Below are 57250 nucleotides of genomic sequence, written 5' to 3'. Positions count from 1 at the left end.
AAGTCGTTAGCTGCTTTTTCAATTCCTTCACCAACTTCAAAGCGAACAAACTCAACTACTGAAGCATTCACTGATTCAAGGTAAGCTTCAACTGTCTTGCTATCATCCATGATGTACACTTGTGCAAGAAGTGTGTAAGCTTGGTCAACTTTAGTGTTGTCAAGCAAGAAGCGATCCATTTTACCTGGGATGATTTTGTCCCAGATTTTTTCTGGTTTACCTTCTGCAGCCAACTCAGCTTTGATGTCAGCTTCAGCTTGTGCAATCACTTCGTCAGTCAACTGAGCTTTAGAACCATACTTCAAGTGTGGAAGTGCTGGCTTGTCAACCATAGCGCGGCTTTCATTGTCTTGATCGATAGCGTGGTTCAATTGTGCCAATTCATCTTTAACAAATTGCTCATCCAATTCTTTGTATGAAAGAACAGTTGGTTTCATCGCAGCAATGTGCATAGAAATTTGTTTCGCAAGAGCGTCATCGCCACCGTCAATCACTGAAACAACACCGATACGGCCACCGTTGTGTTGGTAAGCACCAAAGTGTTGAGCATCAGTCTTTTCAACCAAAGCAAAACGACGGAATGAGATTTTTTCTCCGATAGTCGCAGTTGCAGATACGTATGCAGCTTCAAGAGTTTCACCTGAAGGCATTGTCAATGCAAATGCTTCTTCGTTATTAGCTGGCTTGCCTTCTGCGATAACTTTTGCAGTAGCATTTACCAATTCAACGAATTGAGCGTTTTTCGCAACAAAGTCAGTTTCTGCATTGACTTCAACGATAGCTGCAACGTTACCATCCACGTAAACGCCTGTCAAACCTTCAGCGGCAACACGGTCAGCCTTCTTAGCTGCTTTTGCCATACCTTTTTCGCGAAGCAATTCAATCGCTTTTTCGATATCACCATCTGTTTCAACCAATGCTTTCTTAGCATCCATGACACCAGCACCAGATTTTTCGCGCAATTCTTTTACAAGCTTAGCTGTAATTTCTGCCATTTTTCTTCTCCTATGTTTACTTATTTTAAATAAAGGGGCCGGGCTGAGCCCCGCCCCTTTAGGTTAATTGACTTATGAAAATTATGCGTTGTCGCCTTCTACAACTTCAACGATTTCTTCGATTGAGTCCGCTTGAGTTTCAGTTGCAGCAAATTCTGCTTCAACAGTCGCTACAGCGTCCTCACCTTGACGGCCTTCGATAACAGCATCAGCCATTTTCGCAGTGATCAATTTAACGGCACGGATAGCGTCGTCGTTAGCAGGGATAATCACATCGATATCGTCTGGATCAGTGTTTGTGTCAACCATCGCAACTACTGGAATACCAAGTTTCTTAGCTTCCTTAACAGCGATTTGCTCTTTATGAGGGTCAACGATGTACATTACATCTGGGATACGAGGCATATCTTCGATACCACCCAAGAATTTTTCAAGACGAGCACGTTGTTTGTTCAAAAGTGCTACTTCTTTCTTAGGAAGAACTTCGAAGATTCCTTCTTCTTCCATACGTTTGATTTCTTTCAAACGAGCAACACGTTTTTGGATAGTTGTCCAGTTTGTAAGAGTTCCACCCAACCAACGGTGGTTGATGTAGTATTGACCAGCACGTTCTGCTTCTTCTTTTACAGCTTCAGCAGCTTGCTTTTTAGTACCAACAAACAAGATAACTGCATCGTTTGCAGCTGCATCACGCATGAAGTCGTAAGCTTGATCTGCGTATTTTACAGTTTGTTGAAGGTCGATAACGTGGATACCGTTACGCTCAGTGAAGATGTACTTAGCCATCTTAGGGTTCCAGCGACGAGTTTGGTGACCAAAGTGAACACCAGCCTCAAGAAGTTGTTTCATTGAAATTACTGCCATGAGTAAATTCTCCTTTTTGTTTTTTTCCTCTCTTAGATTTCAGCTCGCAGAGCTACCAATCGGCAACGGCTCCACAATTCATCTAAAATGAGTATTTCTGCCATTTAAACGGCATCTACTATCATATCAAATTTTCTAGCTTTTGACAAGTCTTTGGGCAGTATTTTCTCTCCTTAATCCAGTTCATCTATTAGGATTCCTTCAAGAAATTCTCACTTAAGTCAGGTTAGGCTCTTGACGAACAGGCCGTTTTAAGGTAGAATAGTAAGAGTTGCGGCGGTATAGCCAAGTGGTAAGGCACGGCTCTGCAAAAGCTTGATCGTCGGTTCAAATCCGTCTACCGCCTTTTTTATCGGTTTAAATCCGACTTTATACTAACCAAGAGGCTGGGACAACAGTCCTAGCCTCTCAATTGTCTTTGGATTGTCGAGCAAGACGCAGTGGTTGAGTGGGCTCTACTACGCTGATTTCATCAGCTTTTACAGCCCTACTCAACTGTGCGGAGGTGGGACGACGAAATCGAATTCTAACGAATTATCGATTTCTGTCCCACTCTCTTTTTTGTTTGTCTTTTTTACGTCACTGCTCAAGTTTAATAAATTGTAATGATACCAGAATGACCAGCTTTTATCTAAAATCTCATCACTGCTAACAAAAAAAGAGCGGAAAATGCTTTCCGGCTCCTTTTAGCGCATTCCAAAATTATAATTCAGCAATTTGGCTGAGGTTGACTTCTGCAACCGTGTCATTTCCAAACATAGAGATAATCATCTTGACCTTATTATTGTCAATTTCCGTGATTTTGCCAGTATAGTTAGCAAAGGCACCGTCAATGATGCGAACTGTATCGCCCACTTTGACATCCAAGTCAAACTCTTGAACTGTTTGTCCCATAGAAATCAGAATGCTGCGGATTTCTTCTTCCAAGAGCGGAGTTGGTTTCGAACGGTTTCCGTGTGAACCCACAAATCCAGTTACATTTGGTGTGTTCCGCACGACAAACCAAGCTTCGTCCGTCATGACCATCTCAACCAAGACATAACCTGGGAAGCGGTTCTCTTCGACTTCCTTGCTCTTGCCGTTTTTCTCGACTTGTACGGTCTGAGTCGGAATTTCCACGCGCAGGATATTTTCCAGCATATTATAGGTCTGGGCACGTTGCAAGAGATTTTCCTTTACCTTATTTTCATAGCCTGAGTAGGTTTGCAGTACAAACCAGCCTTTATCAAAACTGTCCATGTTTTGTCCTTTCCTAAATAAAAAAGCCTAGGGCTTCTGCTTGATATCTAGCCTTATTATACCATAAAATCTAAAATTACAAAGCATTTTGATAAATATTTTACAGACAAATGAGAGTGGGACAGAAATCGGTAATTCGTTAGAATTCGATTTCGTCGTCCCACCTCCGCACAGTTGAGTAGGGCTGTAAAAGCTGATGAAATCAGCGTAGTAGAGCCCACTCAACCACTGCGTCTTGCTCGACAATCCAAAGACAATTGAGAGGCTAGGACTTTTGTCCCAGCCTCGTCTTTCTTATGAAAACATGTTGATTATGCGGAAGAGACCGCTGGCAACTACCTTATCAAAAATATAGATCACAATAGCAAAGAATGCTGTGTATTCCATTACGGAAAGGAAATCAGTCCATCTTTCTTTACGGGTAGGCCAAGTTGTATCTCGTAGCAAAACAAAAACATCTTTAATGAATTTCACAACTATCTCCTATCTGGTTTCTTTATGCAGCGTATATTTACTGCAGTGTTTACAATATTTATTCACTTCTAGACGCGTAGGTTTTGGAGTACTACTAAGTTTGATTGAGTAGTTTCGCGACCCACAAACTGTACACGCTAGACTCGCTTTTTTTAATGCCATGACGCCTCCATTCCCTTTATTATAGCAGTTTTCTACTTCTTTGACAAGCCGTTTGGACGATTAATGGAACCAGCCAGTAATGGTATCCCATAGATTTTTGGCTTTTTCAGTAATCCCAGACTCATCGATAGCTTTCTTGGCATCATCTACCAGGTTTTGCGCCCGCTCCTGGACATCTTTCAGGAAGTCTTTATTTTCGCTAGTCGTATTCGTTTGACCAGTACCGTAGGTATCGACTGGGGAAATTCCATTTTCAGCATAAGCATTTTTCTCACCCGAGAAGGACGTTCCTTCCGTATAAGGCAAGATGGTGTTGGCTACATTGCGGAAAATAGCCGAAGCTTCATTGGCACTCGTACCAGTCAGATAGTGAGTTTCATCCGTCTTAGGGAAGCCCAGCCATTGGCTGATAACCACATCTGGTGTGTAGCCGATGACCCACTGGTCTCCTGACAAATCAGGGTTAAAGTCAGTTTCTGTCGTTCCTGTCTTTCCAGCCATTGTATAGCCATACGGAGCTGCATAGACTCCCGTCCCGTTTGAGAAAGTTCCCAGCATCATACTAGTCATCTTTTCTGTGGTTGAGCGATTGAGAACGCGGGTAGAAGTCTGCCGGTGGGTTTTGACAACCTGACCACTAGCATTTTCTATCTTGGTGATAAGATGGGCGTCATTCATAACTCCATCATTCGCAAAGACTGAGTAGGCTTGAGCCATCTGAAGTGGATTGGTCGTCACGCCGCTTCCCAGAGCCACACCTAGATTCTGTTCTACCTTGTCCATATTAAGCCCAAACTTTTTGCCGTATTCAAAGGCCTTGTTCACGCCTAATTCATCCACTGTTGAAACCGCGGGAATATTGAGGGATTCAGCCAAGGCTTGATACATTGGAACCGTCGGTGAACTTTGGATATTGCCGTAGTTATTGACCTTATAGTCACCAAAAACTGTCCGACTATTATCTAGTTCCTTATTCGTTGACCAGCCGGCTGCTATAGCTGGGCTGTAGGCCACCAAAGGCTTGATGGTTGAGCCTGGACTACGAGCAGACTGAGTCGCGTAGTTGAAAGTGCGAAAAGCAGAGCCATCAGCACTGTTGACACGACCAACCAGAGCCCGAACACCACCCGTCTTAGGATCCAGCGCTACGCTTCCTGACTCGGCCCTCGTTCCGTCTTCAGCCTGCGGGAAGAGATCAACATTGCTATAGATGACCTGCATGCTGGCTTGGTAATTTTGATCCAATTCGGTGTAAATCCGATAGCCGTTGTTGACGATTTCTTCTTCCGTCAGACCGTAATCATTGACCGCTTCATTGATAACTGCATCAAAATAAGATGGGTAGCGGTAGTCTTCTGACTTGCCCTCATAGGCATCGACTAGCTGGCCTCCAATGCCAACCGTCGCAGTCTGATCCGCCGTTGCCTGATCAATATAACCTGCCGCCACCATATTTTGAAGAACGGTGTCACGACGGTTGGTCGCATTCTCAATCGAATACAGGGGATTATATAGCTCTGGTCCTTTGAGCATACCAGCTAGAACCGCTGATTGATCCAAACTGAGCTGGCTGGCAGATACACCAAAATATTTCTTGCTGGCATCTTCCACGCCCCAAACGCCATTTCCAAAATAAGAGTTATTGAGGTACATGGTCAGGATTTCCTGTTTGCTGTATTTTTTGTTAATTTCCAAAGCTAGGAAAAATTCCTTGGCCTTCCGCTCAATGGTCTGATCCTGAGAAAGATAGGCATTTTTGGCCAACTGCTGCGTGATAGTCGAGCCACCGCCAGAGCGACCCGCAGTTAAAATGGCTAGAAAGAAGCGACTGTAGTTAATCCCGCCATTCTTATAAAAAGAACGGTCTTCTGTCGCAATAACAGCGTTCTGTAAGTCCTGACTAATCGCGTCTAATTCGACATAAGTTCCCTTTTGCCCAGACAAGCTGCCCGCTTCATTTCCATCCTTATCATAGATCAAGGTCGTGGCTTTAAGAGCATTCTGCAAGTCTTTGACATTGGTCGTCTTAGCTACATAAAAAAGATAGCCACCGACCACCAGACCAAAGGTCAAGCCCAGAATCAAGAATATCTTGGTCAGATGAAACCTGCGCCAAAAGCGACGGAAAGGATGTTGAGACAGGGGCTTCTTCCGATTCTTACCAGACCGGCTATAGCTAGGCTCAGGCGTCTCGCCCTCCAGCTCCTCAGCAACTTTCTTCTGAGGATGATCCGTTTTAAACAGATTGACTAATTTTTCAAATATATCATTTAATTTCTTCATAAAACATATTTTATCACCTTATCCATGCAGACACAAGGCACGACTCCGCTACTTGCTACTCCTTTTAGCTTTCTTTAAGGAAATAGCAGATCAGCTTTCCCCTTTCCAACGAAGCATTTCCAAATGGACTAGTTTTTGCTACAATGAAAACATGAAATTTACTATTACCATCCCCGCAAGCCTGCCTCCGATGACTGTCAAAGAACTGCTAGAAGAGCAGCTGCTCATCCCACGAAAGATTCGTCACTTTCTCCGAACCAAGAAACACATTTTGGTCAACGGTGAGTCCATCCATTGGCAAACTTTGGTCAAGCCTGATGACAGCATTCAACTGACCTTTGACAAAGAGGATTATCCAAAAAAAGAACTCCCCGCTGGCCAGCCTCATCTGGTCGAGGAGCTCTATCAGGACGAGCATCTCATCATCGTCAACAAGCCAAACGGCATGAAAAGTCACGGCAATGAGCCGACAGAAGTCGCCCTGCTCAATCATGTGTCAAGCTATGTCGGCCAGACCTGCTATGTCGTTCACCGTCTGGACAAAGAAACAAGCGGCGCCATCCTGTTTGCCAAAAATCCCTTTGTCCTCCCCATTCTCAACCGCCTCTTGGAAAACAAAGAAATCTCTCGTGAATATTGGGCCCTTGCCCAAGGAAAATTTCCCAGCAAAACTATCGTCTACAAAGATAAAATTGGACGCGACCGCCATGACCGAAGGAAACGACTCGTTGATCCGAAAAAAGGGCTCTATGCCGAAACTCATGTGACCCGACTCAAGGGCTTTGGAAAGACGACTCTGGTCAAATGTCAATTGAAAACTGGACGGACTCACCAAATCCGCGTCCATCTCGCCCATCACGGTCATCCCATCATTGGTGACCCCCTCTACCACCCCCAACCTCAAGGCCGCCTCATGCTCCATGCCCACCGCTTAACATTGACTCATCCATTCACCCTAGAAACCATCAACGTGGAAGCACCGTCAGAGAGTTTTGAAGCAGAAATCAAACGGCACAGAAGCAAGGCTAGAAATCAATAGCTCGCCTGACTGCCGAGTCTTCAAGGCTAGCACTCCAGACACTCAACCAGCTGCAGCCTCTAGAAGAGTCAGATTTTTCCCCAAAAATATAAGTAGCTTCAAAGACGATTCCCTACCGGACATCGTCTTTTTCTTCTCCTCTAGTTAGCAACTTAGCAAGCCAGATACAAACAAGCGCCTATCCGTTCTTTATAGGTCATCTACCTTGTGTCAAATTGATATTCAGTCAATGCGTAATTATTAGCGCTGAATGGAACAAGCTCCATCTCGCTTTGAATCATCCTATCTGACCAAAGAATAATCACAAAGTCACAAGAAAAAGCTCAGCTAGGCCGAGCTTTTTGATTATTGATTTTTAAAACGTTCTACATCACGCGCAATGACTAACTCTTCATCTGTCGGGATAACCAGAACTCTGACGTTAGCAGCTTCTGTTGAAATATCTCCTGTAGCACCAAAGAAATTCTTCTCTGGGTCAACATCACAGCCAAACCAAGAGATCCCTTCGATAACCATGCGACGGATAGTCACAGAGTTTTCACCGATACCAGCTGTAAAGATAATAGCATCTGCTCCATTTAAAACAGCTAAATACTGACCAATGTATTTTTGAATGCGATCTACAAAAATTTCATTAGCCAATAGCGCCTTTTCATCACCTGCACGCATAGCTTCGTGAATATCACGCATATCGCTTGATTTCTCTGAAACGCCCAACAGTCCAGATTCACGGTTCAGAATTCGACTGATATCTTCTGGCGTGTTAAAGTCATCTGTATGCTGCATCAAGTATGGAATAATCGCTGGGTCAATATCTCCAGTCCGTGTTCCCATCATGACACCACCCAGAGGTGTGAAGCCCATGGAAGTATCAACCGAAAGACCTTTATCCACAGCAGTAATAGAAGCGCCATTCCCGATATGGCAGGTAATCAATTTCAATTCTTCAATCGGTTTACCCAAAAGTTTCGCAGCTTCGTGAGCCACATACTCATGGCTGGTTCCGTGTGCCCCGTATTTACGAACCTTATTTTCAGTGTAGTACTTAGTTGGTAATGGGTAGCGATAAGCTTTTTCTGGCATAGTTGTGTGGAAAGATGTATCAAAAACAGCCACACTAGTAATGTCTGGAAGAAGTTGCTTGAAAGCACGGATGCCCTCTGCATTAGCAGGATTGTGTAGAGGAGCTAGCAGAGACAACTCTTCAATCTTTTCCAACACATCGTCAGTCACAAGAGCTGATTCTTTGAAATACTCGCCTCCAGCTACGACACGGTGCCCAACACCTGTGATTTCATCGTAAGATTGAATAATTTCAAATCGTTTCAAATCGTCCAATAAAATTTTCACAGCTTGTGTATGGTCAGCAATATCTAAGGTTTGGCGTTCAGAACGACCATCAAATTTAACCGTAGAGATTGAGTCCTTGAGACCAATCCGCTCAATTAAACCTTTAGCCAGCACCTTTTCTTCTGGCATTGAATAAAGTTGCCATTTTACACTCGAACTTCCAGCATTGATAGAAATAGTTTTTGACATCTCGTCACCTCTTTAAGCGTTTTCAAACTATTATATCAAAAATTTGTTTGAATTTCACTAACTTTAACCCAGTTTTGAAAACTTTCACGAAACTTTAAGATTTCATCCTGACTTTGCAAGTCCTGCAAAGGGTAGATAAACGGCTGGATGTCTGATTCTCCTTGTTTTCTCAAAACAAATATCGTCTTAGCATTCTGCTGGCTTGCGAAAATCTTCTCTGGCAGGGAAATCATTGCCAAAAGCTGAGCGCTAGACAGTAGCCATTTTTTCAGCAGATGGCTTTGAGGGCTTGTCAGCAGATTATTTGGAGCGAGAAAGATAGCATAGCCCCCCGGTTTCAAATATTTTAACGACTGCTCCATCAAGAGATGATGGGCGTAAGTATGCTCGTCTGGACGGGCAACCTCATAACGAGCCGCCACGGCATCATCTGGATAATAGCCCACTGGCAAATCACTGACAATCAAGTCGCTTTCTTTCAGAACCTGAGGCCGCACCGCATCTCCTTGAGCAAAGTGTGCCTTAGAATTCATAACTTCGGCAATGCTGGCAGACAAATCAATCAGCAAGTCGTCAATTTCTAGGCCCAGATAATCCATGTTTTTTTGTGTGTGGTTGAGCAGAGTCTCCGCCAAATTGCCTGTTCCACTGCCGATCTCGAGCAAATCGACTCTCTCGTCTTGGGCTAACTGGTCGATCAAAAAACTCAGCAAAAAGCCGACCGAATCAGGTGTGAACTGATGATTGGCTTGGAGCGGCTCTGTCTGAGAAGCCTTCATAAAAATAAACTGATAAGCCCGACGCCACTCTTCCTTGGTCAAATGCAGGGCACGGAGTTTCTCATTATTTTTCAGAATCTCTTGTAATTCTGTATCTCCGTCCAGATAAATCCCATTCTGCTCAATCAAGGCATCATAGAAATTAGTTCCCAGCACATTTTGGATATTTTGCACGTTTTCTAAAAGCAGGTGAAAAGCTCGTTCTATTTTTTCAAATTTCATGGCATCCTCCGTCGTCTTATGATACCAAAAAGAAGCCCTCTTTCCAAGGGCTATCGGATTACAAATCTTTTACATTTATATTAGTCGCTTCTCTTGTCAGTTGAAGGAGAGGACTCTTTACTTTCTTTGGCATTTTTGGAGTCTTTGCCATCTTTAGCCTTCTTCTCTGGCTCCTTTTTGCTCTCAAAATAGAAAGAATAGCTCTTCTGATTGGCAAGTTGGCTACTGACTTCCAGCATATTTCCCTGCCTGCGATAATGGGTGCTCCCTTGGTCGAAGGCTAATTGCCCGCTCTCCTCTGTGGCAGTCTCCTTGGTCAAAACAGCCAAGGCATAGGCTTCTGTCCGCTCCCGATTGGCTTGAAAGAGACGCTGATTGGCTACCTGCCGGTTCAGATAAAATTGCAAGAGCAAGCTAAAGACTGCTGCCATAAAGAGGGCATAAAGCAAGATGCCTGCCTTAACTTTTATCTTGGACACGATAGATGTACTCTCTTTCTAAATTATTTTCAAACCGGAAGCGAAAGCGAACAAGGTCTCCCTCCTGACTGACCAGAGCAGCTTCGAGTCCATAAATCATGGGTTGATAGCCACGTCCTGAAGCATCCGTCTTGCGAAAATCATCACTCCGAGATTTGCCCAAAGCTATATTTTTGCCATCCTGTTTGACATAGATTTTGTCGTTTTCGACTCGGTCAAATTGGCTGCGCGATAGCTCCGTCTCCAACTGATCGACAAATAAGAGCCATTCCTGCTGCTTATTTTCCTGTTGATGTCGCAGTTCAAAAGCCAGAAGCTTAGTCATCGACTGAAAGACCAACATACCGCCGCTCAAGACCAACAGGGCGACTAGAGTCTCCAAAAGTGTAAAAGCTTTGATTTTAATGTTTTTTAACACTGAGCACCTTCTCCTCTTGGTGATAGACGGTTAATTGCTGGTCTGTTTTAACCTGGCGGACTGTAATGCCGTTGACTGTCAGATTTTCCTGTCCCGTCTGCATGGCCATCCGAGCAACCCGTAGGACTTCTTCCTCCTGCAATAAACGCGTCTGCTCCTGCCGCGACTGACTAATCTGGCCAAGCAGGAGGCTGGCAATAGCCGCAAAAACTGCTATTGCCACCAGAGCCTCCAGCAAAATGCTAGCCTCCATTCGTCGTCTTTTTAAATTTTCCATTGCCCATATAAAGCTGGTAAACAACCTTTTTATCCTCCGTTTGAAAAACAATTTTGCTGAGCGAAGAATTCCCGCCAGCCTGATCAAACTGAATGGTCTGAGGAGCATGTTCCTGCAAAGTCTTGGGAAACTCCACCTGCTGGTAGCCATTGGAGATGTTGCGCTCCGAAATGGTCAATTTGATCTTTTCATGTCCAGCCACACTTAGCTTTTGGCTCTCCTGATAAAAATGCTCAAATTCCATGAAAAACAGCTGCTCCTGCACTTGATTGAAACCAGCCTGAACAGAGCCAGATAAACCTAATAAAATGAAACTGACCACAAATAGAGCCAGGAGGCTTTCCAGAAGTGTAAAAGCCTTAATCCGCAACTGTGCGAGTTTCACTGCTGTTTTTTCCATAGTAGGCCTTATAGGATGCCACCTGCTTGTCGGTAATCCGACCATCGGCAACCAATTTCCCTAGAGTAGCTTTTTCATTAACATTCTTCAATTCATAAAGCTCAGCCTGACTTTCTACCACCTTGACTACAGCCGCATTGCCCGTATCTGAAACAGCATCCTTCTGCTTAGTCAAATTCGGGACAAACAAGAGCATCAAGACGCTGATGATAAGAAGGACGACTAACATTTCCACCAGAGTGAAGGCTTTAACCTTCAAAGTTTTTAATTTTTTCATAATTGAATCTCCATATTCTGATAAATTGGCAGCAACATGGCTGCATAAAGTAAAACGATCACGAGGGCGACAAAGACGAAGACGAGAGGCTGAATCAAATTCATGGCACGATTGATTCTCAGGAAAAAATCTTCCCAAGTCTTTTCGGCATACAGTTCCAATTCGTCACCCAACTTGGACTTGACCTCGCCGTATTCGATGATTAAGGATAGCTCTTTCTTAAAGAAAGGATAGGTGCCGACCTTCTCGGCATAGCCCTGACCTGCGCCTAGAGCCGTCTCCAAGTCTCGCCCCAGCTCCTGAAAAAGCCGAGAAGGCTGGTCCTGCATGATGAGAAAGATCTGGCTCAATTCCAATCCTTGCCCAATCATATTGCCCCATTCACGCGCATAGTAGGCCGTCAGATAGGCTCGAACGAGCGTTCCAACAAAAGGAAACTTGGCCAAACGACTGAAAAACCTCATTTTAGAGCTCTTGCGATAATAGAGCCAACCACCGCAAATCAGTAAGCAAATCACCAGAACGCCTCCCAAAAAGATTTGCGGTAGATAATGAATGAATTGAGTAGCCATATTTTGACTGTCCAGCTGAGGCAGGAGATAGTTACGCAAGCCCAGCATAATCAGCACCAAAAACCCAAGCAGCATCAGGGGATAAGTCCCCACCTCAATCAATTTCTTACGGACCTTGGATAGATTTTCCAGATAATCCTCGATTTTACCCAAACTAAGATTTAGGTTTCCATGCAACTCTGACAAAGATAGCTGGGTGACCACATTATCTGAAAAGCCCAAACGCTTCATAATCCGGGAAAATGACTGACCCGCAGCCAAACCCGAACGCATCTCCGCGATATAGGCTTCCTCTAAAAGGGCACTCCGCCGTAGGAAATCAACAATCTCCGCCAGATGAAAACCGCTGGTAAAGAGATTACGAAACAGCTCGATAATCTTCTTTTGTTTAGGCGTAGATAATTTTTTCCGCCTGCCTTTGATCAGCTGTGATATGTCCATCTGCAAAAAGCTGGTCAATCTGCTGGTTCCAGAGACTGGCTTCATGCTGTTGATAGTCTTGGTTGACAAAGTCGATCACACCTCCTCCCCCGATTAAGCGCTGGTAACAGACGCCCTGTAACACCATACGCAGCTCGTCCTCACTGACACCCAGCTCTAACAGCCGCTCATATACTCCGCGAATGCTCTTAGCATGGATGGTTGAAAAGACCGTGGCTCCTGTCAAACTAGCCCTTACCACCGCTCGGGCCGTTTCTTGGTCGCGGATTTCCCCTATAATCAAGAGATCCGGCCGGTGGCGCAGAGACAGCTTGATGAGGCTGTCATAGGTCATGCCGATGGTTTCATTCAGCTGAAGCTGAAGCATGTTTTCCTGCTTGATTTCCACAGGGTCTTCGATAGACATGACCTGTTGTTGGCCAAATCTCATCTGAGCCAGCTGGTGCATCAGCGTCGTCTTTCCACTGCCAACTGGCCCTGAAAACAAATAAAGGCCACGAGAATTGACTTTTTTACGAAGATCAGGCAGATTGTCAAACCAGAAACGCAGCTCACGCTCCTCATCGTGTAAGAGCCGAACCACCAAGCTCTCATAGCCACGGTAATCGCCGACAGTTGATAGACGAAGCGAGACCGTCACATCTCCACAGTCATAATCGCAGGAGCCTAGCTGGCTGCGCCTCTTCTCCCCGACATTCATGCCTGAGACAAACTTAAAATGGCTGATGACTGACGATAATAAATCAAAATCATAGGTCTGAATGAAGCGCCGCTCATCTCCCACCCGCATATAAAGCTCATAGCAGGTGCTCTTGGGAATCAGATAGACATCTTGAGCTGCTTCCTGCCTGGCCAATTGAATCATTTCCTTTGCAATTTTTTGAACCATAAGTCCTCCTCACCTTACTATTCGCACAAAATGAGAAAAAATAAAAAAAGAATGAAGAAATTTTCTCCATTCTTTGACTTTTATCCTACCTAGCCCGCACTTTAATTTTGCAAATACGGTGTTTTTCAGTAGCATTTTGCTTGCGGTAGCCTGGACGATACTTGCTCTTGGGGATCTTGCTTTCATTTTCTAACAAAAGCAGGGAGTGGTATTGCTGAATATCTTCATTGCACTCCTCACACCAACGTTGATCAGTCGGATCCCAGAAAATTGTCATAAGATCACTGCGGCTTTTATAAAGTGGCGATGCTTGAGACATCTCTAACCAGCGGTTCTTGTAGTATTTGAGTGCGGTGTAGTAATCATCGAAATACCTTTTTTCAATGATATCGTCCTCCCAACCGTCTAAAAACCACCAGGGCTCATAATCGCCATACATTTCTATTACGCTGTACATACCTGTCCCCTTTTGTATCCTATATTATATATAAAATTCTTTGATAATGAAACTATTTTGCTCGTAGCTCTATAATAGTTCGTTTTTCATCAAAGAAAAGTAAAGAAACAAAAGGGAGTGTCCTTTTCTGTGCTTATTTCCAATTCAGATGCACATGCTCTTTCATTTCCTTATAGGCCGTATCAATCCGATCTTTGGTCGCCTGATCCAGCTGATTGCGATATTTTCTACCCTCGATGAAGTCTTCTAAGATAAGGGTTTGATAAGTGTAAAGCGGATAACCCTCTGGTGAATAAGTTCCCTTTTCCACACGACTGACCCAGCTTGGATGTGCCTGAGCTTTTTTGATAATGGTCCCCTTATCCGTCTTTTCAATAGTCACATCCATCAAGACTCCACGCTCGGTCCACTCAGCCGTATCCACACCAGCCATGGTTTCAATCCGCTGATTAGAGATAAAATTCCCCATAGAGTAGATAATCAACTTCTTCTGACCATCTTTTTCAAGGATTTCTGAAGGCTGCACTACGTGCGGATGTCCACCAAAAATGATGTCCGCTCCCCAGTCTACCATCTTGTGATAGAGCGCCACCTGCTCCTCATTTGGCTCCAGCTGGTATTCGATCCCCGTCTGTGGCATGACTACTGTAATGTCCGCTTCTTTCTCAGCTTGCTCAATCTCCGCCTTCATCTTGTCCTCATCAAAGGTTGATAGGTGATGATCAATCTCCTTCTGACTGAGATTGGACTCCAAGCCATTAAAACCATAGGAATAAGCCAGAATCGCAATCTTGATACCTTTTACCTCTTTGATCAGGATAGGCGATTTATCTCTATTCTTGTGAGTATAGACACCGACTGGGCTAATCCCGTGATTTTCAAAGACTTTGGCAGTCGTAAAGACTCCCTCAAGCCCTGAGTCCAGGATGTGATTATGGGCTAGATCCACCACTTGGTAGCCAGCATCTTTGATAGCGGGCACAACAGCCTCTGGAGCATTGAAAAGCGGATAGCCTCCCAAAGGATAGTCCGAGCGAATGGTTCCTTCAAAATCCCCCAAGACCAAGTCACCTTGATGAAGCCAGTCCTTGACATAAGTGAAATTTTCCGAGAAATCATAGCTACCATCAGCCTTTTGGGCACTCATATAAAGCCCATCATGATACAAAAGATCGCCATTAGCCATGATGCGCACCGTTTTCGAGTCGGTATTCTTTCCTGCAACCGAGGAGGACTTGGGAGCATCCTTAGCAACATTCCCACTGCTTCCCTTTGGCATCCCCATGATGCTTTGGAAGAATAAAATAGCAGTCGCTGATACAAATACCATTCCCAGCAGGACAAGGATAAAGGCACGGTTACTTAATGCTACTTGTCGCTTGGTTTCAGATCTTTTCTCCATTTTGTCAACCTCCATATTACTTATATTTTATCATAAATTATCCTACCAAGGGAATAAAAAAAAGAGTCTGGGACAAAAGTCCTAGCCTCTCAATTGTCTTTGGGTTGTCGAGCAAGACGCAGTGGTTGAGTGGGCTCTACTACGCTGATTTCATCAGCTTTTACAGCCCTACTCAACTGTGCGGAGGTGGGACGACGAAATCGAATTCTAACGAATTACCGATTTCTGTCCCACTCTCTTAAATATCAGGCCGAATGTAACATCAAGGACTGCAAATACCAGCGGTAAGCCGCCCGATAATGATAGGCATTAAAAAACTTCATCTCCCCAATACCATAGCGCATCAAATAGTAAATCAGATAGCGTAAATGCAGGATTTCCCACTCCATGCTAGCCTTTTGACAATGAGCATACTCAGCCTCAAGCTCCCCATAGTAATCTCTGAATTGATTATAAATTTCTTGAATTTCCATTATAACTCCAATCTTTTTGCTTTAACACTAGTTTAACGCAAAAAGAAGAGGATTAGGGGCAAGAATCGTATCCTGTCTCATTTCAGAGCCAAAAGGTAAGGTAGGTTACTAGAAAATGACATTTCAGGGAATATTTTTGACATTTGGGGGTTGGGGAGTAACCTTTTTGATAATCATTTACGATTAAATACTTTACTATGTTGAAATTTAGAAGTAGCTAATATTTTAGGGCGATAATGAAATACAATTGCTCTAACTCATAACTTGAAATAAGAATGACTTATTAGACAACCTAACCTCTCACTCTACTTTTTTACTTCATAGCCATTTGGATTTAATCTTTGCCATCTCCATGAGTCCCGTACCATATCCTGTAGATTTTTTTCGGCTTTCCATCCTAAGACAAGATATGCCTTATTAGGATCTGCATAACAAGTAGCCACATCTCCAGGACGACGTTCCTTGATTACATAAGGAATCTTGACTCTATTTTCACATTCAAAAGCCTTAACCATATCCAAAACGCTATAGCCAGTTCCAGTTCCAAGGTTGAAAACAGCGGTTCCCTTATGTTCTAAATTATGCTTCACAGCTAAAACATGGTCCTTTGCTAAATCTAACACATGAATATAGTCTCGCACACCTGTACCATCATGTGTATCATAATCATCACCAAAAATACTAAGTTCCTGCAATCTACCAACTGCAACCTGAGTGATAGAGGGCATAAGATTATTAGGGATTCCATTTGGATACTCCCCAATTAAACCTGACTCATGAGCTCCAATAGGATTAAAATAACGAAGATTCGTCACAGACCAATATGGATTTGCAGCAGCAACATCTGTTAAAATTTGCTCCATCATTAACTTCGTATATCCATAAGGGTTTGTCGCTGAAGTCGGCAAATCCTCTGTCAATGGTGAAATATTATTCATTCCATAAACTGTGGCACTAGAACTAAAAATAATATGCTTTACATCATATTTCTTCATCACATTGAGAAGGGCTATAGTCCCACCGACATTGTTGTCATAATACTTTAGCGGTTCTTGTACAGACTCACCAACTGCCTTATATGCCGCAAAATGAATCACTGCATCAATATGATTTTCCTCAAATACCTGACTCATAAACTTTTTGTCTGCAATAGAACCTTGATAAGAAGGTATCTCTGCTCCAGTAATCGCTTTCAATCTCTCTAGCACCTCTGGAGAACTGTTTGAAAAATCATCTACAATTACAACTTCATAGCCATTTGCTAGTAACTCCACTACTGTGTGACTACCGATATAACCTGCACCACCTGTAACTAAAATTTGTGTCATTCGTTCTATTTATACTCCTATAAATTACTAAAAATTATTATACTACTTTTTTGCTAAGAGAACCAAAAGAAATTAAAAATTGATAATCTCTCCTTAAACATGACACTTCTCCCTTTCATCCTCTTGCGATCAGATAGAATTATTCTGAAAAGGCAACAGTTTTCGGTATAAAATTTATAAAGTGTATTGATTTAATTCATCAGTCTCATTGTCATGGGGGATGATAAAAATATTTAATATTAACCCGTGGTGCTAGTTAAATTCAAAATATCTCAGATTGTAGGCCAATATAATTTGCTCTAATCTCAATTGTAAGCCAGACAAGCCTCTTGCTAAAGTATGTTCAATATCAAATAGGGTACATAACTCAGAAAAGCGAGTTTCAATAGTTCGCCTCAAAGCTAGTAGTCTCCAGTCATTGTGCTCCCTTGCACCATCCATATTTTGTCGCCAAGGTGTCCATAAGTGATAGCCTTTCTGTTCCAAGCGTTCTTCAATTCCTTACTGAGGTAGTCTAAGTCTGCTAAAATCATAGATTGTTGGCATCCTTCCAGTAATTCATCCACGACTTGGATATCATGAACAGATGCTGGCGTGACAACATAGTTTAGAATATAGCCAGAAAAAGTAACCAGCATGTTGACTTTGAAACCATAGAACCATAAATTTTTAGAGGCATTATAACCAATATCTGCCGTCTCTTCAAAAATGGTACTTCGGAAATTGCGAACAGGCTGACAAAGTGGTAAAGGAAAACTATGAACGATGGCAATCGCATTGGGGGAGATTTGGTCATTCATAGCCTGACGAATCAGTTGTACTAACCAGATCAATTGCTTTGATCTACGATTGAAGCGACTTCTTTCCAGCATTTGACCACAGAAAAATAATTGACAGATTCGGTGAAAACGGCGCTGCGATTTGATTCCTAGTTCAGCTTGCAATACCAATAAGACTAATAGAGATTCATCCGAAACTTTTGACAAGCTGACATTCCGACGATGTTTCAATGAATCAGGACAATAATGGCAATAAAAATGATGACAAATAGTTGATAATTGCTTCATATTCCATTGCAAATGATGGGATTTAGCGGTATACTGTAAGTAGCTCATTTGGACGACCTCCTGTTTGTTTCGTCACTTACAGTATAGTCCTTTTGGGCTTTTTCTTGTAGTTTGAATTTAACTAGCACCACGGGTTCTTAAAATAAATCAATATTAAACATTTATCCAACTTTTAGCAAGCAAATGTTTCTTCATTATTCCACCTACAAATCTATAATAATTTTTTTAAAGTCTTTTATGTTAGTATATTTTTTGACAAAGTAGATAAGATACACGATAAAATACACCGTAAAGCCTAAGGGAACAGGTAAAAACCAACTAACTGTAATAAAGATAAATGTCATCATTAACTCAGTACTAATATCTTTTTTAGCACTAATCGTAATTTTTTTAGACAAGATTAACTCTGCCATAATACTTCTCAATGCCAATAAAAATACAATAGAGAGCACTGTTAATGTCAAATTTTTCAACCAAAACGCTGTAATAAATGTTGAAATAAAACTACAGCACATCACAAATAAATTTACTCGAAAAATTGTCTTTTCCATACGTAAAGCTTTTAGATAAGTATTAATCAGCAGAGCCATTTTCCCTTCATATACTGACATTGGAAAAATTAGAGCCATAAAAATCAATGAATCATGATAAGCAGGTAACCATTTATTCAAAACAAGTCGTAAAGGATAATAAATAAGCAAAACTCCAAACATTAGCAACATCAAACTGTTACGCAAACCATCATAAATTTTTGGAAGATTTTCCCTCTTCGTACGTTTCAATAGTGGAAAAATTACAAGGCCAATTGCATTGATAAACGTCATCATCAAGTTAGAGATGCTAAGTGTCAATGATACTTTCCCGAAAGTAGCAATATCCCAAACTCTCTGAATTCCAATCCGAACCGTACCAATAATTAACATACTAGCAATATTCGAAAGCATCAAATTAATTCCAACGCCAATATTTAAAAATACTTCAGAAAGGGCCCACTTAAAATTAGACAAAGAATTGAGAACAATATCTCTGCATAGATATATCCCATATCCTAAAGAAAACAATCTTCCTAGGAAGTCTGCATAGACCATCATCTGGAAATTTCTCGCCCCTAATAAAATAAATACCAGCAGCAACAATAAATATAGTAACCGATCACTGCTAATAATATAGGAACTTTCTTTTAAGCGATTTGTCATTTGTAAAATATAGATAAACAAAAATCGAAGATTCGTAACCCACATAGTTAATACTAAGAGATTGTATACAAACTGAGAATTGCTATCTTTCACAAATAAAGGAATTCCCACCAGTAAAATGATAGCAATAATTGTTAAATAGATTAACAATAACAGAAATTGAGAAAAAAAGGTTTCTTTATCTAATTCGTCATACTCCAAGCCACCGTATCTTAAGTAGATACCATCAACCCAGCCAAAATGTAGAAATCCAACATAAGCTAGATAAAAAATATAAAGTTGCCAATATCCATACTCTTCTACTCCCATGATTTTTGGCAAAATCAAAACAACAATAGAAGAGACAAGTACCGTTAAAAGATTGGAAATGATGACATATGAGAAATTGGTTACAATAGTTTTTAGTTTTGAAGGCATTATTTCTCCTCAATTTTTTTACGATCAATTCGCATACTTTTAATCAATCGATTGTACATGTCTTCCATTCCTACTTTGGGCTTCCATCCTAGTCTTTCTAATTTGTTTGTATCCAACTCGATTTTCATAACGGGATTATATCCTAATTTTTCAGGATTTTCTGCAATATCAAATACTAATTTTGATTTCCCTTGAGAAAAGTTTGTAATAACAAGCTCTGCCATATCTCGAATGGAAATAGCAGTCATTTTATTAGCAACATTATAAGCCTGCCCATGATCACCTTTTAGTAAGATATAGAATAAAGCATGAACAGCATCCGATGTATAGCAATAGCTGCGCACTGTCTCTCCAGTTGTTTTTAAAACAATATTCTTTCCTTCAAGAATAGAACGTGCAAATTGAGCAAAGACACGATTATCACTATAAGAAACTCCTGAGCCAAAGGTTTGTGTCAATCTGGCTATTTTAATCGGGACACCGTACTGTTCTAAATAAGCCACGCATAGACACTCAACCATCCGTTTTCCTTCTGAATAGCTGCTTCTAACACTTAAAGGATCCAAGTAGCCATAATCCTCCTCTGACACCATTCCCCGATGAGGATCAGGAAAACCATATACTTCCAAAGAAGAAAGATATAAGAAACCCTTTACCTTTTTCTCTACTGCTAAATCTAAGAGATTTTTCGTTCCGTCGATTGCAGTTTTGATGGTATCAACTGGATATGTCACAAAAGAAGATGAGTCGGTTACACTTGCACCATGGATAATATAATCAATAGTTTCTGTGATTTCGATAGGAGTTTGTATATCCGCAACATGTAACTTAAAATGGGACATATTTAGAACATCACTAAATAATTTCTCTGCTTTTTCTTTATTTCTAACCAAAGCTACAACAGTCACTGTTGCTTGATTTCTTTTATTATGTTCAAGCAAAGTACGAATTACTTGATTACCTAGTAATCCTGTTGCACCTGTTACAAGAATAGTTCCTTTTTGAAATTCCTTTAAAATTGGACTCGTCAATACCAGTTCTTCAATATCAGCTTGTATTATTCTATTATTCATCATTTATCCAAATATTTGTTGATTTTCTCGTGCTTCGTAAATAGCCTTAAAAATATAAAAGTCGGATGGCGTCGTGATTTTTATATTTTCTGGACCTCCCATTACAGTAAATAACTCCAAGCCATAGTAGCGTACCAAGGTAGCTGAATCCGTCATATCTATCAACCCATCTTCTTGTGCTTTTAAATGTAACGAATAAATATCTGAAAGAAAGAAACTTTGAGGTGCTACTGCTGTTTGACAAGAATCGCGATCTACAACATTTGTAATAGCATTTTCTGCATTGACCTGAATGACCGTCTCAATTACAGGTTTAACGGTGATTGCAGTACGATGTTTACGCACACAGTCTATATTATTTGTAATAATATCTGCATCAATCAAAGGACGAACACCATCATGGATAAGGATAATATCTTCTGGTTGAATATTATCTGACATCGCAGCTAATCCATGGAAGATAGACATCTGTCCTGTTGTACCTCCAGAAACAATTTTTACAACTTTTTTAATATGAAACTTCAACAACAGGTTTTCTAAATAATCAATCCATCCCTCAATGCAAACAATTACAATCTGATCAATCATTGGATGATTTTCAAAATGTTCAATCGTGTGAATGATGATAGGTTTGCCATATAGCTCTAAAAATTGCTTTGGCTTTGTCGTTGTCTTCATCCGTGAGCCAGAACCACCTGCAAAAATAAGTGCTGAAACTACCATATACCCTCCTTGTGCTGTTAGAGAACCACATTAGTGAGATACGTTCCCTTGTAATCCTTTTGTTCATACTTATATGTTAATTTATGAACTTCTATTAGACTCGATAATTCTTTCCAATGCTTGTCATTGTACTCATCAAATAACTTAAATTGTAAAATATGTGGGTGTGAATTGCTATAAGGAACAACCTCATCCCAAATTTCAGGATAGGTTTCGATAGCAAGTTCAAAAAAATTATGCAAAAGAAAGTAATCCATCAAGTTATTATTCTTCTCCCAATACCTACGCAACAGATATCTCGTTAATAATATAATTTCATTATTTGGGTTCGATGTCATAAACCAACTAGATATTCTTTTACTATGAGCAAATGTATTGGGACGTAACTCTTGAAATAGAAATAAATCAGAATCAAAGAAGTAGTCATGAATAATCGGCGAACTCATGAAAACTGTCGCATCTACCCAAGTTCCCCCATATTTCGAGAGTAGCTCTATACGGACAATATCTGAAAAATGAGCATGAGAAATTTTACCTTCTGCATATTTCTCAGTGATAAACGTCGGTAACTCTATATAGTTGGACAAATTAGTTTCATCTAACGCTACTAAAGTTCTATCCTCAGGTAGATTACTCTTTAAAGATTCAAAACAGTTTTTAACCAAAACAGGAGCATTTTCTATCCCTTGATACCATAACACCCATACAAATCGATTATCTTGTCCTTCTTGTTTAAATTGTTCTACATTATTCTTGAAGTATTCAATATCTGCTCTATATTTTTTACGAAGCTTTCTCATAATCTTTTGATCAATGGAAACTTGTAAAATCTCCAATGACTTCTCGGTTTTAGGCTGAAGAAGTAGCTGAAAAAATGTAAAGAAAACTAGTCTATTGTGAAGTAATTGCCTAATTCTACCACTCTTATATATTTTTTTTATTAAATTCATTCTGCTATATTCCTAATATACTTAGATACGATTGCGTAATATATTGATATGCACGCCCAGTTTAAATATAGATAATATCTTTATCAAGGCTAACCACACTAACAAAAACATCAAACGTACGATATGTGTCGTCAACAAGGTAATGAATGCTTCTTGAAAAAACATGATCACCATCCCATATGATAATAACCCATAAATCATTATCAAAAATGGAGAGAACAGATTTTTTTTAATGATATAGTACATTGTTCCAAAGAATATACCATAAAAGAATTGAACAAGAATTGCTACACTATAACCAAAATCCTTTATAAAAACATAGTAAGCTGTATAAACATTACTAGTAGTTCCATAAAAATTAATTATAGGTAAAAATGGTGATAATTGCTCAGGAAAAATTCCTAAAGTTTTTAATGTCCCATAAATAGCTATAAAAGTATTTTCTCCAAAATATCTATTTTCTAGATAGTAATTTTGATTCTTAATAAAATAATCTAATCCAGCTATCGGAGATCCAATATACTTAGATAAATTATCTAATGGACTACTCCCTAGCCTATTTAAAACAACATCCCCTACAACAAGAAATAATGCAATTGCCCCTAAACCATACAATAGAATAATTTTGAGTAGCTTACTAGATGATTCGACCCCTGACCATATATATTTTCGGGAATAATATAAGATAAAAATTACAAAATAGCCCGAAACAAGTCCTAGTAATTCTGTCCTACCTGTAGATAGAAGAGAAATAAACAGCGAGGCTAAAGCAATTAATAAAAATAAAAATTTTTGAATAAGGTTCTTCCCATAAAAATACTCTTGACAATAGTAAGTAAACGTCAAAATACCTAGAGAGTAATTGGCTCTAAGAATATTAGCTGTTCCTTTTGAAAAAGAATAATCATAGTTGGTAATCATATACCTCGCACGCTCAATTGCAGTAAATAAATTAGAACTTACAGGCTTACCAGATATCTGGGAGTAATAAACAGAAACCCTAAAAGCATCAACTGATAAAATTCTATAGGCAAAAATGAAAAATATAAATACAATAATGAAAAAAAACATCGGTACTAGAGGTAAACTTCTAAAACTTTTTTTGCTGGAAGTTTTTACAAATGAATTTGAGAGGGACACACCTGCGGAAAACATTATTAACCCTACTACTAAGATTAATAATGTTACAAAGCTAAGAGGAGATCCCCACTTATTTACAAAGTGTATCGTTCCTAATGAAGCAAATAACCAAATAACTAAATTGATAATACCTGGATTAGATAAATCTTTTCGTATTAGTAAAAAATAAAAATACAATATAAGCGATATCATTAGACTTAATAAAATAGCCATCGTTATCTCTCTACACTCTCTTCCCAATCATCTCTCAACCGAACATGTCGTTCACCTTGCTCTGATTTAGGTGGCAACGTCATATAGTCACCATATCGATTTGCTAAATACTCATCAGCTCTATTGGGTCCATAAAATTCCTTCCCTTCAAATGGGTACTTTCGTGCAGGATAAAAAACATCGTAATCTAAAACCTCTCCTAAATAACCCTTAACTCCGTATGCAATAGTAATTTTTGAGGTTTTTTTATTAGACTTCAAAAATTTTTCCATTAGTTTATATAGATTTCGTGGTCCTATTAAAATTGCTGGCAAACCAACAATTTTTCTAATTAGTAAATTTTCCCTTAACTCATCTGAGTATTTCGATAAATAATGGAGGTGTGGTGTATATTTTTTATAACATCTAGAACTACTATAGGATAGATCCACTAAACGAAAAAGACTCCCTTTAATTTTTCTGACCAAGTTATTTTCTGGTACAAAATCAATCGGCAACATATCCAAATATAGATATTTTTTCTTACTAAATCCTTCTCCCAAAACATCAAAATAAGTTAGAAACTTGCTTTGAATTTTAGTATATTTAAAAATGTTACTTTTTTCATTTTTAGGTGAAATTAATTGAAAATTTTTGCTCTCCGCAAACAAATATGTTAACCGTTCATATTCTTCTCGGAACATAACCAAATCAATATCATCATCCCAAGGAATGTAGCCCTTATGACGAAGGGAACCAATTAATGTACCAGCAACCATATAGAATGTCAAACCATAGTTCTCACACTCTTTCTCAAAATCAACAAGCATGGACAAATACGCTTCTTGTAATTTTTTTAATTGAGTTTCAGAAATAGTTTGATACATCCCTTTAAAACAATCATCACGCGCTAATTCCCACTCAATTTTAGATGTCCCTCTCATTTTATCTCCTCATTATTTTAGCAAACAGCCTCTGCAATCTTAATGAATATATAATATCACTGAAAAATGCTCGAAAACCATTATAAAATTGTTTTAATTTATACATCTCTCTAATTGACTTAAAGGTCCGCTTTTCTATAAATTCTGCTCTTGCTTTATATAATTTACCATAGTTCTCAGCTACTTCTTTAACTTCATAATTCTCAATTTCTGTAGAGAGATTTGTTACAACCTCATATCTTTTATACATTTTTGTATAATAGTTTAGTCGTTCCTCTAATGAATTATGAAAAGATGAACTTTTGGAAGAGAGTGTGACATTACTTAGGTGTAAGCGATGGCTGTCTAGAATTGTGTCCAATTCAACAACCTCTCCGAATAAGCAAGAAAGCATACCAAATAATACATCATGAAACTGAAAACAAGGGTATTCAAAATATTTATTTTCAATAATAGTTTTCAGTACCTCTGAACGAAATACTGTTTGATACCCTGACGGCCATGATTGAAGTATTTTTTTTACTGGATAAATTCTAGACTTGCTAGTTGTATTCAATTCTTTAATAACCTCACCAGTCTCATTGATATACCTTGATTTACAGAATACCATTGAAATCTGTGAATTATAAAATTCCTTCATCATTGACTCAATTTTACAATCATCCCAAATATCATCCTGATCAGAGAAGAAAGTATAGCCCTTATCTACCATTTTGGTTAGATTGATAAAAGTTCTATAGTGCCCCTGATTGGATTCATTTTGGTAAATTTCCCATGCAACTAAATTATATTTTTGAATAAATCTATCAACAATATCAAACGTTTTATCCGTCGAACAATCATCCAAAATAATAACTCTATCTGCAGGAAGTGTTTGGCTACGAATCGAATATAGCTGTTGCTCTATAAATTTCTCTCCATTATAAGTTGCCATCAATACTGTAATCATATTATTTCCTTAATATCTTTTCATAAATAAATTTTTTCACACCAGATGGCATATATACAAAAATTCTAATATAAATTTGATTTAAAAAAGCATCTCTTTTATTAACCAGACCATTTGTAAGCATAAACTTATTTAATATATTCCAACTTGCTATCTGTTCTTTATTCCCTCTTCGATTATACATCCCATTCCCCACACGAGCATAAACAAGAGTCTCAGAAATATTTGCTAGTCTAGCTCCTGTAGCAATCATACGTACCCAAAGATAATAATCCTCAACATATGGAAGCGGTAAATAACCTCCTGCTTTCTCAACACTGGGCTTTCTAAACATCACTGTCATATGACACATAGGATTTCGTCTCTTAGCCATATGAACAATTTCATCATGCGATTGAGGAACCTTTTTTTCTGAAACAACCTCTAACGGAGAGTTTAAAAACTCAGTAATGTTTCCCCCAAGTAAATCTATATCTGGATTATGCTTAATAAAGGTCAATTGAGACTCAAACCGCGTATCTACGGCTATATCATCAGAGTCCATACGAGCCACCCACTCATAACTACAATGTTTCAAACCTTCATTCAATGCATCACCTAGACCGACATTTTTTCTAAGAGGGACTGTCTTTAAACAAGGAAACTTTTTTCTGAACTCTTCCAAAATATCGTAAAGCCCATCATTAAGCGGTCCATCTTCAACTACTACCACTTCAGTTGGCATTATTGTTTGATTTACTAAAATACTATCTAAAGCAGCCTGAAGATATTCTGGTGTTTCTTTCTCATATACTGACATTAGTACTGAAAAATTCATTTCTTCCCTTTCTGTCTTGGTCCTCCTTCAACAACACCGTCACTTTTTAAAACACTTAGAATCGTTCCAAAGAAACAGCGACAATCTAGAGCAAAGGATACGTTTTTTACATAGTAGCCATCAAGTTCAGCTTTTTGTTTGATTGGTAGTTCATCACGACCATTAATCTGTGCCCAACCAGTCAATCCTGGTAACACATCATTAGCACCATACTTATCACGTTCCTCAATTAAATCATATTGATTCCAAAGGGCAGGCCGAGGACCAATGATGCTCATGTCTCCAACAAAGATATTCCAAATTTGCGGTAATTCATCAAGAGATGTTTTGCGCATGAATTTCCCAACCTTCGTAATCCATTGTTCAGGATTTTCTAATAAATGAGTGGGAGTGTCTTTAGGTGTGTCAATCCGCATCGTTCTAAATTTTAAAATAAAAAAGTGTTTTTTGTGTAATCCTATACGTTTTTGTTTAAAAAGTACTGGTCCCTTTGAATCTAACTTTATGGCTATGATCAGAACAAGAAATAGAGGTGATAGTACAATCATACCGCATAAGGACAAAACAATATCAAGAATGCGTTTAATAAATTTATACATACTTTATCTACCCCCTACTGTTGCGCAAATTTTATTAATTTAGCTTTCAATTCTGCTCCATCTAATTTGGAAATAGAGTCAATAAAAGCTGTTACTTCTGAATTAGGTAAAGCTTGAACATTTCCTACAAATATTTTTTCATAGATTTGTTCGTCAACTCGCTCTTCAGTAGAGAGCAATTCCTCATATAATTTCTCTCCTGGGCGAATTCCAGCTTCTACAATTTGGATCTCCTCTTCCGTATGACCGCTCAAGGTAATCATTTTTTTAGCTAAATCTAAAATTTTAACTGGCTCACCCATATCTAACACGAAAATTTCTCCACCATGCATTAGCGCACCCGCTTGAATAACAAGACGACTTGCTTCGGGAATAGTCATGAAATACCGTGTCATTCGGAAATCTGTGACGGTAATTGGACCACCGTTCGCAATTTGCTCCTTGAACAAAGGCACTACACTACCTCGACTGCCTAAAACATTCCCAAAGCGAACCGCTGCAAACAAGGTCTTCCCTTCCTCATTCAAACTCGTAACGATCATTTCAGCCACACGTTTTGTAGCTCCCATGACGTTTGGAGGATTCACTGCCTTATCTGTAGAAACCATTACAAATTTAGCAACTCCAGCTGCTTTCGCAGCTTCAGCCACATTTTTGGTTCCATAAATATTGTTTTTTACTGCTTCAGTTGGATTGTATTCCATCAGTGGGACGTGCTTATGAGCTGCAGCATGGTAAACACGATCAGGTTGATATTCATGCATAATATGGAATATCCGTTCTCGATCTTGTATATCCGCGATAAGAGGCACAATCTCGACTTTATCTCCATATTGAGCAAGTAATTCTTTATGAATTAAATAGATAGAATTTTCTCCATGACCTAAAAGTAGCAATCTTGCAGGAGAAAAACGAGCAATCTGACGACAAAGCTCTGAACCAATTGAGCCTCCTGCTCCTGTTACCAAAATTGTCTTACCATCAATATTGGATTGCAAACTCGTTTGATCAAGTCTAACTTCTTTTCTTCCCAATAAATCAGCAATATCAATTTCCCGTAATTTATGTACTTTTAGCTTTCCTGTAACCACTTCTTCATATTTTGGCATAGCGCTAACTTTAGCACCTGTCTTTTTACAAAGAGAAAAAAGCCGTTCATACTCATCTGGTTTTAGAGAAGGAATTGCTAGGACAATCTGACTTATCTCATAATTTGCTACAATTTCAGGGATTTGCTTATCCGTACCAACAACTTTGACACCATGCAAAAACGAGCCTTGCTTACTTGTATCACTATCTACAACAGCTACAATCTTTAATTCAGGTGACTCTTTTAAAGCCGTTTTAATAAATAGGCTTCCACCATCCCCTGCTCCGACAACCAGCGTTCTACTTACTTTGCTTTCTTCAACCTCTGTATAGGTTGTTCCGTTTTTAAAACTAAACCACATTCTCCAGCAAAGACGCATGGACATAGTAAATAAAATAGAGAACATGCAACTAAGTAATAAAAAACGATAGCTTGTATGCAAGGATAGCGCAAGTTCTACTAAAAAAACAATAAAGTAAGCACCTACCAAGGTTAGACTGATTGTACTGAGAGTTTTATAGTCCGTATAACGATTAATAATCGAAAAGAGTTTCGTTTTGATTCCAATTAAAAAATAGAGCACTACTGTCATTGTTAAGGTTTGTACAAAACTCAAATCTGACAGCAAAACATATTCAGATAAAAAGAAGTATGCCACAAAACCACTAAAATATATTAAAACAGCATCTGCTATCATCAGAATAATTCTTTTTTGTGATCGTGTTAATTCCATAATATCCCTTTATTTCTACTATTCTTTACTCAAATTATCCCCATAGTGTCCATAGGAACCATAGAAACCATATTTATCCGCTTCAACATTGTATTTATTTAAGACTACACCAAGGAAAGGTGTAGATGATTGTTCCAATTGCATTTTAGATCTTTGAACCATCTTCCGCTTAACTTCCTTTGGTGCTACAACCAAAAGGCTAGCATCACAGACCCTAGAAATAAGAGTCGCGTCTACTACCATACCAATCGGTGGTGTATCTACAATAATATAATCATAGTGACGGCGCAAAACGTTCATCATCGTTGCAAATCGATCACTCTGAAGAAGTGCAGTCGGGTTAGGGGAGATTTGCCCCGAAGTGACAACGAAAAGATTTGGCTCATCCGTTTCGCACAATCCTTGAGATAGATCTGTAGTGCCAGACAGATACTCTGTCAAACCAGTGACTTTTCCATCGCTCTTAAAGACACCACCTAACATTTTAGAATTACGGATATCTGCATCAACCAAAAGTGTCTTGTGACCCGCTTTAGCAAAGGTCAGAGCGAGATTAGTTGAAGTTGTTGTCTTTCCTTCACCCGGGAAAGTAGAACTTACAGCAATTACTCTGATATTCTCGCCGCTAAGTTGGATATTGGTTCGAAGAGCATTATAGTACTCCTCTACCCGTGAAATAGAAATCTTTTTCTTTTTTGCTAACTCTAGTATTGGCATTGTATCTCCTAACCTACCTTACTCATATCTGGAACGACACCAAGCAAGGTCATTCCTAAGACTTCTTCAATATCTTCTGGCTTCTTGACACGGTCATCAAGGATCTCAACAATCACTACTACAATGACCATTAAGACACCACCCGCAAGCACTCCAATGATGGTATTGCGACGGATGTTTGGAGAAGACGGTGTTTTTGGCGTTTCTGCTTCTTCCAGCGTTGTAACATCAGATACCTTGGTGACAGCGATGATCTTCTCAGCAGCGACTTCACGTAAGGTATTGGCGATACGGCTAGCTTCTGCCGGATCCGCATGCGTAACCGTAATAGACACAATCCGAGTATCTGTCGGTACGGTCACAGTTACCTTAGATGCCAAGTCAGATGGCGAACCTGACAGTTTCAATTCTGAAATGGCTGATGCCAAGACATCCTGAGACAAGATAATTTCCTTGTAGTCCTTTACCAGATAAGAACCAGCCTGCAAGTCTTGGTTTGTCAAGGTAGGATTTTCGCCCTGCTGACGATTGACAACGTAGATACGCGTCGTGCTCTTATAAGCAGGCTTAGCAATAAAAACGCTATAACCTAGGGCTAAAATTCCCGTCAATAAGGCAGTTAAGATAATTAAAAATTTCCGTTTCCAAATTGTCTTCAGCAAAGACAACACATCGATTTCGATCATTTGATTTTCTTGATTCATGTATTTACTTTCTCCAGAGTTTGATTGATTAAATAAACTCGTTACTTAATAAGATTTCTTGGTTTTTCTTAAAGAGTTCTTCCGCACGCGCAGCTCCATATTTTTTCGCGACAATCTGATAGCCCTTTTGCATATAAGATGGTCTGTCATCGAGATTGTGCATGTCGCTAGCAACGAAATGAACTAAGTCCCGTTCTAGAAAGAACTGAACACGCTTTTTCATAAATTTGTAACGATCACCAAAGAGCTTAGGCTTCAAAACATTTGAACTATTGACCTGCATATAGCAGCCCATATTGATCAATTCGCTGACCCTGTCTTCGTCATTTTCCAGACAGTGATAGCGCTCAATATGTGCCACCACCGGAATCATACCGAGGCGAATGACATTGCCCAAGGCGGAGTGGATATCCTTGTAGGGTGTATTCATACTAAACTCGATCAAGACATACTTGGTGCCACCTAGACTGGGAAATATCCCCTCTTCTAACTTTTTCAAAACATCACTAGTATAGTAAATCTCCGCTCCATATAGCACGGTCAAGTCGTCAGCAACTTGCTTGGCCAACTCCTGCACTTGCTTGAAGTTTGCTGCAATCTTTTCTTCAGGCGTTTCAAACATGCCCTTTCGGCGATGAGAAGTAGAAATAATGGTGCGAACGCCCTGACGATAGCTTTCTTCGAGCAGACGTCGGCTATCCTCCAGTGTCTTAGGACCGTCATCCACATCAAAAATGATATGCGAGTGAATATCAATCATGCTTTACTTCCCTTCCATCACTTCTTGGATCGCTGCTTTGGCCGCTGTCAAACTATTTTGATCAATTTCCATCATGTAGAGATTGGCTTCTGGCATCGCGTGGGAAGGCAGACCTGTATTTCCAGTCCCGGTCAAGGCCTGAGAAGTCACATGATAACTTCCGCCTGACTCTAGCTGAGTATTGATCAGATTCATCATCGTTTCCAAGCTCATATCGGTCTGGACAGAATCCTGCAATCCTGAAAGAATGGCGTTGTAATTCTTCAGTGCATCTGTCGAAGTTAGTTTCTTAATGACTGCTGCAATGACCTTTTCTTGGTTCTTACCACGATCATTATCTCCGCCATTTAGAGAATAACGCTCACGGACGAAAGTCAACGCTTGTTCAGAATTTAATGAAATATTACCAATAGGATAATGAGTATTTCCTACAGTAAACTCTTGGTCGTTCTCAATATCAATTCCGCCTAATAAGTCAATCAACTTGAGGAAGGAAGTGAAATTCAACCGCACATAGTAGTTTAATTCAATGCCGTAGAGATTTTCCAAGGTATGAACTGAAGCGTCCACGCCATAAATACCCGCGTGAGTCAGCTTATCCGGCTGATTAAGGCCACCATCCGCAATTGGAACATAGGCATCTCGTGGTGTAGTCGTCAGCAAGACTTTCTTGGTCTTGCGATTGACTGTCATGATAATGTTGACATCTGAGCGTGACACAGAAGAAATCGGTCCATAAGTGTCAATACCACTGACATAGATATTAAAGACTTCTGCATTTGGATCTTGCTTGCCAATGGCTGTATCGATCTTCTTGCTTATCTTGTAAGTATAGATTTTTTTAATTTTTGAAGCATAGTCAGGATCTTCACCACGAATCGTATCTTCAAAGACGCTATTCAGAACCATAGCCTTGGCTTCACCAGAAGTCAGTGACTTATAAGCAGCGAGATAAGAAGATGCTGTGTCTACTGTCAGCTCATGCCCTTGTGTCTGACTGATATTTTTTATCAGCGCTTGGACATTGTCTTGGTCATTTCCTGATGGGGCTAAGACATTTGTCAACTGCTTGAGGTCCTTAACATCACTATCTGCCGGCACCACAATACTCATTTCATACTCAGAATAGTTAGAAGTGGAGTTGACGCCAGCCGACAAGTCGACTAAACCCTTTACAGCATACATAGACACAGACCCCACAAGCAGGGCTACTATTAGGATAGCACTAGTGGTCTTGCCTGCCTTACCCTTGAAAATCAGGAATCCTGATAGAAGCGCCACTGCTAGGATAAGAGCTGTCACTAAGATATTCACATAGCGAAAAGCTAGAAAATGATAGCGGAAAATTGTAAAAATCAAGAAGGCCGCTAACAAAGTATAAACACCCAAGAAGGTGCTATTAACTATTTTTAATCGATTGCTTTTCTTTTTAGACTTTTTTGCTCTCTGATACATTCACCTTACTACTTTCTGTTCGAAATTACTCTAGTCTATTATAGCATAAAAACATGGCTTTTTTAAGAATTTCTTAAGAATATTACGTAATTGTAAAAAAATCCTATTCTTTTGTCAACAACTTCAACTTTGAAATCGAATTCAAGCTAAAACACAGAAAAATAAAGCGATACCAATACATCGGTATCACCTTATTCCGTAGGATCGATCTCCGCTCATGAAATTCAGAGAGCTGCTGGCACATAGTAAGCATATTTAAAAATCATGGACAAAATTGAACTAAACATCCTATTTTTATGCTGAAAATTTTGCTTCAATCTAGACGATTATAGTAAGCCATCTCGATCAACTTGCTCATAGGCCTGGAGACCATCGTTAAGCTTGTCCCAGATGACTACCTGGCCAGACTGAAGGGACTTCTGCACATCAATGATGCGCTGATTAGAAGAGCCACGAAACTGCAACATGAGATTCTTCTTGGTAATATCAAAACGGCCGTCCACCAAGATGTCAATGAGACTGAGCAGCTCCAGCTTATCATCCGTTTCCAGCATCATTTCCTCCCAAGTATAGCCGGTCCAGGACCAGATGTCCTTATCGGGCAGCTCGCGCCGAATCCGCTTGACCAAGGGCAGGAGGATGCCGGTATTGAGAAAGGGCTCGCCGCCCAGGAGGGTCAGCCCCTGCACATAGGGTTCCGCCAGATCTTTCATAATCTGCTCTTCCAGCTCCTCTGTATAGGGAATACCGGCATTAAATGACCAGGTCGCTGCATTGTAGCAGCCCTCGCAGTGAAACATGCAGCCGCTGACATAGAGCGAATTGCGGACACCTTCGCCATCTACAAAGTTAAAGGCCTTATAGTCAATGATGCGCCCCTTACTCAGCTCCTCACTTTTCCATTCTTGGGGTTTGGGATTGTTCATCTTCATCCTCCAAATCAATCCAGTAGCGCTGACTTCTGTCGATTGTATTTTCGTAAACACCGCCAGCTGAGAGAATGGTGCGACGACTGGCTTCGTTATCTTCATCGCAGGTAATCAGCACTCGTTCCAATCCTTGCTTTCGAGCTTCTGCTAACCCGAGCTCCAGCTGCATCTTGGCCAAACCCTTTCTGCGTTGACTGGGCCGGATAGAATAGCCTATATGCCCACCCTCCACAAATAATTTATCATTCAAGGACAAGCGCAGAGCTAAAAAGCCCAGAGGCAAGCCGGTCTCATCAAAGGATAAAAATTGGATGGCAGGAACCCAACCTGCTGGCAAGTTTGCCACATCTTCCTTCCGTTCTACAATTTTCAGCCAATCCTCATAATCCTTTGCTCGTTTCCAAGTAGAGCCCATGCCGCCGTGCATGTAGGATTTTGCAGCATCAAACTCCGCAATCATCTCTAAAATCGCGTCTTTATCTTCCAAAGTTGGTCGTCGTAACTTCATAAACTATCCTCAATCTAGGTCAATCCAGTAACGTTCTTTCCCAGCTCGAATATCCTCTAAAGCTCCGCCATTAGCTAGAATCACTGCTCGACTGGCAGCATTATCACAATCGCAAGTCACTAAAGCACGTTTGATATTTTTACCTTTAGCTACTTGCAAGCCTTGTCGCAGCTGCTCCTTTGCCAATCCCTGCCCACGCGCAGACGGACGGATACTATAGCCGATATGCCCGCCTTCTTGGAGCAAATGGTCATTGAGCCGCAAGCGCAGATTGAGAAAGCCCACTGCCTGACCATCCGCGGCAAAAGAAACTAGTTGGACGTAAGGCACAAAACCTTGCGGCAAGCCTAGCCCTGCTTCAGCTAGCTGAATAGTTTCCAGCCAGTCCTCATAAACAAAATCCGCTCCGCCAAAGAAGCCGTCCTGTCGGCCACCAGCTGCTTCAAAGTCAGCCAGCATCTCTAAAATCCTTTCCTTGTCTTCTAGTTTCGGTCGTCTCAGCTCCATAGTTCCTCCTGATACGAAGAGAGCGAGACCGCCTTGCGCCCCACTCTGACTTCTATTATTTCTTGTTCTTTTCTAAAAATTGCTGACGCAGTTTGGCTAATCGCTCTTTTTTGCCATTGCCTCCCCGCGAATGCTTTTCATGGAAACGCCGTACTTGAGCCTTTCCCTTGTCATCTAGTTGGTATTTTCCCATCTTAATTTCCTTCATACTTAATGGTCGAACCGTTCATATGCTTAACCCGGGCCGATATTTCCTTGTGACGGCCCTTGACCATAGGCCGAGCCTGAGGATTGCCCAGATAGCCGCAGGTCCGCTTGACCACATCTACCGTCTTGGGGTCGCTGTTGCCGCAGTTAGGGCAGGTGAAGCCCCGCTCAGTCGGCGTGAAATCTCCTTCAAAATCACACTGATAGCAGCGGTCAATCGGTGTATTGGTCCCCAGATAGCCGACCCGGTCGTAAGCATAGTCCCATACAGCTTCTAGGGCTTTGGGATTCTGCTGCAGGACCGGATATTCACAGTAGTGGATAAAACCGCCGGAAGCACCGGCCTCTGGATAAACCTTTTCAAAGTCCAGCTTTTCAAAGGGCGTCGGATTCTTGCGCACATCGTAGTGGAAAGAATTGGTATAGTACTCCTTGTCAGTAATATCCTCAATGACACCAAACTTCTCCGTATCCAGCCGGCAGAAACGGTCTGTCAGACTCTCAGACGGTGTTGAATAGACAGAGAAGTGATAGTCGTACTGTTCAGACCATTCTTCCACGCGCCGCTTCATATCCTTGACAATCGAAACGGTAAATTCCTTGGCTGCTGGATTTTTTTCCCAGTCGCTGCCATAGAAGACTGCAGCTACTTCATAGAGACCGATGTAGCCCAGAGAAACGGTGGCTCGGCGGTGGGTAAAGAGCTGGTCAACCTGATCGTACTTGCCCAAGCGCCGGCCGAAGGCCCCATATTGGTAGAGAATAGGCGCATTGGCCGGACTGGCTTCCTTAGTCCGCTCCACCCGATAGACCAGCGCATCTTCGGCGATATTCATGCGCTCATTAAAGATTTCCCAGAACTTGGCAAGGTCGCCCTCAGACTCCAAGGCAATCCGCGGCAGATTAACCGTGACAACCCCCAGATTCATGCGGCCGGAGTTGACTTCGTCCCCATTTTCGTCCTTCCAGCCCTGCAGGAAGGAACGGCAGCCCATGGGCACCTTGAAGGAGCCGGTCAGGTCAATAATCTTGTCATAGGACAGCACATCCGGATACATCCGCTTGGTGGCGCATTCCAAAGCCAGCTCTTTAATATCATAGTTCGGTGTGCCGGGCTCTAAGTTCAGGCCGCGCTTGAGGGTAAAGATCAGCTTGGGGAAAATGGCTGTGCGGTGCTCGGATCCCAGCCCCTTGATGCGGATATTGAGAACGGCCTTTTGAATCTCCCGCTCAAAGCGATTGGTCCCCAGGCCAAATCCCAGCGATGTGAAAGGCGTCTGACCGTTGGATGTAAAGAGGGTATTGATCTCATATTCCAAGGACTGCATGGCATCATAGATATCCTTTTTGGTCTTTTCCCAGGCATAGTCCTCGCGCTTATCCTCCAGGACCCAGTGCTCCGCATCCCGCAGATGTTTTTGATAATTCAGCGCAGCATAAGGCGCCAAAACCTCATCAATCCGGTCGGCCGAACAGCCACCGTACTGGCTTGACGCTACATTAGCGATGATTTGCGAAATCTGAGCTGTCGCAGTCTGGATAGACTTGGGACTTTCCACTTCAGCATTGCCGATCTTAAAGCCATTCTTCAGCATCCCCGCAAAGTCAATCAGGCAGCAGTTGGTCATCGGTGTATAGGGACTGTAGTCCAGATCGTGGTAATGAATATCGCCTTTTTGATGTGCATTGGCCACATGGGGCGGCAGCATTTTCAGTCCAATGGACTTACCGACAATCCCCGCTGTCAGATCGCGCTGGGTATTAAAGACATCGCTGTCTTTATTGGCATTTTCATTGACTACCGTCTGGTCCTTGTTGAGGAGCTTGTCGATGGTAAAGTTGATGTCCGTCGCTTTTGAGCGCTCAAAATCCCGCTGGGTGCGGTAAGTAATGTAGCTCTCTGCAATGGCATACTCCTTGGCATTCAAAAGCTCATGCTCAACGATGTTCTGAATCTCATAGATTTTGACATACTTAGCGAAGCGACTGCTGATTTCTGCCACAACACGGTCTGTAATCGTTTCAAGCTTGGCTTCCAGCATCGGCGTCAGAGGGCCGACTTCCTGCGCAGCCCGCACCATAGCCTTGTAAATCTTCGCAACATCAAAAGCTACTCTCCGGCCGTCTCGCTTCTCAACGTAGATGGTAGGCGCTGTATCAAATTTTGCTTCTCTTAAAATCATCACAAACACTTCCTCTTCTCAATTAATCATCTACCAAACATTATATCACTCCAAAATAAAAAATCAATATGTTGTGGTTAAATTGTTATTTTTTTATTTTACACACAACATATTGATTAGATTACTTGATTTGATAAAGCTTGAAGTGATTGAGTTTTAGGTTCACTTCTTCATAATCTTGAGAAATTTTCTTTTTCACATCCGAAAAGAGTTTCACATCTTTATTGACTAAGATAAACTTTGGACTTGCCTCATTTAAAGCATTACGCAAGAAAATGCGATTTTCCTCCGTTCCTGTATAAAGCGACGGACTCAGTAGAGAAACGGCTGATAAACGCTGCGCTTTTTTATAGAGGCTAGCTGTATTGTCCCAAGCATAAATGCTATCCTTGCTAGTGCTGTTTTCACGAATATGTTGGGCAGCCAGATTTCTCTCTGCTGAAACTCCATTGGATAGAATATACTCATTTACTAACGGATAAGCTACGAGATAAAACATCGCAAGCAAAGGCAAAAAAAGTTGCCTGCCCAAATAACGATTCCAGCTAGAAGTCTTGGTAGGCTTACGGTGGCGTCTTTCATGACCATCCCTGTCTCCACTTGTATCCAGCCACAAGGCCAGTAACAGCAAGGCAAAAGGCAGAGTTGTCAACAATTGATAAGCGCCCTTCTCTGGCAAGCCTAGAACTCCAATAAAGCTGATAGGAAGACCTAGTAGCCCAATAAAGCGCATACCACGTGCAGCAGTTGGTTCTTCTTTGAAAGCAAAAGCCGTCATCAACGCTGTCGCAAAACCTAATCCTAGGAAAAGCAAACCATAATAGAGCGAATGATCTAATATATAGTTGCCATTGAGACGAAAAGCCTCTAGAACATAAGTAGCTTGGCTAATCGCTACACCAAAAGAACCATTCAAAACTGTATAGTAGCCCAGTGGATAAAAGACTAAAGAAAAACCTAATAAACCTGCTAACAACTGATAAAAACCACGCGCTTTTCGCTTGTCAGCGATATTGTACAGAAGCAAAAACAGCGTCGTCAATGAGTAAAAGAGAAGACTAAAAGCTGGCTCGATTAGAAAAGCCAAGGCTCCAACCATCCCAAAACGAATAAAAGACTCATCGCGGACACGCCCTTGTAAGTACTTCACGAGATGGTACAAACTCCGAAAGATAAATGGGAAAGCAAAAATAATAGAATAAGTTCCGCCAAATCCCAGTGTCAGTACAAACAAATAGAACAGGATTGTAATCTGGCGAGCTAGACCACTTCTAACCGTTATTTGTGAAATTGTCTGGAAGAGATATATTCCTGCCAAGGTCAAAGCCACTACTTGGAAAAGTAAAAACAATAGCTGACCCAAAAATAAATTCCCCAACCAGCTTACCAAATAGTAGAGAAGACCGCTGGTTCCATAAATATTTGCATAGGCGACTTCTCCCTGAGTCAAGGCCCAGCCAGCATACAGATTTTGCGATTGCAAATTGGTGGCTAAGTTGGTTAGTAGAGGATTGACCACACTGGTCAAACTGACCAAGATACTCCAAAAAAATAGTTGTAAGGAAGGAACTGGCTCAATTATTTTCTCTAACCGCCGTCTCTCACTCGTATTTTGCCAGGTTTCTGCGGACATAGATACTAAAATTTCCACGTTTTCCTGTTGGTTTCTATCATTCATAAAAGTTCTCCTTGATTTCCATACTCTATAGTATATCAAAAAGCACTCTTTCTGTCAGCCTTATCTTGGCCTCCTTTCTCCTCCTGTCTCTTCTTTGCCAAGCGCTCCAAATCGCGGAATCTTAGGTAAACTAGCCGCTCTTCTGGACAAGGAAGCCGATAAATTATTTTTGCTATTTCCATCTGTAATCCTCCTTTGATTCTCTGTCCCCTATTTACTATTCGTAAAATAAAGGCGAGCATCGCAAGAAAGTGTCATTTATAGCTTCTCAAGCAAATCCTCTCAGCAAAAAACAGAAAAAGGGGCTGGGACAAAAATCCTAGCCTCTCAATTGTCTTTGGATTGTCAAGCAAGACGCAGGGGTTGAGTGGGCTCTACTACGCTGATTTCATCAGCTTTTACAGCCCTACTCAACTGTGCGGAGGTGGGACGACGAAATCGAATTCTAACGAATTACCGATTTCTGTCCCACTCTCTTTAAAGTAGCGGAGCAAATAATTGCATGATTTCTTTCAGTAAACGCTGGTACCAGCTGTTTTGGAGGGTTTCAAGAGAAATTTCTTTGGAAACATCAAACAAATCTTCAAAATCCTGCTTAATATCCGCAATTGATTCTGTTTGATACATAAGAACAGCATTTTCATAATGATGCACCAGACTACGATAGTCAAAATTAATGGTTCCGACCACGGCTAACTCATCATCCGAAATAACGTTCTTACTGTGGATAAAACCAGGAGTGTACTCGTAAATCTTAACACCAGCCTCCAGCAAGTCTGGATAAGCACCACGAGTGACTATCTGAATCAGCTTTTTATCAGGAATAAACGGCGTCACAATGCGAACATCCACCCCTCTCATGGCTGCATTTTTTATATCCTCTGTCAAATCATAGTCAATAATCAAATAAGGAGTCGTGATATAGACATAATCGATGGCTTGGTTGATGATATTCTGGTAGACAGCCTTGCCCACCTGTTCCTTATAAATCGGCTTGGGCCCGCTCCCGTAAGGAATATAGAGCCCCTTACCTTCCACTCGCTGGCTATCAAAATGATAACGGTCAAAATCCGTAATTTCCCCGCGATTGATGTACCAATTCATCAAGAAAAGACGTGTCAAAGCCTTCACTGCTCGACCTTCCAGACGGACACCACCATCTTTCCAATGCCCGAAGCGCACGATATGGTTGATATACTCGTCAGCCAGATTAATCCCGCCTGTATAGCCGACTTGCCCATCCACCACCAAAATCTTGCGGTGATCACGATTATTATAGGCCACCGTCATCCGCGGAATCACCTTATTAAACTTATGGGCATCAATTCCCATCTTGCGCAGCCTTTTTGTATAATCTCCTGAAAGGGTCGCCATACAGCCAATGTCATCGTAGAGCAGCTTGACTTCAACTCCCTGCTGGACCTTATCTACCAAAATCTCAAGGACACGATTCCACATCAAACCTGGATCAATGATATAAAATTCAAGAAAAATGAATTTCTTGGCTGAGCGCAAATCATCCAGCATGGCCTCAAACATCTCTTCACCAAGGGAGAAATACTGCGAAGCCGTGCCATCGTAGACATCGGCATTGTGATCCATGCTCAGCAAAGACTTGACAATTCCAAAGGCTGATTTATTTTCCTGCTTGAGTTCGACTCGCAGGTCATAGCTGTTGTCCTCTCGAAACTTCATTGAGTCCATTTTTTCCAGCTGCTGAATTTCTTTTTTGGAAAGGCGCCGCTCACCAATCATCAGATAGAGCAAGAAGCCAAAAACGGGCACAACTGCAAACAAGAGCCAAGTCACCTTGCTTTCTGGAGGCATGTTCCGATTGACAATCGCCAAGATAGTCCCAATATATAAAGAAACAATGACAAGGGCTGACAACCAATTAGGCACCAACTGATTAAAATAGAAAAAGGCCGCAAAAACAAGAAGCAATTCCAATAACATGATAATGATGCTGAAACCATACTTGGACATCAGCAAACGAAACTTGCCTAGATCCATCTCAATCCTCCCTCGTCTCATATTTCATCTAGTATAACAATAATTAGCAGCAATTTCAAAACTTTTTCAAAGAAAATAGTCTCTAGTCCAAGATTAAAGAAAGCCCTAGCACTCCGTTATTCACAAACACAAAAAGCTGGAGCAGCTGCCCAGCCTTTTATAGGATATTCCTTCTTTGAAAATTATTGCTTGGTGAAGACGATTGTGTCGTCATCATCGTTTTCCTGCGATAAATCTTCCAGAGTCAGTTGTTTCCCCTCTACGCGATAACGCTTAACGTCATCTCCAACGATCATAGTTTGATTGGTTGGATCAATCTGCACCTGTTCAATTTCCTGTTCACCATCGCGTTCGACTTTAGTCAAGGTCCCTTTATTTCCAGAAACTTCTAGGGTTAAGGCATCGCCTTCATGAGTGGCCTTATAGGTCCCATCTAAGTCACTAGCAGCTGTTTGACTGGAGGTAGAAGCCTCTGAACTACTAGTACTTGTGCTATTGTTTGTATTGCTACTTGCCTTGCTATTTGATGACACTGTCTCAGATGACTGAGAAGCAGAGGAACTCGCTTGAGATTGAGCTGCCTGATTAGATGGATTTTGACCAGAATTGCCACAAGCTACCAATACAAAAGCGGTCATAGCCGTAAGGGCTGAAAGAACTAATTTTTTTGAAACCTTCATATCGTTTCTCCTTTCTTTGTTCCACTTCTATTTTACCAAACAGGGCTTTCTATGGTCAACTTATACACTCTGGAGGTAAGCTCGAACCTCTGCAATGAAATAGAGTGAGCCCGTTACAAAAAGAACTTGGTCAGCCGTCTGCTCTTGTTTGAAATTCTCGATAAAGGCTCTGTAATCCGCTACATAATCAAAGTCCGCAGCTTCTGCCTGCCCCACAGATTCCCCGTAGTCAAAGCTGGTCACCGTCACCTGAACCTCTGGCAGAGTCTCCTGCAAATAGGCCAGCATACCGCTATAATCCTTGCGCTTTAAAGCTCCAAACAACAGGCTGCATGTCTTGCCCTTCTGTCCCTTGATAAACTCGACCAAACGCGCCAGAGCTGGCAAATTATGGGCACCGTCCAGATAGATATTCGGGCTAATTTCCTCTAGCCGCCCCGCCCAATGGGTCTTCCGCAAAGATGAAGGAAGCAAAGAAAAATCAATTTCCCAGCCCATTTGCTTCATAAAAAGCAGAAAAGCCTGCAAAGCCAGCGCTGCATTTTCTTCTTGGTAAGCACCTTGTAATCCCAAGACCAGATGCGATAAAAGAAGATCTTGATTCTTAAAAGAACCATCAGAAAACAAAAAATCTCGTCCGTATTCAAACAAATCCAAATTCAAGCTTGCTGCCCGCTGCTCACAGACCTGACGAGCCTCCTCCGGCAAGGGGCCAATGACCGCAGAACGACCGTTTTTGAAAATGCCAGCCTTCTGTTCCGCAATCGCTGTAATGGTCTGCCCCAACGTCTCCTGATGATCCAAGCCCACCGATGTGACCACTGCAACTTGCCCATCCAAGACATTGGTCGTATCCAGAAGTCCGCCAATCCCCACTTCGATGAGAGCCAGATCAACCTGCTCCTCTCTAAAATAAAGAAAGGCCAGCAAGGTCAAGATTTCAAAATAGGATAGCTGGTCGTGAGTCTTGACCAATTCTCTCTCCATCTCCTGAATCTGCCGCCCCAAGCGAACAAAATCAGCATCCGAAATCGGCAGACCATTGATACAAATACGGTCATGAACGCTGATCATATGCGGAGATGTAAAGCTAGCTACCTTTTTCCCCTGATCGGCAAATAGATTTCGCATAAAAGCAATAGTAGAGCCCTTGCCATTCGTTCCCGTCACATGAATGACGGGGTAAGCCCGTTCAGGATTCCCCAGCAAATCTACCGCTCTCTGCATCCGTTCCAGACCTGAACGAAAGTTCAGGCCAATACGATCGTTCAACCATTTTTCAATCTCATTCATCATTTTCCTACATAAAAAGAGAAGCGAAGCGGACTTCAAATGTGAATCGCCACTCGCTTCTCTCTCTTTTCTATTCTTCGTAAAGAAACTAGCTGTGTCCAAGCCATGATAAGTTTTCAAGCCGGCTGATTTTCTAGTTTCTAGTTGCTATACTCAGGCTAAAAAGGTCCCCCGGACCTTCCTTGCTTTCTAGTTTTCAAGCTCGGGCTAAAAAGGTCCCCCGGACCTTTTTACTCCTCCATAAAGCTGTTGAAGACTTCTTCAATCATATCCCACTCTGCATCAGAGTCTTCTGGGATTGGCTCCAACTCGCCTTCTGTGCCGTCTTCATTTTCTGTAAATGAGTAAGCTTGGATTTCAACTTCGCCGTTCTCATCTTCTTCAGCATTTACTGGTACTAAAAGTACGTAATTTTTTCCAAACTCTTCCTTACCATCAATCGTCAGAAGAATTTCAAATAAATTCTCGTTCCCTTGCTCATCTACCAAGGTAATCAATTCAGGCTGTGCCTGTTCGTGGTCATGATTATGATCGTGTGCCATAATGTTTCCTCAATTCTTTCTAAAAGTTTCTATCTAAATAATTTTGTAAAATTAGCTGAGCCGCCAATTTATCAATCACTTTTTTGCGCTTGCTGCGGCTGACATCCGCCTGTTCAATCAGCATGCGCTCAGCAGCCACTGTCGTCAGACGTTCGTCCTGATACTCGACTGGAATTTGGAAAAGCTGGGCAATCTTCTCGCCATAAGCCTTACTCGCTTCTACTCGTGGACCGCTGGTATTGTTCATATTTTTAGGGAGGCCAAGCACAAACTTGTCCACCTTATATTGCTCGACAAGCTCCGTCAAACGCTCAAAACCGAACTGCTCTTTCTCTTCATCAATCTGAATGATTTCAAGCCCCTGAGCGGTGAAGCCAAGTGGATCGCTAATTGCGACGCCCACTGTTTTCGAGCCAACATCTAGTCCCATAATTCTCATCAGAGGTCAATGCCTTGCCCTTTCAGATAATAACGCACCAGTTCCTCTACGATTTCATCGCGTTCGTATTTACGAATCTGATTTCGAGCATTATTATAACGAGGCACATAAGCAGGATCTCCACTCAGCACGTAACCTACGATTTGATTGATTGGATTATAGCCCTTATCATTGAGTGACTTGTAGACATCGGTCAAAGTCTCGCTAATTTCTTTTTTGTTTGAATCATCAAGATTAAAACGTACAGTTTCGTCTGTAAATCCCACAATTACACCCTCTTTCTTTAAGAATACCATCATTATAGCATAATTACAGCAGTTTCACAAACTTAATCCATGTAAATTTTCTACTTTTTCGACATTTTTTCAACTATTTACCGTTCCTTCCCATCAAAAAACTAGCCCTTTTTCAAAGACTAGTTTTCATCAAAAATATTAGGACGGATTGCTAATTTCCTTGCCCCCTTCATCTTGGAAGGACTTGATAAATTCTTCTGGAGTCTGAGACTTCATTTGGCTAAAGATTGGCCCATAGGTCGGTACTTTAGAAGCCGCATCATAATCAAGATTTGTAGGATCAATAACGAAATCAATATCAACAGTGCCTTTTTCGGTTACTTTAACATTCACTTGAATACCTTTTACTTGTTCAAGTTTATCCACTCCTGAACTTTGCTTGAAGCTCTTGCTCACCTCTTCTTGCAGAGAGGACAAGTCTTGACCAGCTAAGGCAGACTTAGCTTCTTCTGGCAAATTTTGTGAAATAGCAATATTAACTTTTTCATACTTCTTGCCCGCATAGGTAACTGTCAAGGTCATCGTTTGATCAAGGCCTTGTACCTTTTGATTTAACTGATAAGACTTGGTAACCGATTTATCTTTTGCCTTGCTTTGGACAGACTGGTTGCTACCAGCTTTTCCACTATGTGATTGTTGTCCACAAGCCGTCAACACCGCCAAACTAGCCATTAAAAGTACTACTGATTTTTTCATTTCTTTCTCCTTTTTGGTTTTCTATGATTGACAAGAAGCTTCCTTACTGTTGCTCCTCAGCCCCGTTCATCAATAAATTATTGATATATTCTTCAGGTGGCATCTTTGTCATTTCTTTTAGATTGCTATTTTTAAAATAATTTAAAGTGAGTGCCTTTTCAATATCCAAATTGTCAAAATCGTAAGTTGACGTGATTTTCATTTCATTTTCATTAAGAATCTGAACAGTTCCGGTGAAACCCGCAACAGTTTTTGCCTGAGTATAGTCCGTATCCTTTTGCATTGATTCATCCAAGAGCCGCTGAGTCTCCTCCAGCCCCACTTCTTTAATAGCATTTTTGATACTATCATCCGTTGGAGTAATTCTCTCCATAATCACCTTGATAAAACGTTTCCCTTGATAAGTGATAATTTGACTAGATTGAATTCCTTGCTCATCTTTGGGGAAAACTAGTTTTTTGGTGATGACTTCCTGCTTTTCAGCCTGACTGATAATGGGAAGATTAGTTGTAATTTCCTCTTTTTTTCCCTTTGGCTTGTCTGCTTTCTTATGAGCGCAGCCAGTCAATATCACAGCTGCTAAGCCAAAAATTAGTAAAAATTTCTTCACGTTCCGTCCTCCTCAGAGATATTGTATCATAGTTTAACCGCTTGTCAATCATTTTTAGGTAATGAGACAGAAAAAAGGCAGCCTAAAAGGCGCCTTTCCTTATCTAATTATAGAGCTGCTCGTAAGCGAGCTTCTGTATTCTCAACATTGCGCACTGCACGAGGTAAGAAGGCACGGATATCATCTTCCTTGTAACCAACTTGGAGACGCTTGTCATCCACCAAAATCGGACTTTTCAGAATCCGCGGTGTTTCCATGATAATGTCAATAACTTCGTTCACACTCAAATCTTCAATATCAACACCGAGTCCTTTTGCATAACGGTTTTTTGAAGATACAATGCTGGCAATGCCATTTTCAGTTTTTGCTAAAATATCAAGAATTTCTTCTTTGGTAATTCCTTCCTTACCAAGGTTTTGCTCCTTGTAAGTCAATTGATGGGCGTTTAGCCAGGTCTTTGCTTTTTTGCAGCTAGTACAACTTGAAACCGTATAAATTGTGATCATGCAAGTACTCCTTTCGCTACACGATACTACTATCGTAGTATATTATACCACAAAAACCATCGGTCTTGCGACCTATTTTGAAAAATTATTCCTCAATGTCAAAGGCATCGTCTAGATCAAGAGTCACTTCTTCTAATTTTTCAAGAGGAGCCTCAGCCTTACCCTCCACTGCTTCTGCTGGCTCATCATCTTCAATCAAGCCGTAACGTACACGGACTTGACGGTCGATTTCTTCAAAGACTTCTGGATGATCAGCCAAGTATTTCTTCGCATTTTCAGAACCTTGACCGATTTTTTCATCATTGTAAGAATACCAAGCACCAGCTTTTTTAATGATATCCAAGTCAGTCGCAATCTTAATCAGCTCGCCTGTCTTAGAAATACCTTCTCCGTACATGATTTCCACGAAAGCTTCCTTGAATGGTGGAGCCACCTTGTTTTTCACAACCTTGATTTTAGTTTCCTTACCGACATTGGTATCCTTCGCATCACCCGTACCCTTGATTTGGGTATTGCCACGGACATCCAGACGAACAGATGCGTAGAACTTGAGAGCACGTCCACCCGGTGTTGTTTCAGGATTTCCAAACATAACACCAACTTTTTCACGTAACTGGTTGATAAAGATAGCAATCGTCTTGGTTTTGTTGATAGAAGCAGACAATTTGCGCATGGCCTGGCTCATCATCCGAGCCTGCAAACCGACGTGGCTATCACCGATATCGCCATCGATTTCTGCACGAGGGACGAGTGCCGCAACTGAGTCAATGACGACCAAATCAACTGCACCAGAGTCAATCAATTTTCCTGCAATTTCAAGACCTTGCTCCCCTGAGTCTGGTTGTGACAGCAGCAATTCATCAATGTTTACGCCCAAAGCTGCAGCGTATGACGGATCCAAAGCGTGCTCTGCATCAATAAAGGCTGCGATGCCGCCTTCTTTTTGTGCTTGAGCAACTGCATGAAGAGCAACGGTTGTCTTACCGGAAGACTCTGGACCGTAAATCTCAATAATCCGCCCCTTAGGATAACCACCCGCACCAAGGGCGATATCCAAAGCCAGAGAGCCTGAACTCATGACTTGAACCTTTTGCTCCGCCCGCTCGCCCAGACGCATAATCGCTCCCTTACCGAAGTCTTTTTCAATGTTTTTTAGGGCATTATCCAAAGCTTTTTGGCGTTCATCTCCAAATTTCTTTGTGATTTCATCCAAATTTTTCTGTTTTTTTGCCATTTATTTCTCCTATTTTTTCTAAAATGTCTTTTGGCCATCTGTTTATTATACCAAAAATCAGTTCTTTAATAAAGTTTTTCGTATAAGGTTGAAGGCATGCATAACGGCAATCTTCCGCACATCACCTCGGCTGCGACCAGCAATATTGACCTCAATAATTTCCGTTCCTGATTCACTTGCTAAGCCGATAAAAACTGTCCCAGCTGGATGACCTTCCAACGAATCTGGTCCAGCCACACCTGTCAGACTGATAGCCAAGTCACTCTGAGTCAGCTTTCTAGCCTGCTCTGCCATTTTCCCAGCCGTAAAAGCCGAAACAACGCCGTGCTTCTTCAGCTCTTCCAGCGGAATATTTAACATTCGACTCTTTTCTTCTATGCTGTAGGTGACAAAGCCACCTGAAAAAATAGAGGATGCACCAGCAAAATCCGCCAAGGTCGCCTGAAAGAGCCCTGCTGTCAGACTCTCTGCCGCTGAAATCGTCTTCCCTTGACTCTTTAGCAAATCAAAGGCAACTTGAGCAAGCGAATTGTCATCCCCATAACCATAGAAAATCTCTGACAGTGACTGTCCCTCAAAAGTCTGATGTGCCAAAATTTCCTTTTCCACAACCTCAAACTTATCATCCGCTTCTGCCTGACTCAAAGCCTTGGTGGAAAGTCGCAAGGTCACTTCGCCCGTCTTTGCATAAGGTGCAATGGTCGGATCGCTTTGTTGATCAATCATTTCAGCCAAAATAGTCACTAACTGACTCTCGCCAATACCGAAGAATCGGAGCACCCGTGAATACAATTTCTGGCCTGTGGATAAGAGGGGAACCAACTCGTTATTGACCATAGGCTTGAGCTCGCTAGGCGGACCTGGCAGGACCACATAGGTCACTCCATCAACCTCTAGTAAACCACCAACGGCCAGACCTGTCGCATTTGGTAGCGGAGTCGAGCCTGTCACCAGCTGGGCCTGACGTTCATTGTTGGGCGTTCGGGCATAGTCTGGTCGGCTAGCAAAAAAACGATCCAACTTTTCCACAGCCGCTAGGTCGAAGCTCAAATCTCGACCGATAAACTTAGCCAAGGTCTGCTTAGTCAAATCATCCTCCGTTGGCCCCAAGCCTCCTGTCAGGATAACTAAATCACTGCGCTCTTTGGCAATTTCTAGGACGGAGAGAAGACGATTTTCATTGTCCCCCACTGCTGTCTGAAAATAGACATCAATTCCTAGACTAGCTAGCTTTTCAGATAAAAATTGGGCATTGGTATTGACAATCTGACCTGTCAGAATCTCGGTGCCCACAGCAATAATTTCTGCTTTCATAGAACCTCCTACCTTACTATTCGGAATTGGCTTTATTTTATCACAAAAAATCTTAAAAAAGGTGATTTTCTTTTCAGGAAATAAAAAGAGCTGTCAACTTGATTGACAAAGTTGTCAACATGCTGTGGATAACTTTTGAAAATCTGTTTGTTATGGAGAATAACTGGATTGTTAGGCAGATGCTATTGGCAAAGGAGACTTTTCTTTTTATAATAAAAATGAAAAGGGCGTAAAAAGTAATTTATTCATTTCGTTAGAAAGGGAATCATCATGAAAATCTCTCAAGTTCTCAAAGACATTCGTCAACATCATCAACTCACTCAGGAAGCCTTAGCAGAAAGACTCAAGGTTTCCCGCTCTGCCATTGCCCGCTGGGAAAGCGGAAAAGGAATCCCTGATATTGGCAATCTCATCGCTATCAGTCGGGAGTTTGACCTCAGTCTGGACCAGCTCATTAAGGAGGATGAGCATTTGGAGAAAAAGGTCATCGAAGACAGTAAGGCTAAAAAATGGCATTATTTAGTTATCCTCTACCTTTTTTCCATCTTGGTTTACATTGGTGTCTTTGCTTACTTGCACCATATCTTTATGGCAGGCTTCCTCGTCTCTACTCTCTTTATGCTTTTCTACGAGCTGCGCATCTTTATCAAGGAAAAGATTTGGATGCAAAAGGAAGAGTAATAATATTCACTCTGTACAGAAAAGGCTTAGACAACTATCTTGTATAGGCCTTTTTTTCGTCATTCTTTAACTTACTTTCATAGCGGAGACGGATGGTTGGCTCTCCGCGAAGGCTCAATCCCTCCTTTTCCCACATCAGGGTCATCCCAACTTTTTCTAAAACTCCTTGACTAGCAAGATTGGGCTTAGTCGTGTGGGCAAGAAATATCTTTACCCTCGGCATGTTCTGAGCCAATTCTTTTAAGGCTAAGGCTGCTTCAGTTGCGTAACCTTTTCTGTGATAGTTAGCATTGACCGTATAGCCTATTTCCGCCGTTTCTTGTTCTGTATCTATTCGAAGAGAGATATTGCCAATTAATTTGCCTTCAGATTTCAACTCGATACCGTAGCGGCCCAAAGGAGCACTTAAATTATATAAGACAAGGCTCTCTCGGCTTTCTTCTATGCTTTGGTGCTCTGGATAATCATATTTTAATAATTCTCCATCTGAAGTATACTCATGATAATCCAACAAATCATCCATGGTCATGGGACGTAGGAGAAGGCGCTCCGTCTCCAAGATACGATTCTCCGCTAAATATACTAAGGCTCTATTATCCATCCTTCATTTCCTTTATTATAAATCTTCAAAATAGTTAAAAAGTAACCGCTAGACTTCGCTTTATTTACTTATCGCTCTACTACTACATTAAAAGAATTGTTATCATAAAAGCAATGATATTGTTGCAACAATGAAGGGCAATTGGATACCAGATATTCTTGTCCTTTCTCAGATACAGGAGCGAGAGAAGAAGACCTCCGGCAATGTAGGAAATAGCTGTCACCCATTCTGATAAGTCCCAGCTGTGCATATGAAGAGTGGCAAATAGAATGGTTGTTAAGACAATACCTAGCCAGTTAGAGAATTTTGCCAAGAAACTGCCTAGGAAAAAGCGGCGGAAGAAAAACTCTTCAACGATTGGCCCGATAAAGCAACCGATAACCAAGATTAAAAATGGATTTTTCAACAAGGCATCTTGAATACTGGCATCATTCTGCCCCTGTAGCGGCAAGCCCAGACTCTGTTTAATCAAAGCTGAAAGCAGGTTGCAGGCCATGGACAAGAAGAAAACGAAGACCATATATAAAGAGATCGTTTTTAGAAATTCCTTCTTCTTAGTCAGAATCAAGGCCAACTGCCCCTTTAATTCTTCACGATAAGCTAAGATTCCTAAGATAAATAAAAGGAAATAAACTGGATAAATTAGCCAATTTATTCTAATCAGCTGCAAGCCTCTACCTAGAAATAAAATAGTATAGAGGGTGATAAAAATGAGGAGAAATTTTCTTGTTTTCATTGTTCTACTTCCAATCACAATCATTTTCATGGTCATTGATAAGACCAGCGGCTTCTAGAAATGAATATATACAAACAGGACCAACAAATTTGAAGCCTTGCTTTTTCAGTGCCTTGGACATGGTTTCTGAAAGCTCTGTCTTTGTCGGCGCTTCCTTGTAGTTCGTAATTTGATTGTCAATCGTTTTGAACTCGACAAAGGACCAGATATAGTCATTAAAAGAGCCAAACTGCTTTTGAACAGCCAAAAAAGCTTGGGCATTCGCTCTGGTCGCATAGATCTTCATCTTATTGCGGACGATATCAGGATTATCCAAAAGAGCATCCAAGTCTGTATCCGTCATCTGAGCAATTTTCTGGGCATCATAGAAATGAAAAGCTTCTCGAAAAGCTTGGCGTTTATTGAGAATGGTCTCCCAAGAAAGTCCAGCCTGATAGGTCTCCATGCAAAGCAATTCAAATAATTTTTGATCATCATGGAGGGGCGTACCCCACTCATCATCATGATAGGCTACATACAGGGGGTTGTTCATTTTTACCCAGCCGCAGCGTTTAGTCATAACTTTCTCCTATTTCACTAACATCTTGAGAGCAGACTTGATATAGTTTTCAGCTGTATCCGTCGTTCCTTCAAAGAATTTCTTGATTTTCTTGAGCTCAGCAGCTTTGTAGCCCAGAGCCAACATGGCTTCCATGGCTTCTTCTAGCTCCTGATTATCCACAGTCTGGACGGGCGCCTTACTTTCTGCCGGACCATCCGCCGCCACCACCTTGCCTTCCAAGTCCAGCACCATCTGCTGGGCCGTTTTCTTACCAATCTTAGGAAATTTGGTTAGGTAGGTGATGTTTTTTTGCTCAATGGCTTGCACCAAGCCAGCATTATCATCTGCCGCAATAATAGCCAAGGCAGACACTGGGCCAATACCTGAGACTGAAATCAAGCTGAGAAAGAGTTGCTTCTCCTCCTCTGAGCGAAAGCCATAAAGCAGCTGCGCATCCTCACGGACAACCTGATGCACATAAATTCGAGTTTCTTGATTGACCAGACCTGAGTAAGCATAAGGATTAGCCACATGAAGAATATAGCCAATAGAGTTGACTTCCAATACAATGTACTTGGCTGTAATTTTACTGATGATTCCTTTAAAATATTCGTACATAATCTTCCTTCCTTTTGTATCATTTTGCCTATCTAGTATATCATATTTTCTGTCTGGAAACTGCAAACAGAAGTGCAACGATTGGTTGACAAAATGTACAGGAAGCTGTATTCTCAAGATAAGGAAAAGCTGTTAGGATAGAGTTAGCAAAGAAAAGGGGGCTGTCACGATGAAACTAGCTGATAAATTATTTGAACTAAGAAAAGAAAAAGGCTGGTCACAAGAAAAGCTAGCTGAACAAATCAATGTCTCTCGTCAGAGCATTTCCAAGTGGGAGTCTGGCCAAGCGCTGCCAGAGCTGGAAAAAATTGTAGAGCTGAGCAAGATTTTTCAGGTGACGACAGATTATCTACTTTTAGAAGAAAGTGACAAGCCGGAAATAAAACCCATCCTCTCAGAAGACGAAAAAGACCGCTACTATAAGCAAGTAAAATCTTATGGCTTCTGGCATATTTTGTATATTCTTGTATCAGCCTTGGCTATTTATCTCTTTTCCGCAGGTTCTATCTTTCCAGCAAAATTTACTGCTCTGGTCTGGTTGAGCTTTTTCCTCTTGATCGCATCAGCAGTAGCTATTAACAAGGCGTTAAAGATTAAGAAAAAATATCTGGACAAGGTTATCGGACTTGATGAGGATTCTGAGAAAGAAGACGCTAAAGGTGAAACTAAAAACTGACAATCCCATACCTATCCAAACTCGTCTGAAAGAGCTGATTGGAGACTGGCTCTTCATCTCGGGCTACCTCATTGCTCTTTTTTTACTAGCTATGGGCTTTTACAATCTGGTTCTAGGAAACATTCCTGCATTCACTGAAGCCCAGAGCCAGCTTCTGGCTTTTTCTAACTCCGTCCTGCCTCTAACTATCATCTTTGCTTGGTTAGACTATAGAAAAGGAAGTTTTGGCAAGCATTGGGCAGGTTTACAGTTGGTTTACAAACATAAGAGCCTTTCCTACAGCCTTTTGCGCTCTGCTATCAAGTTTTTCCCTTGGCAGCTGGGGCATATGGGAGCTATCCGTAGTGCTTATCAAGCAGATGCTCTGTCAATTTTCTTGTCAACTTCAGCAGGTATTCTCTTCTTGACCTTTCTGCTGATGGGACTGCTTCGCAAGGACAAACGCCATCCAGCTGATTTACTTGCTGGGACACAAGTTCAGCTCAAATATCAAAAACAGCTCTAGTTCCATGACTAGGGCTGTTTTATCTTCTATAAAGTTTAGTATTTCCCCAACTCCCGTAGGCTAGTATGATTTTCCTGAATGCGGCGGAACATTTTTTCCATATCCGACTTGGTAAAATTGACCAAGACCGGTCGGCCGTGTGGGCAGTTGTAAGGATTATCACACTGGGACAACTGAAAGAGCAAGTCACGCGCAGAGTAGTCATCCAGACTGTGATTGGCCTTGATGGAGCGTTTGCAGCTCATCATAATGGCCAACTCTGCTCGATATTTCTTGATAGAAACTTCCTTGGTCAAGAGAAGCATATCACACATCTCATAGATGCCAGCCTCAATCTCCTCTTCCTTAAACCAAATGGGATGCTCGCGGAGGATAAACTGATTGGCTCCGTACTCTTCTAAAAAGATGCCAGCATCTTCTAGCAGCTCCATCCGCTGCTTGATTCGCAGCATATCGTCCGCTGGAAATTCAAAGATATAGGGCACCAAGAGCTGCTGCTGGCTATTGTCCACATCTCCAATCTTCTCCCGATAATACTCATACTTGACTCGCTCTTGGGCAGCATGCTGGTCAATAATGTAAAGACCGCCCTTGCCCTGAGCGAAGAGATAGGTACCATGCATCTGGCCGAAATATTCTAACTCTGGGAAGCTTGATTTCTCTTCCTGTTCCAACTTATCCACAGCCCGCTCCAGACTGGCCTGGTCTAGCTCTGGATGGTCTAGCCGGTCATAGCTAACTGGCTTTCTCTCTGCAAATTTGACCGAAGTCGGTTGCGGTTCTGCTTTTTCATCTGTCGCTTCATGAACAGGCTCCGCTGTTTCTTCGAAAGATAACTGCTGCTCTGCCACCTGTGGCTTGAGGAAGAAGTCATTCTGCTCTTTATCGTAGTAGAGGCGATTTTCTTTCAGCGGAAGACTAGTCTGTTCGGGCTTAGTCGCACGCTTAACAGTTGATTTGGCTAGATTTTCCAAAGCATCTGGGATAAGGTCCTGCTCCTTGAGACTGGTCGCAATGGCTTGCGAAATCAAGGCCATGAGTTCGCGCTCTTTAGAAATACGCACCTCTTGCTTGGTCGGATGGACATTGACATCGGCCAGATAGGGATCAATCTGAATATTGATGACCGCGAGTGGAAAGCGGCCTACCATCAGCTTGCTGCCGTAGCCGTCCAAAATAGCACGATTGAGTAGGAAATTCTTAATGTAGCGGCCATTGATGAGAATCGTAATATAATTGCGGTTCGCACGAGTCAACTCAGGCAGGCTGACATAGCCACTCACTTCAAAATCCAAATCCGATGCAGAGATTTCTACCATTTTCTTGGCTGTTGCCAAACCATAGATGCCCGCAATAGCCTGACGCAGATTACCACTGCCGGCAGTCCGTGTCATTTCGCGGCCGTCACTGATAAGGGTGAAAGCCACTTCCGGATGGGCCAGACTAAGCCGATTAATCACATCAACGATATGGGACAGCTCAGCCTGCTGGCTCTTCATATACTTGAGCCGGGCTGGAGTATTAAAGAAGAGATCTTCTATCTTGATTTTCGTTCCTACCGGACTGCTGGTAGGCTCATGCTCTTCTATCTCACCGCCTTGGGCAACCAGCAAAGTCCCGTGCTGACCAGATTCGGTCGCTGTTTCAATGGTAAAACGCGAGACAGAAGCAATGGAAGGAATGGCCTCGCCACGGAAACCCAGCGTCCGAATCCGAAAGAGATCCGCCTGTTTCTTGATTTTACTGGTAGCATGGCGACGAAGAGCCAGAGGGACATCTTCGTGGTCTATGCCCTCGCCATTATCCGTCACCTGTATGCTCTTGAGTCCGGCCTCCTCGATTTCGATAGTAATCTGGCTGGCACCCGCATCAATTGAATTTTCCACTAGCTCCTTGACCACGCTGCTAGGCCGCTCAATGACCTCACCAGCCGCAATCTGATTGGCTAGAATTTCTGGAAGTTCGATAATTTTTGACATCTTTTTCTCCGTATTTGTTCTGCTATCTATTATAACACATTGGGCCCTCTAGCAGAGGGCAGCCTTGTCTTGACCATTCTGCCCGCAAGGCAAACCAGATAGACACAAATAGCTGCCACATAGACAAAAGGGCTTGTTTTCGCTGCTAAGTTGCGGTTTAATAAAGGTGAAAGGAGGAAGTTATGAAAGTTAAGCTAAAAATCGATTCTCAAGTCACCGAAGACTCCGTCAGCATTGAGGCTCGCCTCATGACAGAAAGCATTCAGGAATTGGTCCACTTTGCTCAACATCTAGGCAAAGAGGACAAGATTCATGTCAAGAAAGAGGACGAAATCTATCTGCTGGATGCTAAGGAAATTCACCGACTCTATACAGAAAATCGTCAGGTTCGGGTCCGAACGGCAAAAGACAGCTATCGAGCTCAACAAGCTCTTTATCAATTGCTGCAGGTCCTACCGGAATATTTCCTGCAGATTTCTCAGTCGGAGATTATCAACAGCCGGCAAATCAGCCACCTCAAGCTGACTCCAAATGGTCTGATTCAAATATTTCTGAAAAACGGCGACCAGACTTACTCGTCCCGCCGTTATCTCAAATCCATTAAAGAAAGGTTGCAATTATGAAAAGTCGTCTTAAAGAACTCTTTTTCGGAGGGATTGGAGGGATTTTCATCGGTCTCTTCTTCTCCATGATTGTTTCTTATTTTTACAATCCAGCTTATCTACCGCTTCATCCTCGCTCGCCTATCGGCCACTTCTTCTTAAGCCAGCATGTCCATGTTTCCCTCATCATGCTCTACTGCATGCTTATCTGGTTTATCATGGGAGCTGTTTTCAGATGGAGTGGAAGCTTCTTCCAAAAAGACTGGAGCATCCTGCGCTCCATCATCAGCCACTATGGCGTGATGATTCTGACCTTTGCACTTTTGGCCAACCTAGCCGGATTCTTCCCAAGAGAAAAAATACTCAGCCTGACACTGACTGCCGTCGGGGAATTCACTCTCATCTATCTAATCATTTCAGGTGCCATCTACTACCGCACTTACCGCAACATTCAAAAAATCAATAGCGGTTTGTCTAGCGAATCTTGAGAAACAAAAAGAGTAGACTTGTTAATTTCACAAGTCTGTTCTTTGTTTTTACAACTTCTTCTTGATTTCAGCCACCGCTGCCATGACTTCCAGGGGAGTCATATTGTAGATGTCCAAGTCTCGTAGTTCATTCAGGACTGGATTTTCCGATCCTTCTGCGAAAAGAGACATCTGCTCTGCGACTTGTGGCTGCTTTTGTAGGCTTCTATCAGGGAGTTCTGAGCCTAGTCCTGTATCCTGACTTTCCAAATGACTCAAAATGCTGTCCGCCCGCTCCAGTAATTTCTCAGGAAGTCCGGCAATTTTCGCCACATGGATTCCGTAGGACTTGTCAGCCGGACCTGGCTCAATCTTATGCAGGAAAGTCACCTGTCCGTCCTTCTCCAAGGTTGCCACATGAACATTTTCCAAATGCTCCAAGCTATCCTCTAAGGCTGTCAGCTCATGATAGTGGGTGGCAAAGAGGGTCTTGGCTCCAGTATAGTGATGAATGTGCTCGATAATAGCCTGAGCCAGCGCCATCCCATCATAAGTCGCCGTCCCACGGCCCAGCTCATCAAAGAGAATGAGCGAACGCTCGCTGGCCTGCCGAATGGCCCGATTGGCCTCCATCATCTCCACCATAAAGGTGGACTGGCCAGACACCAGGTCATCCGCTGCACCGATGCGAGTGAAAATCGCATCGAATAGCGGCAGACTGGCAGACTGAGCGGGCACATAAGATCCCATCTGTGCCATAATGACGATGATAGCCAGCTGGCGCATATAAGTCGATTTCCCGCTCATATTCGGCCCAGTAATCAGCTGGATGTCCGTTTCCTGGTCCAGCAGAATACTATTTGGAATGTAGCTTTGAGCTCCCATGACCTTTTCGACAACAGGATGGCGGCCTTTTTCAATCTGCAGACAGCGCTCCCCAGTAAAGACAGGGCGCACCAAGTGCTGCTGTTCAGCCACCGCAGCAAAGCTCTGCAGTACATCTACAGCTGCTAGCGTTTGTGCCAAGGCCTGCAAGCGCTGGATATATTTGCCAGCTTCCTCGCGAATCCGCATGAAAATTTCGTATTCCAAATTGGCAGATTTTTCACGCGCCTCCAGCATCTCTCCCTCAATCCGGGCCAGCTCCTCCGTTCCGAAACGCTCAGAATTTTTCAGGGTCGCCTTGCGGAAGAAATGACCAGGCACATGAGCCAGCTGGGAATTGGTCACGTGGAAATAGTAACCATCTTTTTTGTTGTAATCAATCTTTAGATTGCTGATGCCGCTGTTGGCACGTTCTTTGGCTTCCAGCTCCGCAATCCATCCGGTCCCCTCCCTCAGCACAAGCCGATACTGATCCAAGGTCTCATCAAAGCCTGTCCGAATGATATTGCCCTCGGTGATGATATGAGGTGCATCTGGCGAAATGGCCGAGCTAATCAAGCCCGCCAACTCTGGAATAGGATCCAAGCCCCCAATCAAACGAGCTAGATGCGGACTGCCAATTCCTTGCAGGATAGCTTTAATCTGAGGCACATTGCCCAATGTTGCTGCCAGCTGCAGTAAATCTTTAGGATTAGTCTTGCCAAAAGACACCCGACTAGCCAGCCGCTCGATATCATAGACTCCCTTGAGGCTCTCTGTCAAATCACTCCGCTCAAAGAAATGATCCAG

General features: G+C 41.8%; 61 protein-coding genes, 1 tRNA gene and 2 pseudogenes (1 of these 64 running past the window's edge). 7 read left to right on the top strand and 57 right to left on the bottom strand.

From position 1 onward, the window contains the following. Together tsf and rpsB are read right to left on the bottom strand one after the other, a co-directional pair. Positions 1-995 carry the 5' portion of a translation elongation factor Ts gene (gene tsf, locus SCRDD08_RS01260; protein ID WP_005591546.1) on the bottom strand. Its footprint begins 49 nt before the window's first position, so 995 of the gene's 1044 nt are visible here — the first part of the coding sequence; its start codon is at positions 993-995; its stop codon lies off the left edge, out of view. An 81-nt stretch (positions 996-1076) separates the two neighbouring features. Next, positions 1077-1859 carry a 30S ribosomal protein S2 gene (rpsB, locus tag SCRDD08_RS01255; protein WP_015605907.1) on the bottom strand — a complete coding sequence of 261 codons (783 nt, stop codon included), beginning with the start codon at positions 1857-1859 and terminating at the stop codon, positions 1077-1079. Between the two features lie 275 nt (positions 1860-2134). Here rpsB and SCRDD08_RS01250 point away from each other — a divergent pair. Further along, positions 2135-2205 (top strand) — tRNA-Cys (locus SCRDD08_RS01250). A 356-nt stretch (positions 2206-2561) separates the two neighbouring features. Here the strand turns inward: SCRDD08_RS01250 and nusG are convergent. From nusG to pbp2a, 4 genes are all read right to left on the bottom strand, one after another. After that, positions 2562-3098 carry a transcription termination/antitermination protein NusG gene (gene nusG / locus SCRDD08_RS01245; RefSeq protein ID WP_005591544.1) on the bottom strand — a complete coding sequence of 179 codons (537 nt, stop codon included), beginning with the start codon at positions 3096-3098 and terminating at the stop codon, positions 2562-2564. A 294-nt stretch (positions 3099-3392) separates the two neighbouring features. Further along, positions 3393-3572: a preprotein translocase subunit SecE gene (secE, locus tag SCRDD08_RS01240; RefSeq protein WP_061422082.1), complete on the bottom strand. Its 180-nt coding sequence runs from the start codon at positions 3570-3572 to the stop codon at positions 3393-3395. A 9-nt stretch (positions 3573-3581) separates the two neighbouring features. Continuing rightward, entirely contained in the window at positions 3582-3734 is a 153-nt protein-coding gene (rpmG, locus tag SCRDD08_RS10905) for a 50S ribosomal protein L33 (RefSeq protein ID WP_015605910.1), read from the bottom strand. Positions 3735-3794: 60 nt separating this feature from the next. Then, a complete protein-coding gene (pbp2a, locus tag SCRDD08_RS01235) occupies positions 3795-6017 on the bottom strand; it encodes a penicillin-binding protein PBP2A (RefSeq protein WP_061422081.1) in 2223 nt (740 codons plus the stop codon). Positions 6018-6168: 151 nt separating this feature from the next. On the opposite strand from pbp2a, the gene SCRDD08_RS01230 reads away from it, so the two are divergent. Beyond that, positions 6169-7056 (top strand): RluA family pseudouridine synthase, encoded by an 888-nt coding sequence (locus SCRDD08_RS01230; protein ID WP_061422080.1) that lies wholly within the window; start codon positions 6169-6171, stop codon positions 7054-7056. A 345-nt stretch (positions 7057-7401) separates the two neighbouring features. Here SCRDD08_RS01230 and SCRDD08_RS01225 read toward each other — a convergent pair whose 3' ends face one another. From SCRDD08_RS01225 to SCRDD08_RS01005, 45 genes and pseudogenes are all read right to left on the bottom strand, one after another. Beyond that, on the bottom strand, positions 7402-8595 hold the full coding sequence (locus tag SCRDD08_RS01225) for an acetate kinase (protein WP_061422079.1): 1194 nt from the start codon (positions 8593-8595) through the stop codon (positions 7402-7404). 35 nt (positions 8596-8630) lie between these two features. Then, positions 8631-9596: a class I SAM-dependent methyltransferase gene (locus SCRDD08_RS01220; protein ID WP_061422078.1), complete on the bottom strand. Its 966-nt coding sequence runs from the start codon at positions 9594-9596 to the stop codon at positions 8631-8633. Positions 9597-9676: 80 nt separating this feature from the next. Beyond that, complete coding sequence (comGG, locus tag SCRDD08_RS01215; protein WP_061422077.1) at positions 9677-10075, bottom strand: competence type IV pilus minor pilin ComGG; 399 nt, start codon at positions 10073-10075, stop codon at positions 9677-9679. Continuing rightward, positions 10056-10493 (bottom strand): competence type IV pilus minor pilin ComGF, encoded by a 438-nt coding sequence (comGF, locus tag SCRDD08_RS01210; protein ID WP_061422076.1) that lies wholly within the window; start codon positions 10491-10493, stop codon positions 10056-10058. Before comGF ends, comGG begins: the two co-directional genes overlap by 20 nt. Further along, complete coding sequence (gene comGE / locus SCRDD08_RS01205) at positions 10477-10770, bottom strand: competence type IV pilus minor pilin ComGE (protein WP_196756157.1); 294 nt, start codon at positions 10768-10770, stop codon at positions 10477-10479. The genes comGF and comGE overlap by 17 nt, the downstream gene beginning before the upstream one ends. Then, positions 10736-11170 (bottom strand): competence type IV pilus minor pilin ComGD, encoded by a 435-nt coding sequence (gene comGD, locus SCRDD08_RS01200; protein WP_061422074.1) that lies wholly within the window; start codon positions 11168-11170, stop codon positions 10736-10738. The genes comGE and comGD overlap by 35 nt, the downstream gene beginning before the upstream one ends. Next, a complete protein-coding gene (gene comGC / locus SCRDD08_RS01195) occupies positions 11130-11447 on the bottom strand; it encodes a competence type IV pilus major pilin ComGC (protein ID WP_061422073.1) in 318 nt (105 codons plus the stop codon). The genes comGD and comGC overlap by 41 nt, the downstream gene beginning before the upstream one ends. Continuing rightward, positions 11444-12460, bottom strand: a complete 1017-nt coding sequence (comGB, locus tag SCRDD08_RS01190; RefSeq protein WP_061422072.1) for a competence type IV pilus assembly protein ComGB — start codon at positions 12458-12460, stop codon at positions 11444-11446. Before comGB ends, comGC begins: the two co-directional genes overlap by 4 nt. After that, entirely contained in the window at positions 12408-13349 is a 942-nt protein-coding gene (gene comGA / locus SCRDD08_RS01185) for a competence type IV pilus ATPase ComGA (RefSeq protein ID WP_061422071.1), read from the bottom strand. Before comGA ends, comGB begins: the two co-directional genes overlap by 53 nt. 85 nt (positions 13350-13434) lie before the next feature. Then, the gene (locus tag SCRDD08_RS01180) at positions 13435-13806 is read right to left on the bottom strand and encodes a DUF1033 family protein (protein ID WP_061422070.1); all 372 of its coding nucleotides are present in this window, start codon (positions 13804-13806) and stop codon (positions 13435-13437) included. Between the two features lie 133 nt (positions 13807-13939). Then, complete coding sequence (locus tag SCRDD08_RS01175; RefSeq protein ID WP_061422069.1) at positions 13940-15208, bottom strand: CapA family protein; 1269 nt, start codon at positions 15206-15208, stop codon at positions 13940-13942. Positions 15209-15453: 245 nt separating this feature from the next. Then, entirely contained in the window at positions 15454-15681 is a 228-nt protein-coding gene (comW, locus tag SCRDD08_RS01170) for a sigma(X)-activator ComW (protein ID WP_061422068.1), read from the bottom strand. 305 nt (positions 15682-15986) lie between these two features. Continuing rightward, positions 15987-17009, bottom strand: coding sequence for a UDP-glucose 4-epimerase GalE (gene galE, locus SCRDD08_RS01165; protein ID WP_061422067.1), 1023 nt, complete (start codon positions 17007-17009; stop codon positions 15987-15989). A 252-nt stretch (positions 17010-17261) separates the two neighbouring features. Then, a pseudogene (locus tag SCRDD08_RS01160) lies at positions 17262-18124 on the bottom strand (IS982 family transposase). Between the two features lie 155 nt (positions 18125-18279). Next, a complete protein-coding gene (locus SCRDD08_RS01155) occupies positions 18280-19689 on the bottom strand; it encodes a lipopolysaccharide biosynthesis protein (RefSeq protein WP_061422066.1) in 1410 nt (469 codons plus the stop codon). Next, positions 19689-20765, bottom strand: a complete 1077-nt coding sequence (locus tag SCRDD08_RS01150) for an NAD-dependent epimerase/dehydratase family protein (RefSeq protein ID WP_061422065.1) — start codon at positions 20763-20765, stop codon at positions 19689-19691. The genes SCRDD08_RS01155 and SCRDD08_RS01150 overlap by 1 nt, the downstream gene beginning before the upstream one ends. Beyond that, complete coding sequence (locus tag SCRDD08_RS01145) at positions 20766-21485, bottom strand: IspD/TarI family cytidylyltransferase (protein ID WP_061422064.1); 720 nt, start codon at positions 21483-21485, stop codon at positions 20766-20768. A gap of 17 nt (positions 21486-21502) precedes the next feature. Continuing rightward, the gene (locus tag SCRDD08_RS01140) at positions 21503-22435 is read right to left on the bottom strand and encodes a capsular polysaccharide synthesis protein (RefSeq protein WP_061422063.1); all 933 of its coding nucleotides are present in this window, start codon (positions 22433-22435) and stop codon (positions 21503-21505) included. A gap of 21 nt (positions 22436-22456) precedes the next feature. After that, the gene (locus tag SCRDD08_RS01135) at positions 22457-23788 is read right to left on the bottom strand and encodes an O-antigen polymerase (RefSeq protein ID WP_068981941.1); all 1332 of its coding nucleotides are present in this window, start codon (positions 23786-23788) and stop codon (positions 22457-22459) included. Positions 23789-23790: 2 nt separating this feature from the next. After that, positions 23791-24711, bottom strand: a complete 921-nt coding sequence (locus SCRDD08_RS01125) for a LicD family protein (RefSeq protein ID WP_061422060.1) — start codon at positions 24709-24711, stop codon at positions 23791-23793. Position 24712: 1 nt separating this feature from the next. Then, positions 24713-25660 carry a glycosyltransferase gene (locus tag SCRDD08_RS01120; RefSeq protein ID WP_061422059.1) on the bottom strand — a complete coding sequence of 316 codons (948 nt, stop codon included), beginning with the start codon at positions 25658-25660 and terminating at the stop codon, positions 24713-24715. A 1-nt stretch (position 25661) separates the two neighbouring features. Further along, positions 25662-26477, bottom strand: a complete 816-nt coding sequence (locus SCRDD08_RS01115; protein ID WP_142325610.1) for a glycosyltransferase family 2 protein — start codon at positions 26475-26477, stop codon at positions 25662-25664. After that, on the bottom strand, positions 26474-27076 hold the full coding sequence (locus SCRDD08_RS01110) for a sugar transferase (RefSeq protein WP_061422058.1): 603 nt from the start codon (positions 27074-27076) through the stop codon (positions 26474-26476). Before SCRDD08_RS01110 ends, SCRDD08_RS01115 begins: the two co-directional genes overlap by 4 nt. Before the next feature lie 14 nt (positions 27077-27090). Beyond that, positions 27091-28899, bottom strand: a complete 1809-nt coding sequence (locus SCRDD08_RS01105) for a polysaccharide biosynthesis protein (RefSeq protein ID WP_061422057.1) — start codon at positions 28897-28899, stop codon at positions 27091-27093. 18 nt (positions 28900-28917) lie between these two features. After that, entirely contained in the window at positions 28918-29616 is a 699-nt protein-coding gene (locus SCRDD08_RS01100; RefSeq protein WP_061422056.1) for a tyrosine-protein kinase, read from the bottom strand. 8 nt (positions 29617-29624) lie between these two features. Then, complete coding sequence (locus SCRDD08_RS01095; protein WP_061422055.1) at positions 29625-30320, bottom strand: CspC family polysaccharide chain length determinant protein; 696 nt, start codon at positions 30318-30320, stop codon at positions 29625-29627. 28 nt (positions 30321-30348) lie between these two features. Beyond that, complete coding sequence (cps4B, locus tag SCRDD08_RS01090; protein WP_061422054.1) at positions 30349-31080, bottom strand: capsular polysaccharide biosynthesis protein Cps4B; 732 nt, start codon at positions 31078-31080, stop codon at positions 30349-30351. Between the two features lie 3 nt (positions 31081-31083). Next, the gene (gene cpsA, locus SCRDD08_RS01085) at positions 31084-32535 is read right to left on the bottom strand and encodes an LCP family glycopolymer transferase CpsA (protein ID WP_061422053.1); all 1452 of its coding nucleotides are present in this window, start codon (positions 32533-32535) and stop codon (positions 31084-31086) included. A 326-nt stretch (positions 32536-32861) separates the two neighbouring features. After that, positions 32862-33461 (bottom strand): anaerobic ribonucleoside-triphosphate reductase activating protein, encoded by a 600-nt coding sequence (gene nrdG / locus SCRDD08_RS01080; RefSeq protein ID WP_061422052.1) that lies wholly within the window; start codon positions 33459-33461, stop codon positions 32862-32864. Further along, entirely contained in the window at positions 33427-33972 is a 546-nt protein-coding gene (locus tag SCRDD08_RS01075; RefSeq protein WP_061422051.1) for a GNAT family N-acetyltransferase, read from the bottom strand. The genes nrdG and SCRDD08_RS01075 overlap by 35 nt, the downstream gene beginning before the upstream one ends. A gap of 9 nt (positions 33973-33981) precedes the next feature. Beyond that, positions 33982-34479 (bottom strand): GNAT family N-acetyltransferase, encoded by a 498-nt coding sequence (locus SCRDD08_RS01070; RefSeq protein ID WP_061422050.1) that lies wholly within the window; start codon positions 34477-34479, stop codon positions 33982-33984. 55 nt (positions 34480-34534) lie between these two features. After that, the gene (locus tag SCRDD08_RS11255) at positions 34535-34672 is read right to left on the bottom strand and encodes a hypothetical protein (RefSeq protein WP_155719744.1); all 138 of its coding nucleotides are present in this window, start codon (positions 34670-34672) and stop codon (positions 34535-34537) included. A 1-nt stretch (position 34673) separates the two neighbouring features. Beyond that, positions 34674-36869: an anaerobic ribonucleoside-triphosphate reductase gene (nrdD, locus tag SCRDD08_RS01065; RefSeq protein ID WP_061422049.1), complete on the bottom strand. Its 2196-nt coding sequence runs from the start codon at positions 36867-36869 to the stop codon at positions 34674-34676. Between the two features lie 121 nt (positions 36870-36990). After that, the gene (locus SCRDD08_RS01060) at positions 36991-38547 is read right to left on the bottom strand and encodes a hypothetical protein (RefSeq protein WP_061422048.1); all 1557 of its coding nucleotides are present in this window, start codon (positions 38545-38547) and stop codon (positions 36991-36993) included. A gap of 477 nt (positions 38548-39024) precedes the next feature. Beyond that, positions 39025-40560 carry a cardiolipin synthase gene (gene cls, locus SCRDD08_RS01055; protein WP_061422047.1) on the bottom strand — a complete coding sequence of 512 codons (1536 nt, stop codon included), beginning with the start codon at positions 40558-40560 and terminating at the stop codon, positions 39025-39027. A gap of 182 nt (positions 40561-40742) precedes the next feature. After that, entirely contained in the window at positions 40743-41240 is a 498-nt protein-coding gene (locus SCRDD08_RS01050) for an SP_0198 family lipoprotein (RefSeq protein WP_061422046.1), read from the bottom strand. Positions 41241-41300: 60 nt separating this feature from the next. Continuing rightward, positions 41301-42533 carry a bifunctional folylpolyglutamate synthase/dihydrofolate synthase gene (locus tag SCRDD08_RS01045; RefSeq protein ID WP_061422045.1) on the bottom strand — a complete coding sequence of 411 codons (1233 nt, stop codon included), beginning with the start codon at positions 42531-42533 and terminating at the stop codon, positions 41301-41303. A gap of 230 nt (positions 42534-42763) precedes the next feature. Continuing rightward, a complete protein-coding gene (locus SCRDD08_RS01040) occupies positions 42764-43075 on the bottom strand; it encodes a DUF1292 domain-containing protein (protein WP_005591498.1) in 312 nt (103 codons plus the stop codon). A gap of 19 nt (positions 43076-43094) precedes the next feature. After that, positions 43095-43514 (bottom strand): Holliday junction resolvase RuvX, encoded by a 420-nt coding sequence (ruvX, locus tag SCRDD08_RS01035; RefSeq protein WP_005591497.1) that lies wholly within the window; start codon positions 43512-43514, stop codon positions 43095-43097. Then, positions 43514-43780, bottom strand: a complete 267-nt coding sequence (locus SCRDD08_RS01030) for an IreB family regulatory phosphoprotein (RefSeq protein ID WP_005592119.1) — start codon at positions 43778-43780, stop codon at positions 43514-43516. The genes ruvX and SCRDD08_RS01030 overlap by 1 nt, the downstream gene beginning before the upstream one ends. Before the next feature lie 168 nt (positions 43781-43948). Next, positions 43949-44506, bottom strand: coding sequence for an SP0191 family lipoprotein (locus tag SCRDD08_RS01025; RefSeq protein ID WP_061422044.1), 558 nt, complete (start codon positions 44504-44506; stop codon positions 43949-43951). A gap of 43 nt (positions 44507-44549) precedes the next feature. Beyond that, positions 44550-45116 (bottom strand): SP0191 family lipoprotein, encoded by a 567-nt coding sequence (locus SCRDD08_RS01020; protein WP_005591494.1) that lies wholly within the window; start codon positions 45114-45116, stop codon positions 44550-44552. Between the two features lie 107 nt (positions 45117-45223). Then, complete coding sequence (gene spx / locus SCRDD08_RS01015; RefSeq protein WP_005591493.1) at positions 45224-45622, bottom strand: transcriptional regulator Spx; 399 nt, start codon at positions 45620-45622, stop codon at positions 45224-45226. 85 nt (positions 45623-45707) lie between these two features. Beyond that, positions 45708-46856 carry a recombinase RecA gene (gene recA, locus SCRDD08_RS01010; protein ID WP_061422043.1) on the bottom strand — a complete coding sequence of 383 codons (1149 nt, stop codon included), beginning with the start codon at positions 46854-46856 and terminating at the stop codon, positions 45708-45710. Between the two features lie 57 nt (positions 46857-46913). After that, positions 46914-48170: a competence/damage-inducible protein A gene (locus SCRDD08_RS01005; RefSeq protein ID WP_061422042.1), complete on the bottom strand. Its 1257-nt coding sequence runs from the start codon at positions 48168-48170 to the stop codon at positions 46914-46916. 270 nt (positions 48171-48440) lie between these two features. Between SCRDD08_RS01005 and SCRDD08_RS01000 the strand changes: the two genes are divergently transcribed. Then, complete coding sequence (locus SCRDD08_RS01000; RefSeq protein ID WP_061422041.1) at positions 48441-48851, top strand: helix-turn-helix domain-containing protein; 411 nt, start codon at positions 48441-48443, stop codon at positions 48849-48851. A gap of 34 nt (positions 48852-48885) precedes the next feature. On the opposite strand, the gene SCRDD08_RS00995 is transcribed toward SCRDD08_RS01000, so the two are convergent. The 4 genes from SCRDD08_RS00995 to ruvA all read right to left on the bottom strand — a co-directional run bounded on the left by SCRDD08_RS00995 (position 48886) and on the right by ruvA (position 51347). Continuing rightward, the gene (locus tag SCRDD08_RS00995) at positions 48886-49452 is read right to left on the bottom strand and encodes a GNAT family N-acetyltransferase (RefSeq protein WP_061422040.1); all 567 of its coding nucleotides are present in this window, start codon (positions 49450-49452) and stop codon (positions 48886-48888) included. Between the two features lie 82 nt (positions 49453-49534). Then, positions 49535-50188, bottom strand: coding sequence for a CPBP family intramembrane glutamic endopeptidase (locus tag SCRDD08_RS00990; protein WP_061422039.1), 654 nt, complete (start codon positions 50186-50188; stop codon positions 49535-49537). A 4-nt stretch (positions 50189-50192) separates the two neighbouring features. After that, entirely contained in the window at positions 50193-50747 is a 555-nt protein-coding gene (locus SCRDD08_RS00985; protein WP_061422038.1) for a DNA-3-methyladenine glycosylase I, read from the bottom strand. A 9-nt stretch (positions 50748-50756) separates the two neighbouring features. Next, positions 50757-51347 carry a Holliday junction branch migration protein RuvA gene (gene ruvA, locus SCRDD08_RS00980; protein WP_061422037.1) on the bottom strand — a complete coding sequence of 197 codons (591 nt, stop codon included), beginning with the start codon at positions 51345-51347 and terminating at the stop codon, positions 50757-50759. A gap of 169 nt (positions 51348-51516) precedes the next feature. Here ruvA and SCRDD08_RS00975 point away from each other — a divergent pair, with 169 nt between their 5' ends. Both SCRDD08_RS00975 and SCRDD08_RS00970 read left to right on the top strand, forming a co-directional pair. After that, positions 51517-52023, top strand: a complete 507-nt coding sequence (locus SCRDD08_RS00975; RefSeq protein WP_061422036.1) for a helix-turn-helix domain-containing protein — start codon at positions 51517-51519, stop codon at positions 52021-52023. Then, positions 52007-52528: an RDD family protein gene (locus tag SCRDD08_RS00970; protein ID WP_061422035.1), complete on the top strand. Its 522-nt coding sequence runs from the start codon at positions 52007-52009 to the stop codon at positions 52526-52528. The genes SCRDD08_RS00975 and SCRDD08_RS00970 overlap by 17 nt, the downstream gene beginning before the upstream one ends. A gap of 35 nt (positions 52529-52563) precedes the next feature. On the opposite strand, the gene mutL is transcribed toward SCRDD08_RS00970, so the two are convergent. Continuing rightward, positions 52564-54507, bottom strand: coding sequence for a DNA mismatch repair endonuclease MutL (gene mutL, locus SCRDD08_RS00965; RefSeq protein WP_061422034.1), 1944 nt, complete (start codon positions 54505-54507; stop codon positions 52564-52566). A 182-nt stretch (positions 54508-54689) separates the two neighbouring features. Here mutL and SCRDD08_RS00960 point away from each other — a divergent pair, with 182 nt between their 5' ends. Both SCRDD08_RS00960 and SCRDD08_RS00955 read left to right on the top strand, forming a co-directional pair. Continuing rightward, positions 54690-55130, top strand: a complete 441-nt coding sequence (locus SCRDD08_RS00960; protein WP_061422033.1) for a LytTR family DNA-binding domain-containing protein — start codon at positions 54690-54692, stop codon at positions 55128-55130. After that, the gene (locus tag SCRDD08_RS00955) at positions 55127-55597 is read left to right on the top strand and encodes a DUF3021 family protein (protein WP_061422032.1); all 471 of its coding nucleotides are present in this window, start codon (positions 55127-55129) and stop codon (positions 55595-55597) included. Before SCRDD08_RS00960 ends, SCRDD08_RS00955 begins: the two co-directional genes overlap by 4 nt. A gap of 69 nt (positions 55598-55666) precedes the next feature. Here the strand turns inward: SCRDD08_RS00955 and mutS are convergent. Then, positions 55667-57250: pseudogene (gene mutS, locus SCRDD08_RS10895) on the bottom strand (DNA mismatch repair protein MutS); the annotation flags it as partial.

Origin of the sequence: Streptococcus cristatus (genome assembly GCF_001578775.1) — a bacterium.
In the GTDB taxonomy this organism is placed as follows: domain Bacteria; phylum Bacillota; class Bacilli; order Lactobacillales; family Streptococcaceae; genus Streptococcus; species Streptococcus cristatus_A.
Note: the sequence above shows the minus strand (reverse complement) of the source record. Positions and strands in the feature narration are given on the sequence as shown.

Coding starts and splice junctions, on each gene's coding strand:
- rpsB (WP_015605907.1), bottom strand. CDS start 1,859: ATGGCAGTAATTTCAATGAAACAACTTCTTGAGGCTGGTGTTCACTTT.
- nusG (WP_005591544.1), bottom strand. CDS start 3,098: ATGGACAGTTTTGATAAAGGCTGGTTTGTACTGCAAACCTACTCAGGC.
- rpmG (WP_015605910.1), bottom strand. CDS start 3,734: ATGGCATTAAAAAAAGCGAGTCTAGCGTGTACAGTTTGTGGGTCGCGA.
- pbp2a (WP_061422081.1), bottom strand. CDS start 6,017: ATGAAGAAATTAAATGATATATTTGAAAAATTAGTCAATCTGTTTAAA.
- SCRDD08_RS01230 (WP_061422080.1), top strand. CDS start 6,169: ATGAAATTTACTATTACCATCCCCGCAAGCCTGCCTCCGATGACTGTC.
- SCRDD08_RS01225 (WP_061422079.1), bottom strand. CDS start 8,595: ATGTCAAAAACTATTTCTATCAATGCTGGAAGTTCGAGTGTAAAATGG.
- SCRDD08_RS01220 (WP_061422078.1), bottom strand. CDS start 9,596: ATGAAATTTGAAAAAATAGAACGAGCTTTTCACCTGCTTTTAGAAAAC.
- comGE (WP_196756157.1), bottom strand. CDS start 10,770: ATGGAAAATTTAAAAAGACGACGAATGGAGGCTAGCATTTTGCTGGAG.
- comGD (WP_061422074.1), bottom strand. CDS start 11,170: ATGGAAAAAACAGCAGTGAAACTCGCACAGTTGCGGATTAAGGCTTTT.
- comGC (WP_061422073.1), bottom strand. CDS start 11,447: ATGAAAAAATTAAAAACTTTGAAGGTTAAAGCCTTCACTCTGGTGGAA.
- comGB (WP_061422072.1), bottom strand. CDS start 12,460: ATGGACATATCACAGCTGATCAAAGGCAGGCGGAAAAAATTATCTACG.
- comGA (WP_061422071.1), bottom strand. CDS start 13,349: ATGGTTCAAAAAATTGCAAAGGAAATGATTCAATTGGCCAGGCAGGAA.
- SCRDD08_RS01180 (WP_061422070.1), bottom strand. CDS start 13,806: ATGTACAGCGTAATAGAAATGTATGGCGATTATGAGCCCTGGTGGTTT.
- SCRDD08_RS01175 (WP_061422069.1), bottom strand. CDS start 15,208: ATGGAGAAAAGATCTGAAACCAAGCGACAAGTAGCATTAAGTAACCGT.
- comW (WP_061422068.1), bottom strand. CDS start 15,681: ATGGAAATTCAAGAAATTTATAATCAATTCAGAGATTACTATGGGGAG.
- galE (WP_061422067.1), bottom strand. CDS start 17,009: ATGACACAAATTTTAGTTACAGGTGGTGCAGGTTATATCGGTAGTCAC.
- SCRDD08_RS01155 (WP_061422066.1), bottom strand. CDS start 19,689: ATGCCTTCAAAACTAAAAACTATTGTAACCAATTTCTCATATGTCATC.
- SCRDD08_RS01150 (WP_061422065.1), bottom strand. CDS start 20,765: ATGATGAATAATAGAATAATACAAGCTGATATTGAAGAACTGGTATTG.
- SCRDD08_RS01145 (WP_061422064.1), bottom strand. CDS start 21,485: ATGGTAGTTTCAGCACTTATTTTTGCAGGTGGTTCTGGCTCACGGATG.
- SCRDD08_RS01140 (WP_061422063.1), bottom strand. CDS start 22,435: ATGAATTTAATAAAAAAAATATATAAGAGTGGTAGAATTAGGCAATTA.
- SCRDD08_RS01135 (WP_068981941.1), bottom strand. CDS start 23,788: ATGGCTATTTTATTAAGTCTAATGATATCGCTTATATTGTATTTTTAT.
- SCRDD08_RS01125 (WP_061422060.1), bottom strand. CDS start 24,711: ATGAGAGGGACATCTAAAATTGAGTGGGAATTAGCGCGTGATGATTGT.
- SCRDD08_RS01120 (WP_061422059.1), bottom strand. CDS start 25,660: ATGATTACAGTATTGATGGCAACTTATAATGGAGAGAAATTTATAGAG.
- SCRDD08_RS01115 (WP_142325610.1), bottom strand. CDS start 26,477: ATGAATTTTTCAGTACTAATGTCAGTATATGAGAAAGAAACACCAGAA.
- SCRDD08_RS01110 (WP_061422058.1), bottom strand. CDS start 27,076: ATGTATAAATTTATTAAACGCATTCTTGATATTGTTTTGTCCTTATGC.
- SCRDD08_RS01105 (WP_061422057.1), bottom strand. CDS start 28,899: ATGGAATTAACACGATCACAAAAAAGAATTATTCTGATGATAGCAGAT.
- SCRDD08_RS01100 (WP_061422056.1), bottom strand. CDS start 29,616: ATGCCAATACTAGAGTTAGCAAAAAAGAAAAAGATTTCTATTTCACGG.
- SCRDD08_RS01095 (WP_061422055.1), bottom strand. CDS start 30,320: ATGAATCAAGAAAATCAAATGATCGAAATCGATGTGTTGTCTTTGCTG.
- cps4B (WP_061422054.1), bottom strand. CDS start 31,080: ATGATTGATATTCACTCGCATATCATTTTTGATGTGGATGACGGTCCT.
- cpsA (WP_061422053.1), bottom strand. CDS start 32,535: ATGTATCAGAGAGCAAAAAAGTCTAAAAAGAAAAGCAATCGATTAAAA.
- nrdG (WP_061422052.1), bottom strand. CDS start 33,461: ATGAACAATCCCAAACCCCAAGAATGGAAAAGTGAGGAGCTGAGTAAG.
- SCRDD08_RS01075 (WP_061422051.1), bottom strand. CDS start 33,972: ATGAAGTTACGACGACCAACTTTGGAAGATAAAGACGCGATTTTAGAG.
- SCRDD08_RS01070 (WP_061422050.1), bottom strand. CDS start 34,479: ATGGAGCTGAGACGACCGAAACTAGAAGACAAGGAAAGGATTTTAGAG.
- SCRDD08_RS11255 (WP_155719744.1), bottom strand. CDS start 34,672: ATGGGAAAATACCAACTAGATGACAAGGGAAAGGCTCAAGTACGGCGT.
- nrdD (WP_061422049.1), bottom strand. CDS start 36,869: ATGATTTTAAGAGAAGCAAAATTTGATACAGCGCCTACCATCTACGTT.
- SCRDD08_RS01060 (WP_061422048.1), bottom strand. CDS start 38,547: ATGAATGATAGAAACCAACAGGAAAACGTGGAAATTTTAGTATCTATG.
- cls (WP_061422047.1), bottom strand. CDS start 40,560: ATGGATCTAGGCAAGTTTCGTTTGCTGATGTCCAAGTATGGTTTCAGC.
- SCRDD08_RS01050 (WP_061422046.1), bottom strand. CDS start 41,240: ATGAAGGTTTCAAAAAAATTAGTTCTTTCAGCCCTTACGGCTATGACC.
- SCRDD08_RS01045 (WP_061422045.1), bottom strand. CDS start 42,533: ATGAATGAGATTGAAAAATGGTTGAACGATCGTATTGGCCTGAACTTT.
- SCRDD08_RS01040 (WP_005591498.1), bottom strand. CDS start 43,075: ATGGCACACGATCATAATCATGACCACGAACAGGCACAGCCTGAATTG.
- ruvX (WP_005591497.1), bottom strand. CDS start 43,514: ATGAGAATTATGGGACTAGATGTTGGCTCGAAAACAGTGGGCGTCGCA.
- SCRDD08_RS01025 (WP_061422044.1), bottom strand. CDS start 44,506: ATGAAAAAATCAGTAGTACTTTTAATGGCTAGTTTGGCGGTGTTGACG.
- spx (WP_005591493.1), bottom strand. CDS start 45,622: ATGATCACAATTTATACGGTTTCAAGTTGTACTAGCTGCAAAAAAGCA.
- recA (WP_061422043.1), bottom strand. CDS start 46,856: ATGGCAAAAAAACAGAAAAATTTGGATGAAATCACAAAGAAATTTGGA.
- SCRDD08_RS01005 (WP_061422042.1), bottom strand. CDS start 48,170: ATGAAAGCAGAAATTATTGCTGTGGGCACCGAGATTCTGACAGGTCAG.
- SCRDD08_RS01000 (WP_061422041.1), top strand. CDS start 48,441: ATGAAAATCTCTCAAGTTCTCAAAGACATTCGTCAACATCATCAACTC.
- SCRDD08_RS00995 (WP_061422040.1), bottom strand. CDS start 49,452: ATGGATAATAGAGCCTTAGTATATTTAGCGGAGAATCGTATCTTGGAG.
- SCRDD08_RS00990 (WP_061422039.1), bottom strand. CDS start 50,188: ATGAAAACAAGAAAATTTCTCCTCATTTTTATCACCCTCTATACTATT.
- SCRDD08_RS00985 (WP_061422038.1), bottom strand. CDS start 50,747: ATGACTAAACGCTGCGGCTGGGTAAAAATGAACAACCCCCTGTATGTA.
- ruvA (WP_061422037.1), bottom strand. CDS start 51,347: ATGTACGAATATTTTAAAGGAATCATCAGTAAAATTACAGCCAAGTAC.
- SCRDD08_RS00975 (WP_061422036.1), top strand. CDS start 51,517: ATGAAACTAGCTGATAAATTATTTGAACTAAGAAAAGAAAAAGGCTGG.
- mutL (WP_061422034.1), bottom strand. CDS start 54,507: ATGTCAAAAATTATCGAACTTCCAGAAATTCTAGCCAATCAGATTGCG.
- SCRDD08_RS00960 (WP_061422033.1), top strand. CDS start 54,690: ATGAAAGTTAAGCTAAAAATCGATTCTCAAGTCACCGAAGACTCCGTC.
- SCRDD08_RS00955 (WP_061422032.1), top strand. CDS start 55,127: ATGAAAAGTCGTCTTAAAGAACTCTTTTTCGGAGGGATTGGAGGGATT.